General features: G+C 45.5%; 40 protein-coding genes, 1 tRNA gene and 1 pseudogene. 22 read left to right on the top strand and 20 right to left on the bottom strand.

Annotation, left to right across the window (positions count from 1 at the left end; translation table 11 throughout):
- Positions 1 to 146 precede the first annotated feature (146 nt).
- The gene (locus JGK36_RS09510; RefSeq protein WP_293175619.1) at positions 147 to 317 is read left to right on the top strand and encodes an NblA/ycf18 family protein; all 171 of its coding nucleotides are present in this window, start codon (positions 147 to 149) and stop codon (positions 315 to 317) included.
- A gap of 631 nt (positions 318 to 948) precedes the next feature.
- On the opposite strand, the gene pstB is transcribed toward JGK36_RS09510, so the two are convergent.
- From pstB to pstS, 4 genes are all read right to left on the bottom strand, one after another.
- Positions 949 to 1743, bottom strand: a complete 795-nt coding sequence (pstB, locus tag JGK36_RS09505) for a phosphate ABC transporter ATP-binding protein PstB (protein WP_293189816.1) — start codon at positions 1741 to 1743, stop codon at positions 949 to 951.
- A 109-nt stretch (positions 1744 to 1852) separates the two neighbouring features.
- Complete coding sequence (gene pstA, locus JGK36_RS09500) at positions 1853 to 2746, bottom strand: phosphate ABC transporter permease PstA (RefSeq protein WP_293189794.1); 894 nt, start codon at positions 2744 to 2746, stop codon at positions 1853 to 1855.
- A gap of 32 nt (positions 2747 to 2778) precedes the next feature.
- Positions 2779 to 3735 carry a phosphate ABC transporter permease subunit PstC gene (gene pstC, locus JGK36_RS09495; protein WP_293175623.1) on the bottom strand — a complete coding sequence of 319 codons (957 nt, stop codon included), beginning with the start codon at positions 3733 to 3735 and terminating at the stop codon, positions 2779 to 2781.
- Positions 3736 to 4019: 284 nt separating this feature from the next.
- Positions 4020 to 5204 (bottom strand): phosphate ABC transporter substrate-binding protein PstS, encoded by a 1185-nt coding sequence (pstS, locus tag JGK36_RS09490; protein ID WP_293197541.1) that lies wholly within the window; start codon positions 5202 to 5204, stop codon positions 4020 to 4022.
- A 364-nt stretch (positions 5205 to 5568) separates the two neighbouring features.
- On the opposite strand from pstS, the gene JGK36_RS09485 reads away from it, so the two are divergent.
- Positions 5569 to 6147, top strand: a complete 579-nt coding sequence (locus JGK36_RS09485) for a biotin transporter BioY (RefSeq protein WP_293175627.1) — start codon at positions 5569 to 5571, stop codon at positions 6145 to 6147.
- Between the two features lie 192 nt (positions 6148 to 6339).
- Complete coding sequence (gene lspA / locus JGK36_RS09480) at positions 6340 to 6849, top strand: signal peptidase II (protein ID WP_293175629.1); 510 nt, start codon at positions 6340 to 6342, stop codon at positions 6847 to 6849.
- 377 nt (positions 6850 to 7226) lie between these two features.
- On the opposite strand, the gene JGK36_RS09475 is transcribed toward lspA, so the two are convergent.
- Entirely contained in the window at positions 7227 to 8465 is a 1239-nt protein-coding gene (locus tag JGK36_RS09475) for a DUF1501 domain-containing protein (protein ID WP_293197539.1), read from the bottom strand.
- A gap of 428 nt (positions 8466 to 8893) precedes the next feature.
- The gene (locus JGK36_RS09470) at positions 8894 to 10456 is read right to left on the bottom strand and encodes a DUF1800 domain-containing protein (protein ID WP_293189791.1); all 1563 of its coding nucleotides are present in this window, start codon (positions 10454 to 10456) and stop codon (positions 8894 to 8896) included.
- 336 nt (positions 10457 to 10792) lie between these two features.
- Between JGK36_RS09470 and JGK36_RS09465 the strand changes: the two genes are divergently transcribed.
- Positions 10793 to 12406 (top strand): radical SAM protein, encoded by a 1614-nt coding sequence (locus JGK36_RS09465; protein ID WP_293175635.1) that lies wholly within the window; start codon positions 10793 to 10795, stop codon positions 12404 to 12406.
- A gap of 475 nt (positions 12407 to 12881) precedes the next feature.
- The gene (locus tag JGK36_RS09460; RefSeq protein WP_293197537.1) at positions 12882 to 13082 is read left to right on the top strand and encodes a hypothetical protein; all 201 of its coding nucleotides are present in this window, start codon (positions 12882 to 12884) and stop codon (positions 13080 to 13082) included.
- Here the strand turns inward: JGK36_RS09460 and JGK36_RS09455 are convergent.
- Positions 13069 to 13287 (bottom strand): helix-turn-helix transcriptional regulator, encoded by a 219-nt coding sequence (locus tag JGK36_RS09455; RefSeq protein WP_293175639.1) that lies wholly within the window; start codon positions 13285 to 13287, stop codon positions 13069 to 13071. The two genes, JGK36_RS09460 and JGK36_RS09455, sit on opposite strands and share 14 nt — an antisense overlap.
- Positions 13288 to 13583: 296 nt before the next feature.
- Here JGK36_RS09455 and JGK36_RS09450 point away from each other — a divergent pair, with 296 nt between their 5' ends.
- A complete protein-coding gene (locus tag JGK36_RS09450) occupies positions 13584 to 14057 on the top strand; it encodes a hypothetical protein (protein ID WP_293155973.1) in 474 nt (157 codons plus the stop codon).
- Positions 14058 to 14317: 260 nt separating this feature from the next.
- Here JGK36_RS09450 and JGK36_RS09445 read toward each other — a convergent pair whose 3' ends face one another.
- The 4 genes from JGK36_RS09445 to JGK36_RS09430 all read right to left on the bottom strand — a co-directional run bounded on the left by JGK36_RS09445 (position 14318) and on the right by JGK36_RS09430 (position 25341).
- Positions 14318 to 15532, bottom strand: coding sequence for a glutathione S-transferase family protein (locus tag JGK36_RS09445; RefSeq protein ID WP_293189787.1), 1215 nt, complete (start codon positions 15530 to 15532; stop codon positions 14318 to 14320).
- A gap of 420 nt (positions 15533 to 15952) precedes the next feature.
- Positions 15953 to 16828 (bottom strand): tetratricopeptide repeat protein, encoded by an 876-nt coding sequence (locus JGK36_RS09440; protein WP_293175643.1) that lies wholly within the window; start codon positions 16826 to 16828, stop codon positions 15953 to 15955.
- An 80-nt stretch (positions 16829 to 16908) separates the two neighbouring features.
- Complete coding sequence (locus tag JGK36_RS09435) at positions 16909 to 21777, bottom strand: DUF4347 domain-containing protein (protein ID WP_293197535.1); 4869 nt, start codon at positions 21775 to 21777, stop codon at positions 16909 to 16911.
- A 330-nt stretch (positions 21778 to 22107) separates the two neighbouring features.
- The gene (locus JGK36_RS09430; protein WP_293197534.1) at positions 22108 to 25341 is read right to left on the bottom strand and encodes a hybrid sensor histidine kinase/response regulator; all 3234 of its coding nucleotides are present in this window, start codon (positions 25339 to 25341) and stop codon (positions 22108 to 22110) included.
- 306 nt (positions 25342 to 25647) lie between these two features.
- Here JGK36_RS09430 and JGK36_RS09425 point away from each other — a divergent pair, with 306 nt between their 5' ends.
- From JGK36_RS09425 to kaiC, 4 genes are all read left to right on the top strand, one after another.
- On the top strand, positions 25648 to 26703 hold the full coding sequence (locus tag JGK36_RS09425; RefSeq protein WP_325314823.1) for a circadian clock protein KaiA: 1056 nt from the start codon (positions 25648 to 25650) through the stop codon (positions 26701 to 26703).
- Between the two features lie 223 nt (positions 26704 to 26926).
- A complete protein-coding gene (locus tag JGK36_RS09420; protein WP_293197532.1) occupies positions 26927 to 27070 on the top strand; it encodes a hypothetical protein in 144 nt (47 codons plus the stop codon).
- A gap of 98 nt (positions 27071 to 27168) precedes the next feature.
- Complete coding sequence (kaiB, locus tag JGK36_RS09415; RefSeq protein WP_265233654.1) at positions 27169 to 27483, top strand: circadian clock protein KaiB; 315 nt, start codon at positions 27169 to 27171, stop codon at positions 27481 to 27483.
- Between the two features lie 143 nt (positions 27484 to 27626).
- Positions 27627 to 29189 (top strand): circadian clock protein KaiC, encoded by a 1563-nt coding sequence (gene kaiC / locus JGK36_RS09410; protein WP_293175649.1) that lies wholly within the window; start codon positions 27627 to 27629, stop codon positions 29187 to 29189.
- 273 nt (positions 29190 to 29462) lie between these two features.
- Here the strand turns inward: kaiC and JGK36_RS09405 are convergent.
- Positions 29463 to 29535: transfer RNA gene (locus JGK36_RS09405), tRNA-Arg, on the bottom strand.
- Between JGK36_RS09405 and JGK36_RS09400 the strand changes: the two genes are divergently transcribed.
- The 5 genes and pseudogenes from JGK36_RS09400 to JGK36_RS09380 all read left to right on the top strand — a co-directional run bounded on the left by JGK36_RS09400 (position 29509) and on the right by JGK36_RS09380 (position 37320).
- Complete coding sequence (locus JGK36_RS09400) at positions 29509 to 29730, top strand: hypothetical protein (RefSeq protein WP_293197530.1); 222 nt, start codon at positions 29509 to 29511, stop codon at positions 29728 to 29730. The two genes, JGK36_RS09405 and JGK36_RS09400, sit on opposite strands and share 27 nt — an antisense overlap.
- 173 nt (positions 29731 to 29903) lie before the next feature.
- A pseudogene (locus JGK36_RS09395) lies at positions 29904 to 32768 on the top strand (ATP-binding protein).
- Positions 32761 to 34197, top strand: a complete 1437-nt coding sequence (locus JGK36_RS09390) for a response regulator (RefSeq protein ID WP_293155928.1) — start codon at positions 32761 to 32763, stop codon at positions 34195 to 34197. The pseudogene JGK36_RS09395 and the gene JGK36_RS09390 overlap by 8 nt, the downstream one beginning before the upstream one ends.
- A gap of 124 nt (positions 34198 to 34321) precedes the next feature.
- Entirely contained in the window at positions 34322 to 34717 is a 396-nt protein-coding gene (locus tag JGK36_RS09385; RefSeq protein ID WP_293175655.1) for a response regulator, read from the top strand.
- On the top strand, positions 34714 to 37320 hold the full coding sequence (locus tag JGK36_RS09380) for a PAS domain S-box protein (protein WP_293175657.1): 2607 nt from the start codon (positions 34714 to 34716) through the stop codon (positions 37318 to 37320). The genes JGK36_RS09385 and JGK36_RS09380 overlap by 4 nt, the downstream gene beginning before the upstream one ends.
- Positions 37321 to 37675: 355 nt before the next feature.
- Here the strand turns inward: JGK36_RS09380 and JGK36_RS09375 are convergent, their stop codons facing one another.
- The 6 genes from JGK36_RS09375 to JGK36_RS09350 all read right to left on the bottom strand — a co-directional run bounded on the left by JGK36_RS09375 (position 37676) and on the right by JGK36_RS09350 (position 47843).
- On the bottom strand, positions 37676 to 38764 hold the full coding sequence (locus JGK36_RS09375) for a response regulator (RefSeq protein WP_293197529.1): 1089 nt from the start codon (positions 38762 to 38764) through the stop codon (positions 37676 to 37678).
- A gap of 664 nt (positions 38765 to 39428) precedes the next feature.
- Positions 39429 to 40928, bottom strand: a complete 1500-nt coding sequence (locus tag JGK36_RS09370; protein ID WP_293175663.1) for an ATP-binding protein — start codon at positions 40926 to 40928, stop codon at positions 39429 to 39431.
- A 1031-nt stretch (positions 40929 to 41959) separates the two neighbouring features.
- The gene (locus JGK36_RS09365; protein ID WP_293155910.1) at positions 41960 to 42406 is read right to left on the bottom strand and encodes a response regulator; all 447 of its coding nucleotides are present in this window, start codon (positions 42404 to 42406) and stop codon (positions 41960 to 41962) included.
- A 50-nt stretch (positions 42407 to 42456) separates the two neighbouring features.
- A complete protein-coding gene (locus tag JGK36_RS09360) occupies positions 42457 to 45153 on the bottom strand; it encodes a PAS domain S-box protein (protein ID WP_293197527.1) in 2697 nt (898 codons plus the stop codon).
- 417 nt (positions 45154 to 45570) lie between these two features.
- The gene (gene tkt / locus JGK36_RS09355; RefSeq protein ID WP_293175669.1) at positions 45571 to 47586 is read right to left on the bottom strand and encodes a transketolase; all 2016 of its coding nucleotides are present in this window, start codon (positions 47584 to 47586) and stop codon (positions 45571 to 45573) included.
- 50 nt (positions 47587 to 47636) lie between these two features.
- Positions 47637 to 47843 (bottom strand): hypothetical protein, encoded by a 207-nt coding sequence (locus JGK36_RS09350; RefSeq protein ID WP_293175671.1) that lies wholly within the window; start codon positions 47841 to 47843, stop codon positions 47637 to 47639.
- 473 nt (positions 47844 to 48316) lie between these two features.
- On the opposite strand from JGK36_RS09350, the gene lysS reads away from it, so the two are divergent.
- The 4 genes from lysS to JGK36_RS09330 all read left to right on the top strand — a co-directional run bounded on the left by lysS (position 48317) and on the right by JGK36_RS09330 (position 53152).
- On the top strand, positions 48317 to 49870 hold the full coding sequence (gene lysS / locus JGK36_RS09345) for a lysine--tRNA ligase (RefSeq protein ID WP_293197525.1): 1554 nt from the start codon (positions 48317 to 48319) through the stop codon (positions 49868 to 49870).
- A gap of 430 nt (positions 49871 to 50300) precedes the next feature.
- Positions 50301 to 51563 carry a SufS family cysteine desulfurase gene (locus tag JGK36_RS09340; RefSeq protein WP_293175675.1) on the top strand — a complete coding sequence of 421 codons (1263 nt, stop codon included), beginning with the start codon at positions 50301 to 50303 and terminating at the stop codon, positions 51561 to 51563.
- A 68-nt stretch (positions 51564 to 51631) separates the two neighbouring features.
- Positions 51632 to 52393, top strand: a complete 762-nt coding sequence (locus JGK36_RS09335; protein ID WP_293175677.1) for a DUF4184 family protein — start codon at positions 51632 to 51634, stop codon at positions 52391 to 52393.
- 150 nt (positions 52394 to 52543) lie between these two features.
- Complete coding sequence (locus JGK36_RS09330) at positions 52544 to 53152, top strand: Uma2 family endonuclease (RefSeq protein ID WP_293197524.1); 609 nt, start codon at positions 52544 to 52546, stop codon at positions 53150 to 53152.
- 200 nt (positions 53153 to 53352) lie between these two features.
- Here JGK36_RS09330 and JGK36_RS09325 read toward each other — a convergent pair whose 3' ends face one another.
- Positions 53353 to 54180 carry an SDR family oxidoreductase gene (locus JGK36_RS09325; RefSeq protein WP_293175681.1) on the bottom strand — a complete coding sequence of 276 codons (828 nt, stop codon included), beginning with the start codon at positions 54178 to 54180 and terminating at the stop codon, positions 53353 to 53355.
- Between the two features lie 111 nt (positions 54181 to 54291).
- On the opposite strand from JGK36_RS09325, the gene JGK36_RS09320 reads away from it, so the two are divergent.
- Complete coding sequence (locus tag JGK36_RS09320) at positions 54292 to 55146, top strand: DUF1232 domain-containing protein (protein ID WP_293175683.1); 855 nt, start codon at positions 54292 to 54294, stop codon at positions 55144 to 55146.
- Between the two features lie 190 nt (positions 55147 to 55336).
- Here the strand turns inward: JGK36_RS09320 and JGK36_RS09315 are convergent, their stop codons facing one another.
- A complete protein-coding gene (locus tag JGK36_RS09315) occupies positions 55337 to 55651 on the bottom strand; it encodes a zinc ribbon domain-containing protein (protein ID WP_293175685.1) in 315 nt (104 codons plus the stop codon).
- A 352-nt stretch (positions 55652 to 56003) separates the two neighbouring features.
- Between JGK36_RS09315 and JGK36_RS09310 the strand changes: the two genes are divergently transcribed.
- Complete coding sequence (locus tag JGK36_RS09310; protein ID WP_293175687.1) at positions 56004 to 56585, top strand: hypothetical protein; 582 nt, start codon at positions 56004 to 56006, stop codon at positions 56583 to 56585.
- Positions 56586 to 56951: 366 nt separating this feature from the next.
- On the top strand, positions 56952 to 57425 hold the full coding sequence (locus JGK36_RS09305; RefSeq protein ID WP_293175689.1) for a TspO/MBR family protein: 474 nt from the start codon (positions 56952 to 56954) through the stop codon (positions 57423 to 57425).
- Positions 57426 to 57671 lie beyond the last annotated feature (246 nt).

Genomic DNA, 57671 nt, shown 5'->3' with positions numbered 1-57671 from the left:
AAATTAGTTTCAAAATGTGTACTTTGGACATATTGTCAAGCAGATGTTATGATAGTTTACAATAGAGGGAACACAACAAAGCCTGCGGAACGTCATTCCGATCTATCTCGCATCGATCTCACGTAACAAACTGGAGGAGCGATTTTATGGATATGCCTACAACCAGCCTCAGCATGGAACAGCAGTTTAAATTGCAACTGCTGCGCGAACAAGTCAAAACATTGAGTCAAGACCAAGCTCAGGAATACTTGCTAGAAGTGATGCGACAAAACATGGTCAAAGAAAACCTGTTAAAGTATTGGATGAAGAAGATGTGAGCTTTTCGAGAACTTCTTCAACAAAATCAGCTACTTGTATCTGCAAAAAGTACGATCGAGCTTTTAAACATAAAAACCAAGAATCTCGGCTCCTCCAAGAAACCGGGATTCTTCAGTTATCAAGAAATTGGGTTTAAAACCCTTTCTTCAGTGGCCGGCTTTTTCCATAATTAAGTAATGTAACATAGTATTGACTTTGGGGGCAATCAATTCTAGTCTAAAATTAGATTTTAAGGATTAAGTATCTCGCTGCAAAGCCAGGAAAAATCGTAATTAAAGTCAATCACAAACAACTAAAGATCAAGTTTTAGAAATGGTACGCGGGCCAGGACGTGAAACCAGGGATTTTAAATCCCTAAACGCTTGAGGAGCTTGTTGTAAGACAAGGATAGCAGCCCACCTTTTAAGGCAAAAGGATTGCGCCCAAGAACCCACGCTTGCGCGGGATATTAAGATCGAAATGTCTTAAGAATCCTCGTGCCTGTCTGCCGAGGAGTGTCAAGTCTGAATTGGTTCGTAGTAAGGACTTTAGTCCTGTGACGGATGAGGACTAAAGTCCTCACTACGAACCAATTTGATTGTCGTCGTTCGTGTAGGGCGATTGTTTCAACCTGTTGGAGACTCCGGCAAATCAACCAAAACGGCCGCTGACATAATCCATAGTAGACTCTTCCTTCGGATTTTGGAAAATCACCTCAGTCCTGTCGCACTCCACAAGATAGCCAAACCGCTTCCCATCGTCAGAAAGTTTAGCATTGAAAAAAGCAGTCAAGTCAGAAACCCGAGTAGCCTGCTGCATATTGTGAGTCACGATTACAATCGTATACTTCTCCTTGAGTTCCCGCATCAACTCCTCAATCTTAATCGTCGAAATCGGGTCAAGGGAAGCGCAAGGTTCATCCATCAATACTACATCAGGATTAATTGCGATCGCCCGAGCAATACACAAACGCTGCTGCTGGCCACCCGAAAGCGAAAAACCGCTTTGCTTCAGCTTATCCTTTACCTCATCCCACAAATAAGCTTGTTTGAGCGACTTTTCCACCAACTCATCCATATCTCCCTTATAGTTATTCACCCTCGCACCGTAAGCAATATTGTCATAAATCGACTTCGGGAAAGGATTCGGCTTTTGAAACACCATCCCAATCTTGCGGCGCACCTCCACAGCATCAATATCAGGATCGTAAAGATTTTGACCGTGATAATCAATTCGGCCTTCTAAACGAAAACCGTTAACCAAATCATTGAGGCGGTTAAAACATCGCAGAATTGTACTTTTACCGCAGCCAGACGGCCCAATTAAAGCAGTAATCTGATTTTTGGGAATCTCCATGCAAACATTTTTTACCGCGTGAAAAGCGCCGTAAAAAATATTGATATTCTCAGTACGTAAAACAGTTTCAGTCTTATTTGCCAGATTCATCATACACTTAATACTCCAATCGAATTTTACAAATGAAAATGTTATTGGTGATTGGTTATTGGTTCTTGGCCACCCCCAACGAATGACAAATAACAAATAACTAATGACTTCAATAAACCTTTTGGCGAGTAGCCCAACGAGACAGAATACTCGTCAGCAAAACCATCAACACCAAAATCAAAGAAGCAGCCCAAGCCAATTCTTTCTGTGCCTTAAAAGGAACCGTTGCAAAGTTGTAAACCAAAACCGAAAGACTCGGAGTTGGCTTATCAAATCCAGCCGGCCAAAAAGGCGAATTCAGCGCCGTGAAAATCAAAGGAGCAGTTTCACCAGCAGCGCGAGCAACCGCCAAAGTCACACCAGTTAAAATAGCCGGAATTGCCGCAGGTAAAACCACCTGCAACACTGTTTGATAATTAGAAGCACCCACACCAACCGACGCCCATCTGATATCCTGCGGGACAATTTGTAGAGCTTCGTCAGTAGTCCGCACAATCGTCGGTAACATCAGCACAGCCAGCGCCGCGCCTCCTGCAATTGCCGAAAAACCTCCCATATTTACCACGAACAAACCGTAGGCAAATACACCTGCAATAATCGATGGAACTCCGCTGAGGACATTAGTTGCAAAGCGCACCCAGCGAGCGACTTCGCCGCTGCTGAACTCTGACAAATAAACGGCGGCCAATACGCCAAAAGGAACAGCAATTAGAGAGGCAATTCCTACGGTCATTAATGTACCGATAATTGCGTTAGCGATACCGCCTCCCGACAGTCCAGGCGGGGGTGGCAATTTGGTAAATAAGTCTAAATTTAGGCGGTTAAAACCCTGTATGGTTACGTAGGAAAGGACTGCAAACAAAGGCAGCAGAGTGATAGCCATACAAGCTCCAGCTATTCCGGTCATCGCCAGATTTAACAGAGTTCTAGGGCTATTTTTGACCTTCTTTAAACTGCCTACTTTCTGTTCTAAAGAATTCTCGTCAGGGACGGGATTTGACATAAATAAAGCTATTAGGAAATTGTGGCAAACTTCTAGTTGTACTTGGCTCTTACTTGAGAAACAATCCACTCTGCCAAAACATTAACAATCAGCGTCATGATAAACAGAATTAGTCCCGTGTACATCAGAGCAGACACTTGCAAGCCGGAAGCTTCGGCAAATTGATTTGCCATCAAAGAAGCAATAGTATTTGCAGGAGCTAGCACTGAAGCACTTAACTGATTGGAATTGCCAATTAACAGGGTGGCTGCCATTGTTTCTCCCATCGCGCGGCCCAGGCCGAGCATGATTCCGCCGACAATCCCGGAAAAAGCTGCGGGTACTAGCACTCTAAAAATTGTTGTCCAGCGAGTTGCTCCCAAACCTAGAGATGCTTGTCGCAATTCGGGCGGGAGACTGGCTAAAGAGTCGCGGGAGATAGCAGTAATAATGGGCAAAGTCATGATTCCCAAGATTACTCCGGCAGGTAACATTCCCGGGCCAACTGGCGGAGTGCTAAAAATCGGCAGCCATCCAAAGTTACCGTTGAGAAACTTTCCGATGCTGGTAAGTATGGGAATCAATACAGCAATTCCCCACAAACCGTAGACTACGCTGGGAATGGCGGCTAAAAGTTCTACTAAAAAAACTAAAGCTGTGCGTACTGGGAGCGGCAAAAAATCTTCGCTCAGGAAGATTGCAGTCCCTACTCCTAATGGTACCGCAATTAGGAGCGCGATCGCCGAACTGACGATCGTCCCATAAATCATCGGCAGCGCGCCGTACTCTTCTTTAACCGGATTCCAGCTACTGCTAAATAGAAATCCCAAACCGTACTGTTGAATCGCAGGTAACGCTCTATAAGCAACCGTCACGGCGATTACCAGCAAGATTACACCCACTCCGATGCCCAAAATGCGCGTCAGCCAGATAAAGGCTTGGTCTAACGACTTTTCTGCTCTTGAGCGCGATCGACTCTCTAATTGAGGGCTATTATTATCTGAAACCATAAACAAAAAACCCAAATAATAGTAGTGAGAAAGATTAATTTTAAGAAAAAGCTAGCTGGAAGAAAGCAGAAAGAAAAAGAATAAAAAAATCAAAGGGGCGGGTTGATTAATCCCGTGACTTTTCAACAAATATTTCTGGTGAAGCCCGCCGCTTTGATTTTGAAAGACGTAGATTGCGATTTACCTTTGGGTGGGGGCGGGTTTACGAGATTATTGGTTTTAGGCAATTATTGTTGGTGAATCCGCCCCTACAGAAATATCTCTCTTCTTTCTTCCTTCAATCGCTATTTGGCAACTTCAATTTTGTAGTCGGCGCTGATGCCGTCGGCCGCCGCGGCTACTTTTTCTTTAACACTTGCAGGCAAAGGAACGTAGCCCAATTCAGAACTAACTTTTTGACCTTCATTTAAGCCGTATTCAACCATTGCCTCGATGGTTTTAGCTTTGTTGGGGTCAGCAACTTTTTTGGGGACGAGCATCCAAGTGTAGGTGACAATTGGATAGGATTCAGCGCCTTCTGGGTCTTCGATAAATGCTCGCAGGTTTTCCGGCAGGGGCACTGTTGCTAGAGCTTTAGAAGCTGAGTCGTCGGTAGGTGTGACAAAGGTGCCTGCTTTGTTTTGCAAAGATGCAAATTTGACGTTGTTGTTTTTGGCATAGCCGTATTCTATGTAGCCGACGCTGCCTGCGGTTTGCAGGATTTGGGCTGTGATGCCTTCGTTGCCTTTTGCACCAATAAAAGTACCTGTTTTGGGCCACTCTACTGTTTTGCCGTCACCTACTGCGGTTTTCCAGTCAGGGCTGATGGCACTCAGGTGTTTGGTGAAGACGGCTGTTGTACCGCTACCGTCGGAACGGTGGATGACGGTGATGGCTTGGTCTGGCAATTTAGCGCCTGGATTGGCTGCGGCAATTTTGGGGTCGTTCCACTTGGTAATTTTACCTTGGAAGATTTCTGTGTAAACATCCCGTGGCAGTTTGAGTTCGGGTACGTCTGGCAGGTTGTAGCCGATAACGATGCTGCCGGCTGTCATGGGCAACAAAATCACGCCTTTGTCTGCTGGAACTTTGGCGATTTCGTCGTCTTTCATGGCGGTGTCGCTAGCGCCAAAGTCTACTGTGCCTTTGGTGAATTGTTCGATTCCGGCGCCGCTACCTACTGATTGATAGTTAATTTGTACTTTGGGGTTGATTTTGTTGAAGTCTTGAAACCAACGCTGGTATAGAGGTGCGGGGAATGATGCGCCTGCTGCTGTGATTGCTACGTCTGAGGCGAGGGCGAGTTTGGTGTTGGTTGCTGCTGCAACGGGGGCAGCGCCGGGGGTTGCTGCGGTGTCGCTGCCGGGGCTGGGGCTGCTGCTGGTGGTTGTGCTGCCGCCGCCGCAAGCTGCTAAGCTGAGGGCGATCGCCATAGCAGAAATTGCTGTGGTAACACGATTCGGATTTATCAAGTTGATACGAAAAATCATAAGTATAGAAATTTGCGATCGTTATACGGGTGTCGCGCACTAGCATATCGCGCGAAAGTAAAGCTTAGGTTAAAAATCTTTACATTTTATCTTAATCTAATGTTAACCAAGATTAAATTCATTCATGAGCTTGACAAGTGTGATTTTTTTAGATATATGCCAAATAAATTAGTAGAGAAACAAGGATGCGATCGCGCGATCGCGAACAATTCCACATTAGGCGATCGGCACATCCAGACTTGAGAACCATAAAACCCTACAATGGTGGTTGTTTTGACAAGGTGCTAGTATTGAGAACTTAAATGCTGCTAGCGTTGAAGCTGGCATCTGAGGAATACCTTCTGACGAACACCGTTTGACGATCATGCCTGCTCCTATCGAATTAATCTGGGCTGTTATTGGTTTGCTCCTAACGATAGGAGGCACTTTTTTGCCTGCATCTGTGACAATGCCGATCGGGTTTTGGGACGATCGCGGACTTCAGGCGTACTCTTTAGGTGTTACCTATCAAATTGGAGCAGTATTGCTAGTAGGCTGCATGGGTGGCAAAAATGCGGCGGCTCTCTCGCAAATTGCCTATTTGGTATTAGGATTGACTTTGTGGCCAGTTTTTGCTCAAGGTGGCGGCATCGGCTACATTAAAGAAGCGAGTTTTGGGTATTTGTTGGGTTTCGTGCCTGGTGCTTGGGTGTGCGGCTGGGTCGCTTTTAAGGTTGCTTCGCGGTTGGAATCGATCGCTTTTAGTTGTTTGTGCGGTTTATTTACAGTTCACGCGATCGGCTTAATTTATCTGATTTTTAATTACTTGCTGATTCCGGGCAAAAAAACACCTTTATTGAATGAGATTCTGAAATATTCGGTTTATCCTCTGCCAGGCCAATTGGCTGTGGTTTGTGCGATCGCACTTCTGTCATTTACTTTGCGCCGCTTGATGTTTTATTAATTGGGGAATTGGGGCATAGGGCATAGGGCATAGGGCATAGGGCATTGGTAATTGTGCAAAATTGGGTTATAGTATCATTCTGCAACGGGAAAGTCATCTCGCTGCGGGTGGGAAAGATCGGCTAAACTGCTGAAACGCGAGATTTGAGTGAATTATCCCATGCCCGATGCCCTATCTTTTATTCCCTAATCCATGCGTTTTAAAAGAAATCCCTTGTTCTGGGTAGCTGCTATTATCAGTTTAGTTTTAGACCACCTGAGCAAGTTTTGGGTGGTGCAAAATTTTGACTTGACGGTTCCTCCGCAGACTCAGCCGCTGTTACCGGGGATATTTCACTTCACTTATGTTGTTAATACCGGTGCGGCTTTTAGTTTGTTTAGCAATGGTGGGGCGAGTTGGTTGCGCTGGCTGTCTTTGGGTGTGAGTGTGGGATTGATGATTTTGGCTTGGTTCGGGCCGCGAATTAACCGCTGGGAACAAGCTGGCTACGGTTTGATTTTGGGGGGCGCACTGGGTAACGGGATCGATCGATTTATTTTGGGCCACGTTGTAGATTTTATCGATTTTCGGATCATTCGGTTCCCGGTATTTAATCTGGCCGATGTGTTTATTAATGCTGGGATTATCTGTTTGTTGATTGCAACTTTTCACGGTGCACCGCCGCCGAGAAACCGAGATGATAGCGATTCTATTTCAGAGTAATAGGATTTTTCTCAAGTCTTTGTACGGTTTTTGAAGAGGGCGAAGCATGACCGCATATAAGTTATTAGTTATAATCTTATATTCACTGCGGTCATGCTTCGCCCCTACAAACATATTTGCCTTGCGCCAGATGCACCCAGTCAAACGAATGTTGTTTGGACTCTGCTGGCGATAACACAGGTGTGTCGCTACTCGAAAAGTCGATGTTTTTTGAGAGATTGTGAATGGCGACGCACCCTACGGCTTTCTCACTCATTTACCAGAAGAATTGGTTGAAAGCCTCTCCCTTTGAGGGAGAAATTAAAATCAGACTATTCATTATTCCAATCCTCGAACTTAAGGGTAGAGGTCGCTATCAAACTGTCAATTGTCAACTGTCAACTGTCAACTGTTGAAACTAACCCAACGATTCGATTTGATTTATAACCGGGAAAAACTCGATCGACCTTTTCCCCATCCAGCCGTAAATGACTCTGCAACAAAGTAGCAATTACATCTCGAAAATCCGTCGTCACGGCTAAATCGCGCTTTTGATACAACTGACTTTCATCCAATCCCGGCCACTCGCCATAAACTTTGCCGCCCTTAATATTACCACCCAAAAGCCACATCGCATTTCCGTGTCCGTGATCCGTGCCGCCGTTGCCATTTTCGCGCACAGTGCGGCCGAATTCTGAGATAACTACGATCGCACTTTCGGAGTAAACATCACCCAATCCCTGCACCAAATTCGCCAAACCCTGTCCCAGGGGGCGCAATCTTGCGGCTAATTGACCTTGGGAACTTCCTTGATTGATGTGGGTATCCCAGCCTCCGAGGGCGAGGAAAGCTAGCTGAATGCTGGAGTCTCTCGCCATCAGCCGCCCCAATTGCGTCGCGTCGCCCGGGAAACCATCGGCTAAGGGTGCGCCGTTATTGGCGGCTTTCATTTCTGCATCCAAGTTAGCCAGCAGGGTTTGGCGGGCGGCGCGACTTTCTCGATATGCTTGACCTAGTTGGTCGCTATCGCTGTAAAGTCGATCGAATGCGGTACCGATTTGGGGTTTGTCAATGGCGATCGGGCGACCAGCATTTTTACCTAGTCTAAAGCTGGCAACTGCCATTTTTCCCGACAGGATGCGGGGTGTGGAGGTGCCACCATTCAGGGCTTGGACGGGGGAATTGGCGGATATGACTGACAGCAGGCGGTTCATCCAGCCGTCGGGGGTCTTGTTTTTGCCGGGAGTGCCACTTTCCATGTAGTCTTGCGCCTCAAAGTGCGATCGGGTGGGATCGGGAGAACCGCAAGCGTGGGCAAATGCGAGGGTTCCTTGCTGCCACAGCGGGGCGATCGCGCTGAGTGCGGGGTGGAGTCCAAAACGGCCGTCAAGGTCGATCGCACCGCCTTGCAGCCCCGGTTTTGGGATAGCTATTTTGGGTCGAGATTGATAGTAATTCGCTTCTTGGTAGGGAACAATTACGTTTAAGCCATCGACTGCGCCGCGCAAAAAGATGACAATTAATCGTTTGCTGTTCTTGGGTGCGGCGGCTTTCACGGCTAAACCGTGGAGTCCGACAGACATAATTGTCGAAGTTGAAAGCAATCCGGTTTGGATTAAAAATTGGCGTCTGTTCATGGTAATGGGTAATGGGTAATGGGTAATGGGTAATGGGTAATGGGTAATGGGTAATGGGTAATGGGTAATGGGTAATTGGTAATTGGTAATTGGTAATTGGGAATTGGTAATTGGTAATTGGTAATTGGGAATTGGTAATTGGGAATTGGTAATTGGGAATTGGTAATTGGTAATTGGTAATTGGGAATTGGTAATTGGGAATTGGTAATTGGAAGTTAAAGTGCTAACGCTCTTCCCTCTGGGAGCATCTCAGTTTTACAAGAAGCATTTTTTATTGTAGTGCTGTCCCCGCTCGCGTGCTTATACACCCACGCGAGTTCTCGACAGCACTATAAATGCAAAACTGAGATGCTCCCTTCCTTCTTCCTTCTTCCTTCTTCCCTCTTCCTTCTTCCTTCTTCCTTCTTCCTTCTTCCTTCTTCCTTCTTTTATCGGCGCATAAATTCTGGACTGCCCAAAATCAAAGCGGGGCGTAAATTAGCCGGACTGGAGGCGATCGCACTTTTGGTATTCGCCGAGAAATCATTCCCCAAAATATTAGCTAACTGCGACGGATCTATTAACTGGTTGCTATTTCTCGGGCCCATTGGCAAAGAGGAGTTAGAAGGAGTTGCGATCGCAGGTAACATCCATCCCGACTGATTGTTGTCAGCGGGAGGAGAGTTTAAATACAAGGGATTGGTGGCCAAAGCCGTGACAAAACTCAACCGACGGGCGATCGCATCTGGATTCAGCCAAGCATCTTGAGTATTCTTGTAACCGTCGGGAGTTGGGCAGCCGTAAGGTGCCATTCCTAGCTGTAGCAAAGTTGTGTACAGCGGTTGAAAATTTTCTACTGTCTTATTTGTCGATCGCACCGCCGATATAACGTATTGGTAGGGAGTTTTAAACTTAGCGCTGTAATTTTTTTTATCCCAGAATTCTCGGCTGCGGAACAAAGTATTTAAGACTTCGCGGATATCTCCATCAGTTTCGAGAAAGCGCTGGCTGAGGCGATCGACTAACGCATTTGGCGGGCTGTCAGCCACAAAATATTGAGCTAATTTATAACTGACGTGTTTGGCTGTGGCTGGGCTTTTGGCTAAAATAGTTAAAGCTTGTTTTCCCTCGGTTTCGCCCGAACCTTTGATAGTTTTCCCGAGAAATATTTTATCGCTAAAATCATGGCGTTTGGCATCAAAATAAAAGCTGTAACCGTCCTTTTCAGATGGTCGCGGCCCAAATCCCCAGCCTGTAAAAATGCGAGCTAATGCGATAACATCTTGTTGCGTATAACCCCCATTGACGCCTAAGGTATGCAGCTCCATTAACTCCCGCGCATAATTCTCATTTAATCCCCGAAATCCGCCTTTGGCTCCGATACTTTTTGGATCGGTATTTTGCCAATTATCTAAATAATACAACATGGCAGGATGACGGGAAGTTGCACCTAGCAAGTCCCGGAATTTTCCCAGAGCGTAGGGTCTAATTGCTTCTTGTTCGTAGGCTCCTACCCAGAGTTTATTTAATCCTTTATCTGAGTAAACATTAAAGTGATTGTACCAAAAATCCACCATAACTTCTTGCAATTGGCGGGGACTTTCTGCCGATCGCAATAAACGAGCTTTAACTGCTTCTTGGAGAATTATCCGAGCCTTGATGCTGGCGGCTCTGATTGCTTCTGGTGTTGGTTTTTGACCGTTTTGCGATCGGCGGACACCGTATTCGACAAAGAGTTCTGCTGGTGTTTTTTGCAGGGTTTCTAACCTGTTGATGCGAGAGGTAAGGTTCTGAGGTTCGGGGATGGTTTCTGGGGAGAGTTGCTGTTGGATGTAATTTTCTGTGCCGTGCGATCGCACTTTTTCGATATCGCCCAATCGCGGGCCAAAACTAATGCGGTTGAGGAGATGCAGAATTTTGGAATTGTCGGGGGGACTGGCGGCGCTGCTGGAGGCGATCGGGCACAGCCACAAGTAGAGAAATAATGCCCCATGTTTGAGTTTCAGTTTCATAGTAGCTGCTGGGGGAACTATTGGTTAATTCTGTATGCCTTAGACTGGTTGGGCGGCAAAAAGGTTCAATAGTTTAGGATTTCGGCACTGGCGATGGAAAACCGGATTTTTTAACCAATACTTGCTTAAAACTCTCAATAAGAGTTAAAAAAACCCGGTTTCTTTGTGGGCGAGTGCGTAACTCCTACGGTTGTTAGTCATCAACGCCCAACATGGATACGCGGATGACACAAATTTATTATCCGTATCTCCGCAGGCGATCGCTGTCCGGCGGTCAGTCCATAGCATAAAATTAGAAAAGAAAGAGATATTATTTTCCTAAAGCTAAACTTGCCCGTGACTCCTAATCCATTTGCCGAAGAACGCCTGCTATTTGCCCCAGCAACCCCCGATGCTGATGCTATTCCGACTATTTTTGCATTTCCCAACGAGTACACGGTGGGGATTACCAGTCTCGGCTATCAGATAGTGTGGGCAACTTTAGCCGTGCGATCGGATATTGAAGTCAGCCGTTTATTTACTGATATCAACGAACCACTTCCCCGACATCCAGAATTGCTGGGATTTTCGCTTTCTTGGGAACTCGATTATGTAAATATTCTCAATTTATTGGAATCTCTAGAAATTCCGATTTGGGCATCAAAAAGAACTGACAATCATCCAATAGTATTTGGTGGTGGCCCGGTTCTTACCGCGAATCCCGAACCTTTTGCAGAATTTTTTGATGTAATTTTGCTGGGAGATGGCGAACATCTCATTGATAATTTTATTGATGCTTGTAAAGAAGTTCGTAGTGCCGACAGACAAACTAAATTGCGGCATTTAGCGCAAGTTCCTGGGGTTTACGTTCCCAGTTTGTACGAAGTAACTTATTTGGATGCCACGGAGGGGATTAAATCGATTCATCCTGTGGATTCTGAAATTCCTAGTATGGTGGAAAAACAGACTTATCGCGGCAATACTTTGTCTGCTTCTACTGTAGTGACAGAAAAAGCGGCTTGGGAAAATATTTATATGGTGGAAGTGGTGCGGAGTTGCCCAGAAATGTGCCGTTTCTGTTTGGCAAGTTATCTCACTTTACCATTTAGAACTGCGAGTTTGGAGGATTCGCTAATTCCGGCGATCGATCGCGGTTTAGCTGTGACTAATCGTTTGGGTTTGTTGGGTGCTTCTGTGACTCAGCACCCAGAATTTGAAGCATTGCTGGAGCATTTAAACCATCCGAAATACGACGGAGTGCGGCTGAGTCTTTCTTCGGTACGCACGAACACGGTGACAGTTAAGTTAGCGGAAATATTGACAAACAGAGATAGCAAGTCTGTGACGATTGCGGTGGAAAGTGGTAGCGAACAAGTTCGCAAGATTGTGAATAAAAAACTCACTAACGATGAAATTATTCAAGCTGCTATTAATGCTAAGGCTGGTGGCTTAAAAGGGATTAAGCTTTACGGTATGGCGGGAATCCCCGGCGAAGAGATGGAGGATTTGGAGGAGACAGTGGCGATGATGAAGGCGATTAGAAAAGCCGCTCCGGGTTTGCGCTTGACTCTGGGATGCAGCACTTTTGTCCCGAAATCTCATACTCCTTTTCAGTGGTTTGGTGTGAATAAAGATGCAGAGAAGAGGCTGAAGTTTTTAGATAAAGAATTGCGGAAGTTGGGATTAGAATTTAGACCTGAAAGCTATAACTGGTCTGTGATTCAGGGTTTGCTATCGAAGGGCGATCGCAGATTGTCTAAGCTGTTGGAATTAGTGCGACACTACGGAGATACTTTGGGAAGTTATCGGCGGGCTTTTAAGGAGTTGCGGGGAGAGTTACCGGAAATGGATTTTTATGTTTTCCAAGAGTGGGATTTAAATCAGGTTTTGCCTTGGAGTCATTTAAAAGGGCCCTTACCAGAAGCGACTTTGAAGAAGCATTTGGCTGAGGCTATGAGTCATTCGATTTGAGATTTTGGATTTTAGATTTGGAATCAATATTTCTGGTTCTCGATATTTCAATCGATTGCATTTGTCATGGAAAAATGTAGATTTTAAGACAATAATGGTACGTAGTTGCGCTTCAGCGCTCTTTCTTATATATAAAGCAATACGGTTCACTTAAGATAATAAAGGTACGTAGTTGCGCTTCAGCGCTCTTTCTTATATATAAAGCAATACGGTTCACTCATGTACTGCTAGTCGTGAAACTCCCATGAAAAATAGATACAGTTTGCTTCGTTCCTCTCGAAAGACAATCTTAAGTAAACCGTATTAGATTTTAAAATGGAGTATTTGCAGTTTAAGAGTTAGGAAATGGCGGAATGCAAAAGAAAGTTTGACAGTTATCCTATTTTCAGGCTCTAGGGGGTTAGTTTGATTTTAGGCGATCGACTTTATTTGCGATCTGGCGAGTGCAGAGGTGCGGATCTTTGAGATTTTCGATATGCAAGTTAGGGATTCTTCGCAGGATCCACACCCTACAATTACTGTTGCTTTGATCGTCAAATTTCCCGCAGGGAAACGGCACTGCCGTGTCCGAATTTCGGGGCAATTGTCGATCCGATTTAAAACTGCTATAATTTCCACCAAAAGGTCGATCGCCCAATCAAAACTCGATCGCCAAACAGCACCTACTTTTCCATGATGACCACAAAATCCTCAATCATCACGTCAAAAGTGCGGGCCAACTTGTACACTGCGGCAAAGTCAACCATCGCCATCCCCTGAGAGCGGGCATAATTGCTAATCGTACTGTACCCCACGCCCGATCGCTGGGCAACCTCCTTCAGCGTCCATCCCTTCTCGGCCGCCAACTCTCGAACCCGCAACCTGACTAAACCTTTACTCATATAAACTATTTACAAAATTTTGGATTTAGTATAATATAGCAAAAAGCGATCGCCCAGGTCATTCGATTTTAGATTTTAGATTTTAGATTTTAGATTGACTCTAAAGATGAATCTAGAAGCTGGAACGTTGGTCTAAAGTTTGGGGCCGCTTACGGGAGAAATCGGCGCTTGTATCCGTTTGGCGGCAGAGTCAACGAAACTAAAGGCGATCGCCCGTTATAATTAATGCCGAGAGATAATTACTGTCGATCGCACCTAGCAGATAGACTGAGCTACCACCACCAGATGCAACTACAATGATATTAGAGAATCAGTTAAGATCGTCGTCAGCGATCGGCGCCTCAAAAATTATTCACAAATCGTTGACGGTCAATCCGCGATCGAGATTTGTCACCGAAGAAACCGTAGCACTTTTGTTCAACATCACGCCCGACCAAATTTACCGAATCGAATGCTGTCACAACATGGTGTACGTACACGCCAAAGGCCTCAGCAGATTCGTCAGCTACGCCGATTTCCCCCCAATCTTAGAAGTAAAACCGGCCTGCACCCAAGACTATCTCGGCTGGTACAAACGCTGGAAACGCACCCAAGCACCAGAATTTTGGACTAAATTTTATACGTACAACTTCAAAGCCGCTGTTTCAGTTGACAGCTTGCACGAGTGGGGTAAATTAGTCGCTACAGTTAAATTGGTAATTTCTGCCTCAGCATTGCAACAATTGCGCGATGTTTACGCTCAAGAAAAAACCTTAATGGAAAGTTTCTAAAGGGAGCATCTCATTTTGGTAAAAAGCATTTTTTCTTTGAGTGCGAGCGGGGACAGCACTACAAATGCAAAACTGAGATGCTCCCGAAGCTTTCTTGCCCTATCTTTTTTTAGGCGATTTGTCTAGGATTGCCGGACTGTCTGATTTTCAGGCAACCTGTCACCCCGTCAGCTCGATTATTCTCCTGCATCACCAACTAAGCGCGTGAGTCATTGCGCCAGCAGCAGCAACGATCGTTTCGCCTGATTCCGATCGCCCCCCTATACAAAATTAGCCGGATCTTGATCTCGCCGGTGCTTCACGGGAATAGGCTCACCTTGACCGTCACCCACGAGGGCGGCAGTTTCCTCTAAGCTTTCCCTCAGCCGTTTGGCCGCGTAAATGGACATATCGCGGGGCACATTTACCCGATCGCGCAAATACCGCAAAGCCCCATCAGAACCAACCGGCGGCGTACAACTTTCGCCAGTCACCATCAAAGTTAAAGCACAGCGCAAAGCCTCATCGAATAAGTTGTCATCAGCAGGGTTGACTTGAACGATCTTGTGGCGGTGTTTGATGACGCGCTGGAGTGCTTCAGCGCGGGAGGTTTCCGGTTCTGGATACATGACATCCGGGAGTCCGGCCCAAGGCCCATTATCTACGCGGGTTTTGTTGACTAGCATCTGCGGTTCACCGTTTTCATAGCACCCGCCCATTTGAGGTGGCAAATCGTGGACGTGCGTGTGGAAGTCGCTTTGAGTGCCGCGATAGGTGGGGCGACTTTCCATCCCTGCAAACCAGTCAGCAAAGCGCGGGTTTTCTTCCCGCATGGAATATCCCTTGTAGTAATAAAGACTGGCATTCATCCGTTCGACGTAGGGCGTAAAAATTACATCCGCAGTGCCAAACTCATCCAGAAAATATGGCCCGGGCGATCGCGCGAGTGCTGCTTCGACATCGGCGACGACGCTGATAAATTGCTTGCGGTTGTGTTGTTCTATTGCGGTTGAACTCGCCGGGTAGCACAGCCAAGAGCACCACGCTCTAAACAGCAGTCGCTCTAGGCGCCGCAGCGGAAGGACTTCGGGGTTTTTCATGCCCAAACTCAAGGGGCCGAAGACTTGTTCGAGGGCGATTAAGATATCATCGCTTTCGGTAATGATGCGGCCGTCTAGTTCGATCGCGGGTAACATTCCCGACGGCACTTTACGCTTGTACCAACTTTCTTTTGCCCCATAGCAGAACATGGTAACTTTTTCAATGCGGTAGGGAATTTGTTTTTCTTCCAACCACAGCCAGATTTTTTGGCAATAGGGACACCAGCCATGATTGTCGCGGTACAGGGTGACTCTCACATCGGATTCGGTTTTTCCGAAGAGGCGCAAGCGGGATTGAGAGTTGGTGGGGCCGTTGACTGTATCGACTTGAAAGTCGGTAAGGGCTTCTAGTTGTGTCCAGGTTAGGGGAGTGGCGATCATCGTAGTAGATGTCATAGTTCAGTTGACAGTTGACAGTTGACAGTTGACAGTTGAGCTGGGACAGCTATCTCTCCATAAAACGAAGAGGATTGGAGCAATGAATAATTTTGTTTTATTTTCCCCTAAAAGGAGGAGGCTTTAAACTTTAAACCCATTCTTCTTGGTAATACTATTTTAGACTTGGGATTTTAGATTTTAGATTTCAAATTGGAGATTGGATTAACTGATTCTAAGGATCTGCCTTGGAATCCATATCCAAGAGTACATTTTTGCTCAGGAATCATGTAAAAATAAGTTGCGTAACTTTTTAATTGGAGCCTTTAAATTAAATACAGTTTAGCAATGCACCTGATCAAGTTATTTTTACACGGCTCCTCAGCTAAAAAATGCTTTTAGGACTCTCCATCCTCACGACTAACCTAACTAGAATTCTAGTTACAATTGGGGAGATGGTGGGGCGTCTTGAATTTTGGCGAGTGCTGCTTTAATTTGGGGAGTTGCCAGGAAGTTTTGGGTGGCTGCAATCAAGCGATCGCCCCAGAGGTTGTCTTTGAGAAAAGTTACTGTGGCATAGCGTTTGTCCAATTTCAGGGCGGCTTCTCCCAGGGATAAACCTTTTTCTTTGTCGCCTTTGGTGTAAAGTGCTACTGCTAGAGCTAGCATTGGTTCTGCTGCTTTGTCGTCGATCGCGATCGCTTCTTGCCAGCGGCGGATGGCGTTATCGATATCTCCCATTTCGTATTTGACTAATCCAATATTGTTGATAGCGGGCCAGAGTTTTTTTTCTAAAGCAAAGGCTTTTTCATATTGGGCGATCGCGCGATCGAACTGCTTTAGCTTGTAAAAAGCGTTACCTAAATCAAATAATGCGCCCGGAGTGTCGGGCTTTATTTTTAACCCTGCTTGCAAGTATTCGGCTGCTTTCTCGTAGTTGGCTTTCCGAAAGTGAGCTTCTCCCAAGACAAATTTAATTGACGCATTTTCTGGCGACAGAGATTGAGCTTGCCCTAAAGCTTCAATGCCTTTGTCAAACTGCTCGATTTGAAGGTACAAGCTGCCTAACAAAGTCCAAGTTTGAGCATTCTTGGGGGCTAACTGCGTCGCGAGTTCGGCGCTGGGGACGGCGAGTTGGAACTGCTGGAGTCTCGCTAGCTGAACGGCTCGTTCTGCAAGGCTCAAGGCTGTCTGTTCGAGTCCGGCTGAGTCGATTTGCAGGGTGTAAGGCAGGAGTGCCTGACAGGCAACGGGCTTGGGCATTGTCCACAAACCGAGTGCGAGTAACAGAGATATTAGAGGAAGACGATTAGGCACGCTATCAGCCCCAGCAAAAAATATAATGGTTTCTCGATCGCCTATAATAACTCATAATTCTCCAAATAAGCCTTGCAGGACTAGATTATATTAAGGGCGATCGCACTAGCTTGCACCCCTAAAATAGTTGCCAAAGGTTCGCCACTGCTCAAACTAATAAAAGTTGCGCCTTCTCGTTGAGTAATCCTCAGCATATCAAACGTCAATCCCGGTGCTAATGCCAACTTGTCCTCACCCACAGTAAAGTCGCCAATTGTATCGAATCCGCCATTGGAAACTAACACAAATACATCGTTACCTGTACCTCCCCAAAGATTGTCATTACCCAAATCGCCGCTCAAGGTATCGTTACCGCTGCAACCGATGAGAGTGTCGCTATTTTCGCCTCCGTAAATACAGTCATTTCCGGCACTACCATCTAACAGATCGTTATTTTCATCGCCCCTCAATAAATCGTTACCTTCTCCACCGCAAACAGTATCGTCGCCCATGTTACCTAACAGCGAATCTTCACCTTGACTGCCGAGAATTAGATCGTTATCTTTGCCACCAAGCAAGCTGTCATTTCCTTGGTCGCCCTCGATAAAATCATCACCTTCACAGCCGTTAATTAAATCGCTTTGCTCGCCGCCGTTAATTGAATCGCTGCCGAGATTTCCATATATTGAATCTTGACCTTCATTGCCGAGGATAAAGTCTTGATTTTTGCCGCCAAAAAGCAGGTCGTCTCCTTGATTGCCATCGATAAAATCATTGTCTTCATTGCCGTTAAAAGTGTCGTTTGCTTCACCGCCGATTAAGTTGTCATCGCCTGTTTCCGCTGCAAATAAATTGGGATTTATGCTGCCAAAAAAAGCATCATTTCCGGCAGTACCAAACTGAATTTCGCTACTCCCGTTGCTATTGATAATATTATCGGCAGTATCGGGTTTATTGAGATCCGGGCGATCGATCTTATCGCAAATACAGTCATTGAAAGTGCGATCGGCTGGAGTCGGCGTTGGTGCCGGAGTTTGCGTATCAATCGGTGTTGGCGTTGGTGTCGGCGTCGGCGTATCAGTCGGAGTTGGAGTTGGAGTTGGTGTCGGCGTATCAGTCGGTGTAGGTGTTGGCGTCGGTGTAGGTGTTGGCGTCGGAGTTGGATTGGGAGTTGGCGTTGGATTGGGAGTTGGCGTTGGATTGGGAGTTGGAGTTGGATTGGGAGTTGGATTTGGAGTCGGAGTTGGATTTGGAGTCGGAGTTGGAGTTGGATTGGGAGTTGGATTGGGAGTCGGAGTTGGATTTGGAGTCGGAGTTGGAGTTGGAGTTGGCGTCGGAGTTGGAGTTGGCGTTGGCGTTGGATTGGGAGTTGGAGTTGGATTGGGAGTCGGAGTTGGAGTTGGATTGGGAGTCGGAGTTGGAGTCGGAGTTGGAGTTGGATTGGGAGTCGGAGTTGGATTGGGAGTCGGAGTTGGCGTTGGAGTCGGAATTGGCGCAGCAACATTCACAGCGAAAGTTCCCAAAATGTTAGCCGCCGCTAAATTGCCAGCAGTATCGCTTACCTGATTTGCTTGCAACTGCACGCTGTAAGTGCCGTTGTCCGCGCTATCCCAAGTATCGCCTGGAGGTACAATTTGATAAATTGCAGCGCGAGGCGTACCGTCTCCAGCAGGTGCAAAACTTACCAGGGTTCCCTGTTGACTGAAACCGCTGGCATTCGTGACGAGGATGTCGCTGCTGTCGAGAGTTGACGAAGATATCGCACTTGCATCGCTATATGTCACAGTTAAAGTTTGACTGCTACCGCCCGCCGTCGCGATCGCACCAACCGGAGTCAAACTGGCAGTAGGAGGAGTTTTGTCGATCGCGTAAATCGGCCCTGTAAAATTGCCATTTCCCGCACCCGTAGCGCCTAGCGGGATGTTGGCAGTATTTTTGATGCTGTCGTCATCGACAAGATTTAATCCTAAGGTGCCGTCGCCAGTGCCTGTGTTGACAGCTACTGTGTAGGTATTGCCGCTACCTGTTAAAGATGCGATCGCACTTCCTGTTACCCCCGTCCCCGTCACCGCAAAATCTGTGGCGTCAACTCCGGTAACGTTTTCGTTGAATGTTACCGTATAGTTAACAGTCGTAGCATTCGTTGGATTAGGTGTGGTACGGGCGATCGAGCTAACCGTCGGAATATTAGCAACTGTACCGCTAATCGTAAAGTCAAACGGATTGCGATCGCTAACATTGTTCGCAAACTGAAGCGTACCGCTAGTATTCCTGACACCTGGGAATGTCAGTGCAAATGTTGTCGATGCAGCGGGGGCGAGAGTTGTCGCACCAAAACCGCTTGTCAAACTGAAGCCAGCAGGGGCAATTAAAGGCGTTAGAACTACATTAGCTGCACCCGTATTCGTGACAGTAAAAGTTTTAGTAATCGGAGTGCCGACAGGAGTAATACCAAAATTAACACTGCCAGTGTTATCGGGAATATTGACACCATTTTCCGAGACATTAATAATCGGTGGTGGCAACTCAAATGCGCCGATATCGACAGTCGCATTTTGAATTCGCGGAAAACTCGTCCCGCGTTCATCGGTAGTAATTGCTGCGGGAATATTAGCATTGTTTCCGGTGTCGATCGCAGGACTGCTGGAAATCAGTGCGTGAGTTAGAGGCGAATTAGTTGGCGCGTTATTCAGGGCTAAAGTTGGATTGAGAACTTGACTGATATTAGTGATTCCGAGGGTAGCGAAAGATTTGTCAGTGCCTGCGGTATTGAAGCCTGTGCTGCCTGTAAGATTGCCAATTAAATTATTTTTATTACCGTTAAAAGTGCCAGTGACATCGGGATTTGTTGTAGCGGTGTTGCCAGCGATGATCGTGTTGTTGACATTTGTGGTAGGAGTAGGGCCGGAAGGAAAATTAGAAACTCCGCCACCGTTGCCTGCTGTAACCTGATTTAGCGCAATTGTATTGTTAGTTAGGGTTGCAACTCCCCAATTAGAAATTCCGCCACCAAAGTTACTGGCTGTGTTGCCGGAGATAGTGCTATTAGTTACAGTAAGACTGCCTCCAGGGAAGGAAATGTCACCGCCAAAGTTGGCAATCCCACCGCCATTTCCTCCTGCACCAAATGTGCTGTTAGCTGTGTTGCCGGAGATAGTGCTGTTGGTTACGGTGAGAGTTCCGCTAACCTCGTTGTAAACACCGCCTCCAATACCTGCCGTGTTGTTGGAGATAGTTGAACCCGTCAAGCTGACATTTCCTATAACAGCGATCGCCCCTCCCAAACCCGCATTTTCACTGCTGTTATTATTGGCTATGTTGCCAGAGAAACTGCTGTTAATTACCGTTACTGTACCTCTGGTAAAAATAGCACCGCCTGAACCCACATTAGCCAAGCCATTATTAGCTGCGCTGCCAATGCCACCAGCACCGCCTGTTGCTAAGTTGTTAGTGAAGGTGCTGTCAGTGAGGGTAAGAGCGCCTGAGCGATGAAAAATTGCACCTCCTATACCTCGACCGCCACCACCGCCAGAACTAGCACCATCACCGCCCCAGCCTATTGGAGTGTCGCTAAGATGACGACCACCGCCACCACCTTCTCCACCGCCAAAATTACCGTAGCCGCGACTACGAACAAACCCGTTGTCGTTGCCAGCACCGCCACCACCTCCCCCAAAGCCACTTTGCCCAATACCAAAAAAGCCAACCCCTCCCGCATTTCCGCTGCTGCCGCCCCCGCCGCTGCCACCGCCAAAACCACCGATCGCACCATTACTCGGGTTAAAGTTAGGGCCACCACCACCGCCACCACCGCCCGCGCCGTTACCCCCATCAGTGCCGGGACTTAAGACGCCGCCAGCACCCGCAGTTCCCCCAAGCAAACCGCCACCACCCCCGTTACCGCCGTTGGCCGTACCGTTTGCACCATTGCCCGCTAAGCCGCCACCTCCGCCTCCACCAGTTGCACCGCCGTCACCGCCATTGCCAAACATTCCCCCGCCACCACCGCCTGCATTGACCCCTGTAATGCCGTTGCCGCCATTACCGCCGATCGCCCTATTGCCATCAAATATCACTCGATTAAACGTGACATTTCCATTCAGAATAAAAACACCGCCTCCTAATCCCGCACCTCCACCTCCACCCGTAAAACCGTTACCGCCATTGCCACCTTTAGCCAATCCGTTGATAATTTTCAGATTAGTAAAATTAACAGTAGGAGTAGTCAGCGTCGGAGGTTGAGCGACATCGTTCCCGATCCAAAAAACTCGCCTAGTATTGTTACCGCTAACTCCGAAACCGTTGCCAATAAAATTTAAATTTTTAGTAATAATTGGCAGGTCAGCATTGAGAGTAATGTTGTTGAGTAAAGTTATTGTATCGCTGTCAATAGAAGTGTTAATTGCATTAGCAAGAGTGACAGTATCTGTGACATTAAAGTTAGGCAAGATACTTTTGTAAGCTGCCATTACTCCAATTTGAAAGGCTAAAGGTGTTTCAATATTTCCAGTTGCTTTTTCTAAGATCCAGTCGCCGCCTAATTCTGCATTTCCGGTTAAGTCGTCGGAAGCGGCAACATCTGCACCTGTGATTTCGCTTAATTTTGAGATGAAATTATTGCCTTGTTCTCCTTGAGCAACTTCGCAACCGTAGAGGAGAATGTCAGGTGTGGAATTTGAAATTGATGGCGAGAACCACTGTTTTAAAGATTTTTGATAGCTATCGAGATTGTCTGATTTTAGTTGTGTTGAACCTAATAACAAACTTCCCGGTTCGCCGTGGGAGATGATGTGAACGGCTTTGATATCGGTACGGTTTTTCAGTGCGGTGGCAATTTGTTCTATTCCGTCCGTTTCGGGGTTGAGTACAATTACTTCTGTTCCCGGTTTGACGCTGGCGGCGAGAGTTGAGAAATCTTCTACTCTGGAATCAATGACGGCGAGTTCCGAAATTTTAGGTGTACTCGTCATAGATTTCGCTCCAATTATTTATTCCTGATGGTTCGATTTTTATGATAAATAAGTCATTTTAGGCGAGATAATGAGTAATTACCAAGATAATTGGGTTAATTTTTATGAACCGCTGCATAGGTGTCAACTTAAGCTGTCAGCCCGCCAAGTCCGTTAGTGGGCCCGCGAGTCCGACAGGGGTTTAAACCCCTGCCTCAAAGCGCAAGTCCTCTCAAAGAGGACTGATGAGTTCTTGAGTCCTCTTTGAGAGGACTGTCTTCTATTAGACAGGGGTTTCAACCCCTGTCGGACTGTGGAATGAACCTTAAGTTGACACCAATGGAACCGCTGTTACCCCTGAATGCTCTGTTGAATTTTGTCTAACAATTGTGCTGCTGACAAGGAAGAAGGCAAAATTTTGGCAGATACTTCTTGCAGCAGAAAGTCGATCGCCTCCGATTCCGAATTTACAGCAGATCGATCGTCCCAGACTAAAATTGGCAGTTTGACAGCCATTTGCCGCAGGTTCGATAGCGCTTGCAGCATCGCGGACGATTCTGAGGGAGTATCGCGCAAGCACAGCAACACTAAGTCCACACTTTGATATTGCAATTGCTGCAAAACTTCTGTCCAGCAGGGAGCGATCGCCCCTCGAAAGCCGGCCGTTTGGATGTACTGAATCAAAGCTTGAAAGTTGGGAGTAGAAAACTTGGCATGGGGTACGGGAATCTCGGCTTTGGTCGATCGATCGCCCTTTGCCAATTCTCCCGTCGGATTCACCCGAGTCGTGCAGTGCAAGTCCGGTAATGTCAAAATGTCAGCAAATAAAATGCTGGGCTTCCAACTCATGCCCGCAGCTACTTGAATCACTTGCCACAAGGCAGATGCCCCCAACCCGGTGCCTGAGGTTTCACTGCCTTCAGGACTCCCGCCTGACAAACAGGGAAATACCGACAATCCTTTGACTTGATTTGCTAGTTGCGTCGTTACGGGGTCTAAAGTCACTAAGGGCAGAGCACCCAAATTTCGAGACAGACTTAACTGTTCGATAAAAGCTAAGGGGTTTTGCAGTTGGCTGGTACTGTCCAAGACGATCGCATCGGGCCGCCAAATTCGGGCCACGAGTTCTGCTTGGCCGAGGTCGTCTGCTTCCAAAACTCGGCAGTAGTTGGGGTTGAGGAGTAAAGCAGAACCTTGAGAGGAACTGTTTTGCGGGCTGAGCCACAACACGGTTAAAGAACTCCTGACCTTGCTCGTACTGGCATCGGGGCGACCGATCGAGTCTGCCAACAGCCGCCGTAAAGCGGCTTCTTCCACCGGCAAGCTCAAAAAGCCTTCGGCGCGGTTGACAGAAGCCCGTTCTTTTTCGCCTCTGGTGGCTGTGACGATCGCCGGAATCGATCGAGTATCCGGATCGCTCTTCAGCAGCGTCAGCACGTCCCAGCCGGACAGCAGCGGCAGCAGCGGGTTGAGGAAAATCGCTTCGGGACTGAACCTGCGAGCTTTTTCCAGCGCTTCGGTGCCGGAACGGGCGACTATTACTTGGTAGCCCAAACCAGAGAGGACTTTGCTTAAATCTTCGATATATTTAGGAACTGCTTCGACTATTAACACTAAACGAGAGCGAGAATTGGCGATCGGAATCTGATATTTTGGTTTGAATAATTCTTCCTCGTTCCCTGTATGTGCTGGGAATTCTTCCCCGCTATTTCCCGGAGGATTTGGGGGCAGCAACAATGTAAATTCAGAGCCTTGGTTTTCTGAGGAAATAAACGAAACGTCTCCGCCGTGGAGACGGGCGAGCCGTTGAGTCAGTACCAGTCCCAGTCCGGTTCCTTGAAAGCGCCTGGTGAGCGGGCTTTCAAGCTGTTGAAATTTCTGAAAGATCAGGTGCTGTTTGTCAGCCGGGATGCCGATGCCGGTATCCCAAACTGTGAAGGCGAGCCAACCTTCCCAAACATTTACTTTCAATCCTATTTTGCCGCCAGCTTCGGTGAATTTTAGGGCGTTGGAAAGCAAGTTAACGAGCATTTGCCGCAGCCTTAGTTCGTCGGCAATTAAATAGCTCAGTCCCGGCTCTATTTCGAGTGTAAATTCAATTTTTACAGGTGGTTCTTCTTGAGAAGCTTCGCCCTTGGTTTGGCTGGGCTGGGAAGGTGATTTTTCTTCTTGCTGTTGCAGTTGTTTTGCTTGTTCAAAGGCTCTTTTGCAGGTGGCTGCTATTTCGACTGGTTCGGGAATTAGTTCTAGCTGCCCGGTTTCCATGCGGGTCAAGTCTAAAATGTCGTTCACTATTGTCATCAAATGCCGCCCGCTTTGATGGATTAGTTTGGCGTAGCGTGTTTGGCGATCGTTGAGTTCTCCGATCAATTTATCTTTGAGGAGGCTGGACAAACCGAGGACGGCGGTGAGAGGGGTTTTTAGTTCGTGGCTGATGCAGGACAAAAATTCGTCTTTGAGTCGGTTGAGGTGGATTAAATCTGCGTTTTTTGCTGCTAGTTCTTTGGCGACTAAATGTTCTTCGGTGACATCTTGTCCCATTACTAAAATTAGTTGATTTGAGAGAGGCTGTTTGACAAATTGCCAGATCCGTTCTTGACCTGTTTGTACGGGACAATCACAAATATATGTATCTGGTTTGCCGGCGGTGGGACACCAAGCTGGAGCGGTTAAGGTAGATGGAGAGGCGGCGGCGTACAGGGGTAGCGGACAACTGGTGGCTGCGGTTCCATCACGCGCGGCGAAGCTATCCCGCAGCCCCTCGCCCGATCGACTTGCTCCTACTAGGCTCCTGCACTCAGATGTGACGGCATCTACTTCAACGCTCTTGTATTCTGTTGCTACATGGCTTGGTTTGTGGGGCGAGTGTTTGCCCAAATTTGCCATTGGTTCGGGAACTGGATCTGGGCCAGCTCCCAGCAAAATCCGCCACGCTGCGTTTTGGCTGACTATTTGGCCGGTGGGAGTTTGCAATCTCAGGGGTAGGGGCAGTTTTTCTAGGAGTTGGACTAGGGAGTTGAGGTTTTCCGAGGGTTTCAATCCTGCTTCTAGGAAGCGCACTTGAGATCCTAGGGCTGTGGCGATGGCTGCGGAAACCGTGGTTAATTCAATTTCTTTGACTGCTGTGGCTTCGGGCCTCAGGCTGCTGTTAACTGCGGCGAATTGCAGCAGGCTCTGACACTCTAGCATTCCTAAAAATTTCCCGCTGGCATCTGTCAGGCCGATCGGGCTTTTGGAGCCACCACCGGCGCTAAGGCCAGACTCCGCAGGGGTGTTAAGTTCCTCTATTTGCAAATATTCCCAGAATTCGCTGACGCTCAGAGTCCCAGGGATTACCCGGATCGGCTCGATCGGCAGCGAACTTGCTGACAAAGGTTGCTCCCAGTCGTTTGTGCGATCGATCGCCCAGACCCAAAAGCGGCTCAGGTAAACTAATCCTAGGGGTTGTAGCTGTTCGTTGACTACTGCAATTCGATCGCAGTTGCCCTGGCTGAAAATTGACTGTAGCGATGATAGCGCCGCCGTTTGGAGGCACAGGGGCACTAACTCGATAAAATTTTTGAGACTGGGGCTGGTGGTTGACATAACAAACCTGAGAGTCTGCTATCAATAGCAGTAATATTTTTGATACCAATGTAGCTGCCGATCTTTTGTATCTTATTTAGTTTTATACCAGTTCTCGATCGAGCCCCGGATCTGCACCGAGACCTACGAATTTGATGCCTGCACCTGATTTGAGGCAACTACCAATTATTTTAAGCCTTAAGCTTAATTGCAGAAATCAGGATAGGGGTGCTTGACACATCTGCCAATAAGTACACTCTGACGATCCCGCTGCTAAAAGCCGATCGCCATATTTTGCAGTTAAGATTGGTTACAATAAATGTTTAAATGATTGTTAAAATGTTAAGTATTTTATTATATAAGGAGATATCAACTCTGAGCGATCCAGCACTTTCGGGCAACTTGGGTAGTTCACCTACAGGTTTGCTGCCCCAACTGTCGATCGGTATTTTTATCCGCTCTGAAAAAAATGCCAGCGATGCGATCGAGCTTTTGAGCGGGGAACGCTATACGTTAACGCACATTAAATCGGCGGTGGAGTTTTTGGGATTCCTCAAGCACAATTACCACCTCGATTGTTTGGTTTTTGACGTAGATGACGTAGATAGGGATTTGCAATTGCTTTTGAGCAAGCTGCAAGAACGATCGCTCTTTTTACCTGCTGTGTTTTTTTTGCCCCAGCCGGCAGGGGATGGCAGCCAAGAAGCACCACCCTCAGATGCTTTGGAGGGCGCGGCGAGTACCGCCGAGAAGAGTCAAGATCAAAAAAGTTGTGCTTTTTTTTATCACCCGGCTGAGGTGCAACTACCAATCGCGAGATCGAGCGACCTAGGTACAAGTATCGATCGGGCGATCGCACAATTTCTGAAACTTTCAACTCCGGTTCCTGTCAATGACCAATCCGCAAGGGTCGATGCCACGGCCCAATTGACTGCTCAAAGTTTACTCCAACGACAGCAGCGCCGACTTGCGGAAAAATTACGGGAGCGATTAGGATACTTAGGTGTGTATTATAAAAGAAATTCTCAGATTTTTTTACGAAATCTTTCGGGAGAAGAGAAGCAAAAGTTTTTGGAGCAACTCAAGTCAAGTTATCGCGACATCGTTTTAAATTATTTTGATGAAGATACTGCGGTCAACAATCAAATAGATGAATTTGTAAATTTAGCTTTTTTTGCCGATGTTCCCGTGACTCAAGTTGTAGAAATTCACATGGAATTGATGGACGAATTTGCTAAACAGCTAAAATTAGAAGGCCGCAGCGAGGAAATATTGCTCGATTACCGCTTGACTCTGATTGACGCGATCGCTCATCTATGCGAGATGTACAGGCGATCGATTCCCAAAGAAACATCTCAAGTTCAGTTGACAGTTGACAGTTGACAGTTGTCACGAAGGAAGAAGGAAGAAGGAAGAAGCAAGAAGCAAGAAGGAAGAAGGAAGAGTTGACAGTTGACAGTTGACAATTAAAAATCTTCAATCCCCAATCGAAAATCCAAAATCCAAAATCCTAAATCGTTTGACAGTTGACAGTTGACAGCTTGCCCCCCAAGTGCAGTCGAAGGGATGAGGGCGACATCTACCTGGAAGTCCGAGGATTCGAGTAATGAATAGTCTGATTTTAATTTCTCCCTACAAGGGTTCCGGCTTTCAACCAATTCTTTCTGGCAAAAGCAAGAAGCAAAAAGCAAGAAGCAAGGAAAAATTTAACAAACTAGAAAGGAGAAGACAGCCGGCAGCGCGATCGTGACGCTGAAATTATTATAAAATAACAAAGAACAGCGGATTCAAGACCAATAACAACTACAACTAACATCTGACAACTAATACTCAACATTTAAAAAGTTCATGAGTCCTCTGAAGAAAACCTACATTCTGAAGCTATACGTTGCCGGGAATACTCCGAACTCAGTGCGAGCTTTGAAAACCCTAAAAGACATCCTAGAACAGGAATTTCAAGGAGTCTACGCCCTGAAAGTCATAGACGTTCTCAAAAATCCTCAGCTAGCAGAAGAGGACAAAATTCTAGCAACCCCCACCCTGGCGAAAATCTTGCCGCCGCCGGTGCGAAAAATTATCGGCGATTTGTCCGATCGCGAGAAAGTTCTGATAGGATTAGATTTGCTCTATGAAGAACTTCGCGAAGAAGACCTGAATTCATAAGATAATCAGAAGACAGTCATTGATCCGCAGTCAGCAGTCATTAGTTATTGAGCAAGAACCCAAATTACAAGCTGGGTATAAAGACTCATGGGCTGGGTTAATGAGTGAGAAATAAAGAATACTGAGAGTTGACAAAAATCGACATGAATGAAATTAGTCAAACGGTGCAACCAGAAGGATTGGTAACGGCAGGCGTTGAAAAGATTCGCACGATGATTGAGGGTTTCGATGACATCAGTCACGGCGGAATGCCGATCGGCAGAACCACCCTAGTCAGCGGCACGTCAGGAACGGGAAAAACTTTATTTGCCGTACAATTTATATATAACGGAATCATCCATTTTGACGAACCTGGAGTCCTCGTAACTTTTGAAGAATCTCCGACAGATATTATTAAAAATGCTTGCAGTTTCGGTTGGGATTTGGCACGGCTAATAGATGAAGGCAAGCTATTTATTTTAGATGCTTCCCCCGATCCAGAAGGTCAGGATATTGTGGGAAACTTTGATTTATCTGCTTTAATCGAGCGAATTCAGTACGCCATTCGCAAGTACAAAGCCAAGCGCGTTTCTATAGATTCAGTAACAGCCGTATTTCAGCAGTACGAAGCTGCATCTGTGGTGCGCCGAGAAATCTTTCGCTTAGTTGCGCGCCTCAAACAAGTAGGCGCAACTACAGTTATGACTACCGAACGGGTTGAAGAATACGGCCCGGTGGCGCGGTTTGGAGTGGAAGAGTTTGTGTCGGATAATGTCGTGATTGTTCGCAACGTCTTGGAAGGCGAACGCCGCCGCCGCACCATCGAAATTTTGAAGTTGCGCGGTACAACTCACATGAAGGGTGAATATCCTTTTACTATGACCAATGATGGTATTAATATTTTCCCCTTGGGGGCCATGCGATTAACTCAAAAGTCTTCTAACGTGCGGGTTTCTTCCGGCGATAAAACTCTCGACGAGATGTGCGGCGGGGGTTTCTTTAAAGACTCGATTATTTTGGCTACCGGTGCGACGGGAACCGGCAAAACGCTGTTGGTAAGCAAGTTCTTGCAGAATGCTTGTATGAACGGCAATCGGGCACTACTTTTTGCCTATGAAGAGTCGCGGGCTCAGTTGTTCCGCAATGCTTATTCTTGGGGCATTGATTTTGAGGAAATGGAACACAAAGGACTGCTGAAACTGCTGTGTACTTACCCCGAATCTGCGGGCTTGGAAGACCACTTGCAGACGATCAAATCAGAAATTGCTGAGTTCAAACCTTCTCGAATTGCCATAGACTCGCTTTCAGCCCTAGCTAGGGGTGTCAGCAATAATGCTTTCAGACAATTTGTGATTGGGGTGACTGGTTTTGCGAAGCAGGAAGAAATCACCGGCTTTTTTACGAATACCAGCGACCAGTTTATGGGTTCTCATTCGATTACGGACTCCCATATTTCTACGATTACTGACACGATTATCATGCTTCAGTATGTAGAGATTCGAGGCGAAATGTCGCGGGCAATTAATGTGTTTAAGATGCGCGGTTCGTGGCACGACAAAGGAATTCGAGAATACACGATTACTGAAAGAGGCCCACAAATTAAAGATTCGTTCCGTGGCTACGAACGGATAATCAGCGGTTCTCCAACTCGGATTTCGGTTAATGAGAAGAGTGAGTTATCGCGGATTCTCCAGGGCGTGCAAGGTCAAAACGATGACGATATTTGACAATCGGCAGTCTGTTGTAGGGTGTGCGGTGCGCGCTGCTGTGTTCTGAAATCGCCCGCACAGCCAGAACTCCTTTACCAGAAATAATTGATTGAAAGCCCCAAGCCCGGGAGAAATTAAAATCAGACTATTCATTACTCCAATCCTCATCCTTCTGGGTAGAGGTCGCTCTCCAACTGTCAACTGTCAACTGTCAACTGTCAACTGTCAACTGTTGAACATTGGTCATAAAAAAGATCGATCGCGAACGATCGATCTTTTTATTAATTTCAGTGAGCACGGAGGGATTTGAACCCCCGACCCTCAGGACCGGAACCTGATGCTCTATCCACTGAGCTACGTGCCCTCAACGTTTTTTGAGTATAACACGTCTTGTCGAAAATGGCTAGTCGATCGAGCAAATTCGATCGACCCTCTCCAAACCGCTGGGCCGATGCGGGTTCTACTCGCCCGCGCGTATCGTGTATCAGGCACTTCTCGCAGCCTGAGACGGCAAATTTTGACAATTATCCTCAAAATAATAGGACAATGGGTAAAATAATATACTTTAATCTAAGCAAAGATTAGGCTCACATTCGATCGCGGTTCAGCGTCTACCACAGCTAATACAGCCCGCATCAATTTCCTCTAGCTAGTAGGTAGTAGATGGCGCTGCTGTTAAGATAAGCTCTCCAAGAACGGTTCTAGGCTAAGTTCACCAAACCTCTGAATCTTATGATTGATAAAATGTTAGATAAATTATCGCTGAGAACTGTTCTCATAGTTCCATTTGTGCTGCAAATCGTCGCAGCCGTGGGACTCGTAGGATATCTCTCCTTTAGAAACGGACAAAAAGCAGTTAATAATCTTGCCACTCAGTTAATGAGCGAGGTGAGTTTGCGTGTCGAGCAAAACCTGCAAGTTTACCTGACTACTCCCCATCAAATCAATCAAAGCAAGCTCGATACTGTCAAACTGGGCTTGTTAAACATGGAAAATTTATCAGATTGGGAGAAATATCTTTGGCGACAAGTACAATTATATCCTTATATAAATTTTACATCTATTGCTAACAACAAGGGAGACTATAGAACCGGAGAAAAACTCTCAACTGGCCCTCTCATGATTAATATGTCAGGCAAATCTACTGGCTTTGATTTTTATTCATACAATACTAACAATACAGGCGATCGCACTACCGTAGCAGCAATGGTCAAAAAATTTGACATCCGCGAACATCCTTCGTACCAAAATGCAGCTAATGTCGGCAAACCAACTTGGAGCTCAGTTTATATTTCGTTTCTTGAACCAACATTAATACTCAGCGCACTCCAACCTGTATACGATAACAACCAGCTAGAAGGAGTATTAATTGCTGCTTTGCGTCTCGACCATATTGGAATATTTTTAAACAGTCTCAAGATCGGCAAATCCGGTCAAGCATTTATTGTCGAAAGAAATGGTACGTTACTCGCAACTTCAACAGCCGAACAACCATTCCGTACCAAAGATAATAAAAAAGAACTGTTTAAAGCAGAAGAGAGTGTTGACCCCTCGACTCAAGCTACAGCTAAATATGTAGCAGCTCGTTTTCGGGAATTAAAGGAAATTAAAACTTCCTATATCTTAAATTTTGAAATAGACGGCAAGCGACAATTTGTAAAAGTCCTACCTTTCCAAGACGGCAAAGGTTTGGACTGGCTGATTGTGGTAGTTGTTCCTGAAGCAGATTTCACCGAACAAATCGATGCCAATACTCGCATGACAATTTGGCTTTGTTTGGCAGCTTTAGCCATAGCTGTAGTTATCGGCATTCAGACTTCTCGGTGGGTGACAAATCCAATTTTGCGCTTAAATACAGCAGCTAAAAATATTGCTAAAGGCGAATGGGACACCACAGTAGAAAGCGAACGTTCCGACGAATTGGGAGAATTAGCCAAGTCATTTAACAGCATGGCTCAACAACTGCAACAATCTTTTGCAACTTTAGAACACCGAGTGCAAGAGCGGACTGCCGAATTGGCTGTAGCCAAGGACAAGGCGGAAGTAGCCAATCAAGCTAAAAGTGCCTTTCTGGCTAACATGAGTCACGAATTGCGATCGCCCCTCAATGCAATTCTCGGCTTTTCCCAACTGATGACTCGCAGCCAAACCCTATCCCGAGAACACCAAGAAAATCTTAGCATAATTAGCAGCAGCGGAGAACACCTGCTCACCCTGATTAATAACGTGCTCGATTTATCTAAAATTGAATCGGGGCGCACCACCCTCAATCCCAAAAAATTCGACCTCTATCGCCTGCTACACGACTTGGACGATATGTTTCAACTCAAAGCAGATGACAAGCATTTGCAGTTAGTTTTCGATCGCAGTCCCGACTTACCGCAATACGTAGAAACTGACGAGTTAAAATTGCGGCAAATATTAATTAATTTGCTAAATAACGCTCTTAAATTCACAGAATATGGCGGTGTTTGTGTCAGAGCTAGCAAGCATTTAATCAGCCAAGACTGAGAGAAAAAATCAGTAAATAATCTTGTATCAAAAACCTACAAAAATACAGGAATTGAGGTCAGTAATAACATTAAATCTCCACATTTAACTTTGTCAGAAAATGCGAGTTATAAAACCCACAATGACGGTTCAACTTCTGCCTCATCCTTCTTTATTCATTTTGAAGTCGAAGATACTGGCCCAGGTATTGCTGCCAATGAATTAGACAATCTTTTTGAAGCTTTCGTGCAAACCCAGACAGGCAAAGATTCCCAAGAAGGTACAGGCTTGGGATTGCCAATCAGCCGCAAATTTGTGGAATTAATGGGTGGCGAAATCAGCGTCAATTCTGCTGTTGGGAAGGGCACTAATTTTCAGTTTGATATTCAAGTTATTGCGGTGGAGGCGGCTGATATTTCTATCCCAAAACAAACTCGCAATGTGATTGCCTTGGAACCCAACCAACACCCCTATCGAATTTTGATAGTAGATGATAAACTGCTCAACCGCCAACTGTTGATTAAGCTTCTCAATCCTCTGGGTTTTGAACTGAAAGAAGCTACTAACGGTCAAGAAGCTATTGAGATTTGGGACAATTGGGAGCCACATTTAATTTGGATGGACATGAGAATGCCCGTGATGGACGGCTACGAAGCAACACAATACATTAAAGGCACTATTAAAGGTCAAGCTACTGCTATTATTGCGCTGACTGCGAGCGTTTTGGAGGAAGAACGGGCTGTAATTTTGTCGGCGGGCTGCGATGCTTTTATGCGGAAACCTTTCCGGGAAGCCGATATTTTCGATGCTATGCACAAACATATCGGAGTACGCTATATTTATGAAGATCCGGGGCAAGCTAACTCATCGGCAGTCAAAGAGCGCGATCGCGAAATGACTGCGGCTGACTTCCTTAAATTGCCTGAGTCGCTGGTAGCTGATTTAAAGCTGGCCATACTAAAAGTGGATATGGATTTCATTGAGAGTTCGATCGACCAAATTAGATTAAAGGATACAGTAACTGCTGCTGCGATCGCCAATTGTATAGAAAATTTCGAGTACGACAAAGTTTTAAAGTTAATCTCTCAAGCAAGCTCACATGAATAATGACATTCCTAGTACCCCTCCCGGTAATATTTTAGTAGTGGACGATACCCCAGCGAATTTGCGACTGCTAGCCGGAATTTTGAATGGCAAGGGCTATAAAGTCCGCCCCGTACCGAGCGGCGAGTTAGCACTTTCGGCCGCACAAGGTATGCCTCCCGATTTGATTTTGCTGGATATTATGATGCCCGAAATGAACGGGTATGAAGTTTGCGAAAAAATCAAAGCTGATGAACGCACTCGCGACATTCCGGTGATTTTTATCAGCGCGATAAATGACGTACTAGATAAGGTTAAAGCTTTTGCTGTAGGCGGAGTAGATTATATTACCAAACCCTTTCAGATGGAAGAGGTGCTAGTTAGAGTAGAAACCCATTTAGCAATGTGCCAGTTGCAAAAAAAACTCAAACAGAAAAACGATGAACTGACAATCACTTTAGAGCAACTGCAAGCAACTCAGGAGCAATTAGTTCAATCGGAAAAAATGGCTGCCTTAGGGCAACTGATTGCAGGCATTGCTCACGAAATTAATACGCCGCTAGGGGCGATTCGATCGTCTATTGGGAATATTACCGGCTTTTTGGATAACAATCTCGACAGTTTGCCAGTTTTTTTTAAAGAACTGTCTGCCGAACGCCAGCACGATTTTTTGAGTTTAATGTACAGTTCCCGCCAACAAACTTACTCTTTATCTACGCGAGAAAAACGGGAATTTAAAAGAGGCGTGAAGCAGCAACTAGATGCGGAAGGGATTGATAATGCTGACAGCCTTGCTAGCATTTTAGTCAATATCGGATTGCAAGGAAATGTGCAAGAATTCGTGCCGTTGCTCAAAGACCCTGACAGCGAAAATATTATCAAAACCGCCTACGATTTTGCTAGTATTCAAAAAAGCGCCAGAACCATCGCTACCGCTACAGAACGCGCTGCAAAAGTCGTTTTTGCTCTCAAAAATTATGCGCGTTACGATGTGCATGGGGATAAACTAGAAGTGAATATCACTGATGGAATTGAAACTGTATTAACTCTTTATCAGAACCAGCTAAAACAAGGTGTAGAAATCGTCAGAAACTATCAAGCTCAATTGCCTCCGGTATTGTGTTATCCAGACGAACTCAATCAAGTTTGGACAAATTTAATTCACAATGCCTTACAAGCGATGGACAATCAAGGAACTTTAACAATTGACGCCTGGGAGCAAGATACCAACTTTGCCGTAAAAATTACCGACAGTGGCGCTGGAATTTCACCGGAGATTTTGCCGAAAATTTTTGAGCCGTTTTTTACGACCAAACCAGCGGGAGAAGGCAGCGGATTAGGATTGGATATTGTCAAAAAAATCATTAAAAAACATCAGGGTACAATTGATGTGGAGTCAGTGCCCGGTCAAACTGCATTTACAGTGTCTTTGCCGATTAATTTAATTGAGTAGGTAAAACACCAGACTGAAATCTGGGGCTAAAAATTTGCAGTCTAGGCGCGCGGAATGTAGAATTTGGAAAACGGCGTGCTGCCCATCCGGGTTCACCCTGCCAGACGAAAGGAGGAAACTAGCGATGTCTAAACCAGCAATTTTGTGTGTTGACGATGAAGTAGCGGTGTTGGAAAGTCTGGAAATTGAACTGCAACAGGCATTTAAGGGTAAATATCTTTGCGAATTTGCTGAAAGTGCTGCCGAAGCACTGGAGATTATTGAAGAGCTGTGTGAAGATGAGGTTAACATTCTAGTTATTGTCTCTGATTGGTTGATGCCTGGAATGAAAGGAGATGAGTTGCTGATTAAAATTCATCAAAAATATCCGCAGATTGTGACAGTTATGCTGACAGGACAAGCGGACAAAGAAGCAATTGAACGCACAAAATCTCAAGCCAATCTTCATGCTTTTATACAAAAACCTTGGCAAAATCAAGAATTAATTGAAGCGATTAAGTCTGGTCTAGCAAAGTTATGAAAAAACCTGTGATTATTTGTGTGGATGATGAGCAGACTATACTCGATAGTCTGGAAATAGACCTGCTAAAAGCCTTTGAAGATAAATATTTAATTGAAACTGCCCAAAGCGGCGAAGAAGCTTTGGAATTGCTGTCTGAACTTTTAGCAGAACAGTATGAAGTTCCTTTGGTTATTTCCGATCATATCATGCCGAATATGAAAGGAGACGAGCTATTGAGAAGCGTTCATGCCATCTCGCCGAGAACTCTCAAGATTATGCTGACGGGGCAGGCTAATTTGGAGGCGGTAGCCAATGCTATTAATTATGCTAAATTGTACCGATACATACCTAAGCCTTGGCAAACCGATGATTTAAAATTAACTGTTACTGAGGCAATCTACAGATATTTTCAAGATAAACAATTAGCTGAAAAACAAATAGAACTTCAGGAAATGAATCAGGAGTTGGCAAGATTAAACCGCAAGCAGGCGATGCTGATTGCTAAACTCCACGAAAACGAAAGTCGGTTGACGCAATACCTGGAAGCGATGCCGTTGGGCGTGTGCGTGCTTGATGCGAACGGTCAATCTTTTTATGCTAATCAAAAGGCGCGGGATGTATTTGGGAAAGGCACTGTACCCCATATTAATTCGGAGCAGAAAGCAGCAATTTATCAATTCTATAAAGCCGGAACTAATCAGAGATGTCCTGTGGAAGAATTGCCAATTATGCAGGCGCTGCGGGGCGAAAGTGTGCGGACTGAGGGTGTAGAAATTCGGACTGGTAATAAGGTTATTCCGGTGGAGAGTTGGGCGACTCCTATTTATGATTCTCTCGGGGATATTTGCTACGGGATTATTGCTTTTACTGATATTACGGAACGCAAGCAAGCTGAAGCAGCGCTGGTGCAAGCTGAAGAGAAGTATCGCCGGATATTTGAAAATGCTCTCGAAGGTATTTTTCAGACTGCACCTGACGGAACTTTGATTAGCGCTAATCCTGCTCTCGCTCAAATCTACGGCTATGATTCCCCTGAAGAATTGATGGCAAGTGTTAATGAGATTCAGCGGCAATTGTACGTGCAACCGCACCGCCGTCAAGAGTTTTTTGCGTTGATGGAACAGTACGGTACTGTGTCTGAGTTTGAGTCGGAAGTTTACCGCCGAGATGGCAGTATTATCTGGATTTCTGAGGATGCACGTACTGTTTTTGATGCTAGGGGTGAACTGCTTTACTACCAGGGTTTTGCTGAGGATATTACTTTGCGAAGACTTGTAGATGCGGAACGCCTGAAGTTTACGAATGATTTGGAAAAAGCTTTGATAGCTGAAGAAAAGTTCAATGAAGCGCTGTTAGAAAGCGAAAATCGGCTGACTCAATTGCTGGAAGCGGTGCCGGTGGGTATATTTGTGGTTGATGGTATTGGGAAACCTTGTTACATGAATTCTTGGGCTGAGAAAATACTTGGCAAAGGCTTGGTTTCTGATGTTATTCCTAGCACTTTGCCGGAAGTTTATCAAACTTACTGCGCCGGAACTAATGAGCTGTATCCAAGCGAGAGACAACCGATTGTGCGGGCGCTGGGGGGGGAAGTGGTGCACTCTGATGATGCAGAAATTCACCGCCCGGAGAGGATTGTGCCGATCGAGATTTGGGCGACTCCAATCTACGACGAACGGAAAAACATTGTTTACGCGATCGCAGTTTTTCAAGATATCACAGAGCGTCAAGAGGTAGAAACCGAGCGCCGCAACTTCACAGATGAGCTGCAAAAGGCTTTAGCAGCGGAAGAAAAATTAACAGATGCTTACGGGCGGTTTGTGCCGCACCAATTTCTACACTTTCTGGGATATGAAAGTATTCTGGATGTAAAATTAGGCGATCAGGTGCAGAAAGAAATGTCGGTGTTGTTTTCAGATATTCGGAATTTCACGGCTCTTTCAGAACAGATGAGTCCTGAAGAAAATTTTCAATTTATTAATGCTTATTTGTCGCGGATGGAGCCTGCAATTACTGAAAATTTTGGGTTTATTGATAAATACATTGGCGATGCAATTATGGCGCTGTTTAATGGCAGTGCGGACGATGCGGTGAAAGCTGGAATTGCCATGCTACAGCAGCTTAACGAGTATAATATGAGTCGCAGTCGGCCCGATCGCGCGCCGCTACAAATTGGCATTGGCATCAATACGGGTTCTTTGATGTTAGGCACGGTGGGGGGGCAAAATCGGATGGATAGCACGGTGATTAGCGATGCGGTTAATTTAGCTTCTCGCGTGGAAAGTTTGACGAAAGAGTATGGAGTTTCGATGTTAATTACTCACAATACTTTTGTACAGTTAAATGATGTTTATGATTTTAGGTTGATCGATCGCGTTACAGTCAAAGGCAAATCGCGCATGGTAACGGTTTATGAAATATTTACGGCCGATCCGCCCGAGTTGCGGCAGAAAAAGTTAGATACAAAGACAATGTTTGAGCAAGGTTTGGTTTTCTACAATAGTGACAAATTTCTCGAAGCTACAAGATTGTTTTCGGCGTGCTTGCAAGTCAATCCTGGGGATAAGGTAGCTCAAATTTATATGCACCGATGTGTGAAACGGGCGATCGCTCCTGCATAAGCTTTGTTCGCCGGAGAGATTGTCTGTTATGTTCGAGAGGGGGAGAGGGGAAGAATGGGGAGCATATCATTTTTATAAAAAGCATTTTTTCTTTGAGTGCGAGCACGCAAGAGCTCGCGTATTGTACAATACGCGAGCTCTTGCGTGCTCGCACTATAAATACAAAACTGAGATGCTCCCGGGAGAGGGGGAGATGGGTATTCTAGATTTAAATATGCAATTTTAATCTAGAATACCATAATTCTGGTTTACTTTTTCCCAAAATAATGTAACTTTAGGGAAGATCCCAACCCCGATTTAGTAAATCATCCCCAAGTCTAAAATCTAAAATATAAAATCTAAAATCTAAAATTGTTTAGATTGGCAGGGAAACGGAAACTATTGTTTCTTGCTGTGGCAAACTTTCTATTTTAAATTGTCCTCCGTGCAATTCTGCTAGGCGTTGAACAATGGCCAAGCCCAATCCCAAACCTGGTTGTTGGTAAAGTTTGCGATCGAACTGCCTGTAAGCTTCTAGCTGTGCTATCTGATCGGGAGTCATGCCGCGACCTTGGTCTTTGACAGACAGAATAAAAGTCTCATTTTCCACGAAAGTGCTTAATAAAACTGGCGTTCCTTCTAAAGAAAATTTGAAGGCATTGTCCAGCAGTTCCTCAACAATTTTTGTAAGTCTCATAGAATCAATAGCTACCGACGCATCCTGCAAATTTAATTTTAAATCGTCTGTTCTATTCACCTGTTTCGCTTGCTGGAGCGCTTTTTGAGTGAGCAAAGATTGTACGCAGCTAAATTGGCTACAGCGCATTTCTTTTAGCAGTTCGGGATTTGTGCCTGCTATCTCAAGTTCTGCATACAGCAAAAAGTTCTGAATCAGCCGATATAAGCGATGACCTGAAGTGTTAATTTGACCGATCATTTCTAAGATGTCTGAATCCTCGAACACCTGATATTCTGACAAAATTAACTCGGAAAAGCCCAGAATAGCATTCAAAGGAGTCCGCAATTCGTGGGGGAGCGACATACTAATATTAATGCGTAATTCGTCTAGGGTTTTTTGAGATTGCTTGCTAATTGTTTTCTGTTTATCAAGTCGAATAGCAATTGCTTTTAGCAGTTCTTGTGGCGTACAAGGTTTAGTAATGTAATCGTCTGCTCCCATTTCCATGCCAGTGCGAATGTCACTTTTATCGGCTTTGGCTGTGAGGAAAATAAACGGAATTGTGGCAGTTATGGGGTCGGAACGCAAAGCTTTGAGGACGCCGTGACCGTCAATTTCCGGCATCATCATGTCGCACAAAATTAAATCGGGGATTTGTGCGATCGCCAATTTGATACCGACTTTACCGTCGTTCGCTCCAATGCCTTCAAAATTCTCGGCTTCCAGTAACTCTAAAATGTTTTCTCTAATCGATTCTTCGTCTTCTATTACTAAAATCTTTGCCACGGTTATTGCTCCTTTTCGTTAGTAGTTGTTGCAAAAGATCTGTGTGAGGATACTTGACAAATTTGTTTGTTTGTGTTGTTAACTGAGCGTTAAGTGGCGGATGCTTATAGTTGATAATTTAGTCGTGAAGCTGGGGTGCATCTGGCGCAAGGAAGAGGGCGAAGCATGACCGCATATAAGTTATTAGTTATCATCTCATATTGACTGCGGTCATGCTTCGCCCCTACGAATATATTCGCCTTGCGCTAGATGCACCCTGAATCTGTACTGCATTTAAATTGTATAACCTTTCTCCCAAAAATGATGTATGTCTGGTAATGGCTAATGGGTAATTGGTAATCGATAGTTTCTTTCCTATAAGCTTTCGGGAGCATCTCAGTTTTGTATTTGTAGTGGTGTCGGGAGCTCGCGTGCTTTATAAAGCACGCGAGCGGGGACGCTCGCACTGTAAAAAAAATGCTTTTTCCAAAACTGAGATGCTTCCAAGCTTTCTGAGGTTAAACTCCGGTAAAGAGGCTCTGGGCGCGTGTGTGTTATCAATCCGACGATCGTAGCAGAATGTGACATACCTCGTCTTTATGAGAACCGCTATATATTTGAATGAACTATTAACATTAATCAACTCGTCTTCCCCTCTCGCACTCTCTCTCTCTGGCGCAGCAGCTTATTGGCTAGCACAAATTAAAGGTAAGGTAATAGTGAAAGTTGTGCTTTTTCCTTCTTGACTCTCGATCGCCAGTTTGCCGCCGTGAAGTTCCACGGCTCTTTTCACAATTGCTAAACCGAGACCTGTTCCTGAAATAGTGCCGACATTTGTAGCTCGGTAAAAAGTTTCTAAGATCCGCTCTATATCGGTTTGGGGAATCCCGATGCCCTGGTCTTGAACCTGGAAAACAGCTTTGCCGTTTTGACAATTTAGTCGCAAGGAAACTGAACTGCCGGCGGGGGAATATTTGATGGCATTTGAGAGGACGTTTCCCAACATTTGCCGCAGCAGTTTTTCATCCATTTGAGCGTCGCAGTTGCCGCCTTCATGTATAAAGGCGATCGGATGTTGGTTGCTATCGTTGAGCTGCTGTTCTTCTACGAGTTGACGGCAAAATTTTTCGAGGTTTAAGGAAATCGGTTGAAATGGTAAGGTGTTTGCTTCTATTTTGCCAATTACGAGGATATCTTCTAATAACTCTGTCATGCGTTTGATGGCTAGTTGAATCCGCACAAAATGAGTAGATTTTTTTTCTTCTGACCACTTAGCGCTGTAATCTTGGAGCAATCCAGCGGAAAATTGGATGGTTGTCAGGGGGGTGCGGAATTCGTGGGAAACCATGGTGACAAATTTGGCTCGCAGTTCGGAAAGTTCTTTTTCTCGTGCGAGGGCTTTGAGAATTTCAGCTTCTGCGCGTTTGCGATCGCTAATGTCGCGGGCTTCAGCAATCAGCAGCAAAACTTGTCCTGTCTCATTTTTAACAGGTTTGAGTGAGAAATCAACTGTGACAATTTGGCCGTTTTTGCCTACCAAGTCGATTTCGCTGCGGAAAAACTCGCCGCGGCTGGCTTTGGCGATCGCAAATTGCAGTTGTTCGGAAAAATTTCGGGTTTGAGGCCAAATCACCATTTGCCAAATCGGGCGGCCGACTATATCTTGCGATCGCACTCCGGCAAAATCGAGGGCTGTCTCGTTGACTTCCAGCACGACTCCTTCGGGAGTCAGCAGCTTGGTGAGTTGAAAGGAAGAGTCAAAAATCGCCCGAAAACGTCGCTCGCTTTCCCGCAGCATTTGGAATGTTTGCGATCGTTCGATCGCGTAGCGGATAGTCCGCACTAATAATGGAGTAGTAATTTGACCTTTAACAATGTAATCTTGAGCTCCCAAGCGAACTGATTCTAGGGCGATCGCCTCATCGTCCAAGCCTGTCATTACCACCATTGCTGTATCGGGAGCAACTTCTCGCAGGCGAGTTAGGGTTTCCAAACCGCGGCTGTCGGGTAAAGAAAGGTCGAGCAATACTATATCAAAGTGTTGTTTGGACAGTTGGGCGATCGCCTCATGCAGGAACTCAACAGACACGAGTTCCCACTGAACGCCCCCAGATACTTCTAAAAGTTCTGCAAGCAAATCAGCATCAGCGGGATTGTCTTCTATTAACAGAATCTTAATCCACATAGCTTAGAGGTTTTTGGCTGTAACATTTTCACGGCGTATCAATCTCAGCTTAAACTTTTTTTCTTGACCCTGCCATTTGCAACTTGAAAATTATTATTTGGTAACACTTCCAAACCACTTTATTTAGCCAAATTCAAGTCAAGCATAATGCAATCAAGACGGGGTACGCCCACTACAAACTTTCTGGCTGGAAAAAAATCCTTGCTGACCGAAGAGCGAAACGCAAGCCCCGGGCTAACGACACGGATCCAAGTCGGTAGCGGTTTCAACCGCCTTCAATATTTCTTTACATACATCAATCAATACGAAGGACAGTTTTAGATCTGATCGAGTATCTCAAACCCTTGATGGCTATAGGGCTGACTATTTTTTCAATCTTTAAGTCTAGCCCGCTCGTTTCAAAAAATCATTAAAAATGCCAGGGCTTAGTCTGTAACGCTTACAGAGTCGTTAAAAAACTGTCCGAACTATCGATCAATGAAACATATCGAAAATTGATGTTATGATTAAGAAGATTGAGTAGGAATAACCATCTACGTGTTGAAACAACCTAGTACGGTGCAATCCCGGCAACGGACATATCCGACTTGATTCGGAATAGTTAAAGGGCAAACAAAAGGCTGGTTGTTGAGCGTACCGTAACTTTTGGCTAGTGATGGACTCTGAAAGCAAAAAAAACTAAAGTATACGCAATGCTTGAAGAAATTCAAGTTGAGCGAGTAGCGGCGAATTGATAGCGCCTTTGTAGATCCGATTATGGTTTCTTCAAGAATCCCCTCGCCTTTAGGCATGGGGAGTATCAAACTCCATCTTCCACTCTTATGCCACTTGTGAAAAAAATGCTTTTTGCCAGACTTTTTCTAGCCAAGTGATACTATTTGCGATTCTGGCATGAGAAATGGCTCTGGGGTTTGCAGTTAGCCTACATTTGCATTTTTTACCGATATCAGGACTGCTGGGTGAATCCTCCTATACCGAATTTCAAAAAGTTGAAAAAATTTTCTATTGGCCATCAGCAAAGTATCTGTTGTTTAATTTAGAGGAAGTTTGACGACTGCGAGCCAGAATTCCTCAATTAACCTGACTACTTTAGTAAATTGTACGAAGTCTACAGGCTTAGTTATGTAACAGTTGGCGTGGAGCGAGTAGGACTTGGCAATATCCTCCGGAGCTGCTGAAGTGGTGAGAATCACTACAGGAATTAATTTTAAATTAGGGTCAGTTTTAATTTCTTCTAGCACTTCAACGCCACTTTTTTTGGGCAGATTCAAATCCAGCAAAATTAAATCAGGACGGGGTACGCCCAGGTAGGGTGCTGTTTTGTGTAAAAACTTGATTGCTTCAACTCCATCCTCCACAAAATGTAAGTTATTCAATATTTTACCCTGACCGAAGGCTTCTATTGCCAAATCGGCGTCGCTGGGCGAATCCTCAATCAGCAGAATCTCAACGGGTCTAACAGTGCTTCGATCGCTCATAACTGGCGTATCCTTTTGATTAGAGGAAAAAAAAATTGAACTTTGACCCTTCAGCTATTAATTATAGGAATAGTGAAGTAAAAAGTCGCTCCTTTTCCCTCCTGAGATTCCACCCAGATCCGCCCGCCATGGCGTTCCACAATCCGCTTGCACATCGCCAAACCTATGCCAGTACCGGAATATTCGCGGCGTCCGTGCAGGCGTTGAAAAATGATAAAAATGCGATCGGCATACTCAGGATCGATGCCAATGCCCCGATCGCGGACGCTGAACAGCCATTCGCCCTCTTGCCTTTGGGCTGCGATCTGAATGAACGGGATGTCTTCGCGGCAAAATTTGATGCCGTTGGCGATCAAATTTTGGAATAATTGCACCAGTTGAGATTCATCTGCCATCACCGTTGGCATCGCGTCGCAGGTGATGACAGCTTTTGTTTCGGCGATCGCAATTTGCAAATTGCACAAACTTTGCTTGACAGCAGCATTGCAGTCGGCTGGCTCAAACTCCTGACCCCTCGTTCCCAGTCGCGAATACGCCAACAAATCATTAATCAATTGTTGCATTCTGGTCGCGCCGTCAACAATATAATTAATATACTTATCGGCGCGATCGTCCAAATTTTCTTGATAGCGCTGGGCGAGTAATTGAGTGTAACTGGTAACGGCTCGGAGCGGTTCTTGCAAATCGTGGGAAGCCACATAAGCAAATTGTTCTAGTTCCTCGTTAGAACGCTTCAAATCTTCTGTAAGTTGCAGCATTTGCTCCTCTGCTTCTTTGCGGCCTGTAATGTTGTAAACCAACGCACAACAAGACAGCATATTCCCCAGATTGTCGAATACTGGACTGGTAGAAATATAAGTCCAAACATCTTTACCCTCCTTAGTTTTTAGTTGTACTTCACGTTTTTCACCAATAGCTTGCTGGCGCCAATCCACAGGATAGAGATTTGATGTTCTTTCCGGTTCGTCCGTGAAATCCAAAAGCGGTCTACCTAACATTTCTACTTCACTATAGCCAAGCATTCGTGCCATTGCGTGATTGACATAAGTCGTGAGGGAATTGCTGTCAATTACCCAAATACCTTCTTCTGCTAATTCAACTATTTGTCTGTACTTGAATTCGCTTTCCTGCAAAGCTGTTTCAGTTAGTTTGCGATCGGTGATATCTTTCATGAAACAGTGGTGACCGTTAAATGTCCCTTGGGCGTCGCAAGCTTTTACCAGAGTTATTTGCTTGTAAAAAAACGTTCCATTTTTCCGGACTCCTCTAGCTTCCACGTCTACTTTGCCAGAAATTAGCATCTCCTCATAAGCTGAGATTAGCATCTCAATATCATCAGGATGTACGGTGAGTATCCATTCCATACCGACCATTTCTTCGGGTTCGTAACCGCAGGTATGAGCGTAAGCTCGGTTAGCATTGACGTAGCGTCCCTCAATGTCCAGTCGCGAAATGCCTTCCACGGCATTTTGCAGGGCAATGGTGAGGTCGCGGAAATCTTTTTCAGCTTGTTTGCGATCGCTAATATCCTGACCGATACCCAAAAAACCGTTAATATTTCCGTTGTTGTCAAATAAGGCAGTCACAGACAGCAGTACCGGAAACCGCGAACCATCTTTGCGAATGTAACTCCATTCATTTTCGTCAGCTATTCCCCGACGCGCCCAGGCAACAAAAACCTCAAACTCCGGCTCTATTTTTACTCCCAATTCTTGAGAAAGAATTTCTGCTCTTTTACCGACCTCCACAGGATCGTGAATGATTGCTAGCGTAAATTTTCCCACCACTTCTTCGGAGGAATAGCCTAAAAGTTTCTGGGCTGCCAGATTAAATGTTTTAATCGTACCGTCTGGTTCGGTAGAAATAATTGTGTAGTTAGGGCTATTAAGAATTGCATTTTGCAGTTGCGTCAATTCTAACAAAGTGAACGCAATTTTTTGTCTGTAGGCGATTTCTTTTTGCAATTTGTGGTTGTAAATTTCAATTTGAGCAGTGCGAGCGACTACTCGACGCTCCAGAGTTTCATTGAGCAGTCGATTTTCTTCTTCTACCTGCTTGCGTTCTGTAATATCAGTAATAGTAGCAACATAACTTTTAACCTTCCCATTTTCTCCGACTTGACCGACAGCTTGACCGAATACCCAACTGATTTTAGTGCGATCGATGCCTTGAAAGCGGTACTCAGATTTAAACGGCAATTTCTCGGCAGCGGCGCTGTACCATTGGTCAAAAACCCGCTGGCGGTCGTCTGGATGAATGCCTTGGAACCACCCTTTACCCAAAGCTTCATCGCAGCCCATTCCCGAAATTTGACACCAGCGCTCGTTGACATACAAGCAATCTCCTATAGCGTCTGCATAAAATATTCCCACCGGCGAAGCTTCAGTTAAGGTTTGATAGCGAGCTTCTGTTTCTCGGCGTTCGATGATTTCTTGTTGCAGTATGCGATCGATCATCCCTAATTGAGTTGGACTCAGGAGAGTTAATGCTTGGGGAACTAAAGGAATTAATGCAAAAGCCGTGTAAGCAGAAATCGCGGCGGTAATCATTTTTAGACAGCCAGAAACCCAATAAACAGGATGCCAAAGCGTCCAAACTTCCATTACATGAGTAGTACCGCAGGAGATAATAAAGGCGGCAAACAGCCAAAAAATGTTGCGAAATGGCAAGTCTTTTCGCTGACTGATAAAATAAATTAGGGATAGGGGTATTGAATAGTATGCCAGGGCAATTATCGAGTCTGACACTATATGCAGCGCGACAAGCTCTCGCTGCCAAAGGTAACAGTGGCCGTGAGGAATGTAATTCCCGATGAATAAGAGGTTATTTAAAATAGTCCACATGATAAAGAAATGGGTAATGGGGAATCGGGAATTGGGAATTGGGAATTGGTAATTGGTAATTGGGAATGGGTAATGGGGAATGGAAAATTTAACCCAATAACTTATAAGTTATCTCAAAATTCAAAAATCTACAGAAGACCGGGCGAAGGTCATTCGCGGCTACACAAACAAAACCCGCCTCCGCGGGTTGAAGTTTTATCTTTTTCCGTCTTCCTTCTTCCTTCTTCCGTCTTCCTTCTTCCGTCTTCCTTCTTCCTTCACCCATAAAAAAAGGGGCGAGCCCCAAGCCCGCCCCATCCAAAATTATGCTGCTGCTATTGATTAACCCAACAGCGCTTTAGCCTTAGCTACGACATTATCAACGGTGTAGCCAAACTTTTCTAGAGCAACGGGGCCTGGTGCAGAAGCGCCGAAGGTGTCGATGCTGATGCTGTCGCCTTCGGAACCCAAATAACGTCCCCAACCGAAGCTAGAAGCTGCTTCAACTGCTAACCGTTTGGTAACAGCTTTTGGTAGTACAGATTCGCGGTAAGTGGCATCTTGCAAGTCGAACAATTCCCAGCAAGGCATCGAAACGACGCGGACTTTATTGCCTGCGGCGCGCAATTTTTCAGCGGCATCAACGCAGAGGTATGTTTCGCCACCGGTGCCGATTAAAATGATGTCGGGAGTGCCGCCGTCGTCGGACAAAATGTAAGCGCCTTTGGCTGTTCCTTCGATCGAGCTTCCGGCCAAATTGGGCAAGTTTTGACGAGACAAAGCCATCAAAGTGGGGCGTTTGGGGCTTTCAACTGCCACCTTGTAAGCACCGGATGTTTCGTTTCCGTCGGCTGGGCGCATTACCAATAAATTGGGGATGGCGCGCAGGGAAGCGATGGTTTCGACTGGTTGGTGGGTGGGGCCGTCTTCGCCCAAGGCTACGGAGTCGTGAGTCATGACGTAGATGACTCCGGCTTCGGAGAGTGCAGAGAGGCGAATTGCGCCGCGCATATAGTCGGCAAATACTAAGAATGTGGCGCAGTAAGGTATTAAGCCACCGTGCAAGAGCATACCATTGGCGATCGCGCCCATAGCGTGTTCCCGCACACCAAACCGCAGATTGCGTCCTTCGTATTGACCTTTTTGGAAATCTTTTTCACCCTTGAGCAAAGTCATGTTAGAAGATGCCAAGTCAGCGGAACCGCCGATCAATTCAGGTAGGACAGCAGCCAAAGCATTCAAACATTTTCCAGAATGATTCCGGCTGGAATCTGCCTTATCTTCCGGCTTGTAAGTCGGGAGAACTTTATCCCAACCTTCGGGAAGTGTGCCAGCAACGGTGCGCTCATATTCCGCTGCTTCTGCGGGATATTTTGCTTTATAATCAGCAAAAGCTTGATTCCATTCTTGCTCAGATTGAGCGCCGCGTTCAACTGCTTTGCGGAAGTGTGACAAAGCATCGCTAGGAATTTCAAACGGTGCGTATTCCCACTTCAAGAAATCGCGAGTTGCTTTCACTTCATCGGTACCCAAAGCAGCACCGTGAGAACTGTAAGAATTGCGCTTGTTGGGAGAACCGTAACCAATGATGGTGCGGACTTTAATCATGGACGGTTTGTCCGTGACTTTTTTCGCTTCTTCAATAGCTTTGTGAACTGCTTCTAGGTTAGTATCGTTGTCTAGAGCAGTATTGTCTACTGTAATAACGTGCCAGTTGTAAGCTTCAAAACGCTTGCCGACATCTTCAGTAAAGGCCAAGCTAGTGTCGCCTTCAATGGAAATGTGATTGTCATCGTACAGGGCAATTAATTTGCCGAGTCCGAGGTGTCCAGCCAAGGAACAAGCTTCGCCGGAAATGCCTTCCATGTGGCAGCCGTCACCCATGATGACATAGGTGTAGTGGTCAACAATGGTGTTACCGGGCTTGTTAAACTTGGCAGCGAGGTGAGCTTCTGCCATTGCCAAACCGACGGCGTTAGCAATGCCTTGTCCCAGAGGGCCTGTAGTAACTTCTACGCCTTCGGTGACAAAGTTTTCTGGGTGTCCGGGGGTTTTGGATTCCCACTGACGGAATTGCTTGATGTCGTCGAGGCTGACGCTATCGTAGCCGGTCAAGTGCATGAGGGCGTACTGTAGCATACAGCCGTGTCCGGCGGAGAGGACGAAGCGATCGCGATTGAACCACTTGGGGTTTTTGGGGTTGAACCGCATAAACCGATCCCACAGCACGAAGGCCATAGGAGCAGCGCCCATCGGCAGTCCCGGGTGTCCTGATTTTGCTTTTTCTACCGCATCGATGGCGAGAAAGCGGATAGAGTTGATGCAGAGTTCTTCGAGTGATTGAGTTGCAACAGCCATAATTCTGGTTTTTATATGTTAAGAGAGAGTGTGTGTGATATCATATCGGGTCAATCGATCGTAATTCTTGTAGGGGCGGGTTCACCAATAATCCCCAATGAAAACCAGAGTTTTAGTAAACCCGCCCCGACCCAAATAGTACGATCGATCGACCGGACATGATATGTGTGGTCGATTGTGGCAGAGGTGCGATGAGTCGAGTTCGATCGCCCGCGTCTCTGCTGTTCAGTTTCTGTGGAACTGCCGTGAGGCTGCACTACATATCATCTCACCACTTGCGATCGACAGACAACTTAATTTTTTAAGGTTTCGCCCGCTTTGACAGTTGGTAGTTGGCAGTTGGCAGTTGGCAGTTGGCAGTTGGCAGTTGACAGTTGGCAGTTGAGAGTGGGAATCAAACCGTTTATCTGTAAGGAGTTTAGTTTTTTTTTGTGAGATTATTTACGTCTGCGCCGGATGTGGCGGTTGCGATCGCAGATGTTAGTCAACAGTTAAGGCACGCCTGACGATCGCAAGTGTATCTTAGTTGTTTGAAAAATTCATCCCTGTTGCGCGGTTATGATAAAGTCTAGTGTTTCTCACATTTTGCAGCTTGGTCAGGAACAGGCAAGATGCTTGTCCCACAAAGAGTGAATTTTCTGGTGGGGTGAGCAGGCGAGCCCGCCCGAAGCGCCAGCACGAGAATAGTGCAAGATGTAAGATATTGGTAATTTTAACCAGGCAATAAGTAATGACTCTGAGTGAAGCCGAAGTCCGCAGTCAAAAAGTAGAAGAACTGCGATCGCAAGGCATAGAACCGTATCCTAGCCAATCCTACGCGCGATCGCACACAGCCCAACAAGTTCGCGAAATATTTAGTCAGCCGGGAAAAGAACTCGCCAACGGAGAAAGCGATCCCGAAGAAATTTCCCTGCGATTAGCAGGCCGGATTATTTCCAAGCGAGACAGCGGCAAAATTGGTTTCATCGATTTAAAAGACGCCACAGACAAAATTCAACTCAAAATCGAGAAAGCAATCGTCACCGGTGAAGTCGGTTTGAGCTTTGAACAAATTAAAAAATTGCTTGATATCGGCGATTTTGTCGGCGTCCAAGGTATTGGCTGCCGCACGCCACGGGGAGAACTTTCTATTTTAGTGCGGGAATTCACCCTTTTATCAAAAGCTACAATCCAATTTCCCGATGCTTATTACGGCATTAACGACCCCGAAGTTTGCCGCCGCCACCGCGAAATGGATTTGGCTAGCAACCAAGATGCGCTCAACCGTTTCATGGTGCGTAGCCGCATCGTACAAAGTATCCGTTCCTATCTCTGGAAAGCAGATTTTTACGAAATAGAAACACCGACACTCCAAGCTATTTACGGCGGTGCTGCTGCTAAGCCGTTCATGACGCACCACAATGCTTTGGAAGTAGACTTATATTTGCGAGTGGCACCGGAACTGTTCTTAAAAAGAGCTATTTGCGGCGGTTTTGAGCGAGTATTTGAACTAGGAAAAGCCTTTAGAAATGAGGGTATTGACAGCACTCACAATCCCGAGTTTACCTCCTTAGAAGTTTACCAAGCTTATGCAGATGTGTTCGACATTTTAACAGTTGTCGAAGATGTGATGTGTTTTGCGGCGGCGGCTGTCTTTGGAGATGTCGTGGAAATTGAAAATCAGGGAGAAACCATCAGTTTAGAGCGCAAGTTCGACTACAGCGACAAATATCCCGGTTTCAGCGGGAAACACTGGCAAGTGAAAACGATGGTGGAAGCTGTCAGAGACGAGTTTGGGCTGGATTTTGACAGTTTGGACTTGGAAAGTGCGATCGGCTCTGCAAGCAAGCTAGAACTGCATCTGTCAAAGTTAGAACAACAAAGTTTAGGCTACGTCTTGTACGCAGTTTTTGACAAATTAGTTGTTCCCAAACTAATTCAACCGACATTCATCATCGACTATCCCGTCGAAGTCAGTCCCTTAGCCAAAGGACACCGCAGCAAACCGGGATTTGTCGAACGTTTCGAGCTATTTATTAATGGCACAGAATACTCAAATGGATTCTCAGAATTGAACGATCCGAAAGAGCAAAGAAAGCGCTTTGAAGAACAGCTAGCGCAGAAAAATGCAGGCGACGACGAAGCGCATCCCATGGATGAAGACTTCATCCAAGCGCTATCTTTGGGAATGCCGAATTGTGCGGGAATGGGCATCGGCGTAGATAGATTGGTGATGCTTTTAACTAATACTCAAAGCATCCGAGATGCCGTAATGTTCCCGACAATGCGGCCAGTGAAAGATTAGTCAAATTTTGTAGGTGGTGTCTTGATTTATCAAGATTATAGCCCTTCTCAGATAGGTGAGGTACGTTGTTGGGCTTTAGCCCTCTTAGTGTATTATATAAGCTGTCAGTCATACCTCATCTTTTAGAGAAAAGCTCTAGTTAGACTCGAAAGGCTTTTGGATTTTCAAATCCCAAAATCCAAATTGACTTTTCCCCCTCAAAGCCGTGTCCGATCAATTAACCGCAGTAAGATTCGTTTGTAGTGCGGACTTCAGTCCGCAGCCAAAAAGCGGAATTAATTAAAGTACGTTGTTGGGCTTTAGCCCTCTTTAGACATATATAAAAAGGGCTAAAGCCCAACAACGTACCTATTGATGCAAAAAATCGTTTAAAATGGAATTGCGCCCTAATCTTGCAAAAAAATAACTTCTCATTGTTAACTCAGAAAATATGACACTTATTCAAGAAAAAACTCTAGCCTCAAAAGTTCGCGCCGACTTCCCCATTTTGACGCAAAAAGTCAACGGTAAACCGCTAATTTATTTAGACAACGCAGCGACTTCCCAAAAACCCCTAGCTGTACTCAACGCTTGGCGCGATTACTACGAACAATACAATGCCAACGTCCACCGCGGCGCCCACACTCTCAGCGCCAAAGCAACTGATGCTTACGAAGGTGCGAGAGACAAAGTTGCAGCATTTATCAATGCAGCATCGCGACAAGAAATTGTTTACACTCGCAACGCCACGGAAGCAATTAATTTAGTTGCTTATTCTTGGGGTTTAAGCAATCTGCAAGCGGGAGATGAAATTATCCTGTCGGTGATGGAACACCACAGCAATCTCGTTCCCTGGCAAATGATTGCTCAAAAAACTGGTGCGGTGTTAAAGTTTGTAGAGTTGACTGCAACTTACGAGTTTGATTTGGAACAGTTTAAAACGCTGGTTTCCCACAAAACTAAGTTGGTATCTGTGGTTCACGTTTCCAATACTTTAGGCTGCATCAATCCAGTCAAAGAAATATGCAAAATTGCCCACAGTTTCGGCGCCAAAGTTTTAATTGATGCTTGCCAAAGCGTGCCGCACATGGTAGTAGACGTGCAAGCAATGGATTGCGATTGGCTGGTTGCTTCCGGCCACAAAATGTGCGCTCCGACTGGTATCGGTTTTCTGTACGGTAAACTAAACTTGCTGAGAGAAATGCCTCCGTTTTTCGGCGGCGGCGAGATGATTGCTGATGTGTTTCTCGAATATTCCACCTATGCTGATTTGCCGCACAAGTTTGAGGCGGGGACTCCGGCAATCGGTGAGGCGATCGCCCTTGGTGCTGCGATCGACTATCTTAGTAACATAGGCATGGATCGGATTCACGCTTGCGAAGCCGACTTGACGGCTTATCTCTTCCAACAGTTGCGGCAAATTCCCGAGATCAAAATCTACGGGCCACAACCAGACAGCAACGGCGAAGGTAGGGCAGCGCTAGCATCATTTAGCGCCGGAGAACTTCACCCTCAAGACTTGTCCACCATGTTGGATGCGGAGGGGGTCGCGATTCGTTCCGGGCATCACTGCACGCAAGCTTTGCACCGCTATTTGAACATTTCATCTACTGCACGGGCGAGTGTGTATTTTTACAATACCCATGAGGAGATTGATGTGTTTGTCAAAGCCTTGAAAGAGACGATCGACTTTTTTGGTGAGATGATGGGGTAAGCTTTGTGGGGTGGGTATTTGCCCACCTCAGTTACCAAAGTTTTTTTGTAAGGATTCAGTTTAGCAGAATGCCTTTTACAATTGCACATCCGATCGCAGCCGCGCCCATCTGGTTGCTATCTAAACGAAAATTGGATTTGTTAGCGATCGCAATTGGGACAATGATACCCGATTTGCAATATTTTATCGCCCTAAAACCAGTCAGAAGCATTGGACACAGTTTACCAGGAGTGTTCGTTGAAGGTATACCCTGTTCCCTGGTTATGTTGCTAGTGTTTCATTTGTTTTTCAAGCATCCGCTGCTGGCACTTGCTCCCTCACAGGTAGCCGATAGACTACCACCAATCAGACGATACTCGTTCTTTCCATTATCTAGATTTTTAATCATTATAGCATCGATCGCGATCGGTGGCATCAGTCATATTGTTTGGGATGATTTTACTCATTCCACAGGATGGTTTGTCGTCAACTTTCCTCTGCTGCAATCTAAGATTGTGTCTCTACCACTTTACAAATTACTTCAATATGGAAGTGGCATATTCGGGCTCTGCGGTTTGTCGATTTGGTTTTTAGTATGGTTACTCAACACTCAACCTCGCCAAAAGCAAGAAACGCTACCTATTTCCTGGAAATTATTAGCAACTGGCTGCATTTTGCTCACATCTGGTATCTTCGCAGCAATTGCCGTAAAATTACACCTAGCCGAGGATGGAAGTTTTTCGGGGATAGTTGTTAGAGCTGTTATTGGTTCTATTTCCGGGCTATTTATCGGTTGTTTTTTATACTCAGCTACATTCTGGAAGCTCAAAGGTTTTCAGCAATTAAACTAAGAATTGGGTAAAAAAGATAATTCTCAATTCCCTTCCAGTATCCGCGTTCATTCGCGTGCATCCGCGGCTCAAAAAAGAACGCTTTTTGGGAACTAACTTTGCCCGTGCTACAATAAAACCAGAGTTTTCTCAGCTCAAGGAGATTTTGAGATGATTGCTACCACTTCAAGTTTAGCCGAACAGAGAAGACTTCTAGAAAATATTAGCTGGCGAACCTTTGAAACCTTGCTCAAAGAAATAGGCGATAAGCGAGGTTATCGCATAGCTTACGATGAGGGTATGCTAGAAATCATGACTCCTTCATACCTTCATGAAAGTTATAAACTTCAATTTCATCGTTTCATTTTCATTTTGGCAGAAGAACTCGACATTGAAATTAAAAGTGTGGGCTCAACTACTCTCAAACTTAAAAATACCAAAAAAGGCATAGAACCAGATAGCTGCTATTATATCCAAAATGAAGCAGCAGTCAGAGACACGCAAGAACTGGATTTAGAAACTGCCCCACCGCCTGATTTAGCCATTGAAATAGATATTACCAGCAGTTCAATTAATAAGTTTGCCATTTACTCAGCACTTGGAGTCCCGGAACTCTGGCTATATAACGGGCGAGTTTTGAAATTTTATCAGTTAGTAGAAACAGAATATATTGAGCGCGACTTTAGTATTTGCTTTTCCCTTTGTATCAGCAGCAGAAATGGCTGGGTTTTTCACTCGCACTCAAACGATGGGGGAAATTGCTTTGCTGAAATCTTTTAGGACTTGGGTTAAAGGGAAAATATAGCATCATAAATTACGGACAAAATGGCTTTTATTGTGGCGAGTTGGCAAGATCGTGTCCGCAGTCAGTAGCACGATAAAATAGGTTTGTAGTAAGGACTTTAGTCCTCTTTAAACTATGAGGACTAAAGTCCTCACTACGAACTTTATAACGGCGGACACGATCTAAATTCAGATAATTAAAACTCACTAATTTCAGGATGGATAAACTGATAGCCAGCCGCCTTAATTTTTTGATTCGATACCCTCGCATTATAAGGCCGCACGCTGCTCACAGATGTATCCCAAGTAGCTTTCGGTAGATTGTGAGTTTCAAAAATGCGATCGACTAATTCGCGACTAGATAGCGACACATCCCCGACTAAATTGTAAATCCCCTGCAATCGATTGTCCAATGCAAAGGTCAATCCCCCAACAATATCATCTCGATGCACCCAATTTGTCGCATCTTCCCCGGCGCCCGGACGAGTTGTCCCAGCCCAACGTCCAAAGATTTTAACTAATTCTCGCCCGGGCCCGTAAATGCCACCCAAACGGAGAATGCAAACTTGCAGGTTTGGATTCGATGCTGCTAATAAAACTCGTTCGGTTTCGGCGAGAATTTCACCGTTGGGATTGGCTGGTGCGACGGGCGATTCTTCGTTTACCAGTTTACCTTGACAGTCGCCGTACACAGAATAAGTACCCGTATAAATCACCTGCTTGACTGTCGGTATCTGCTGTAAAACTGATACCAAAGTTGTCACAGTTTCTAAGTAACTTTCTCGATAAGCATCAGCATTTCGAGCACCGACGCACAGCATAACAGCATCTTGGTCTTGCAGTAAACTCGCGATCGCACCTGCATCATTTCCCTTAAGCACAACTACCCGCTGGGCGACACCCTCCAATTCACTAACTCGGCTCGCCGTCGTAGTTGTCGCCGTCACGGTACAATCAGATTTACCGCGTAAATGTCGGGCTGTCGCAGTACCCACATAGCCGCACCCGACGATCGCAACTTTCATCAAAAATTCTCCATTTTGTCCTAGCCTCTAAGATTATTGCCGGTTTTTGCGAAGATTCGAGGTCAGGTTTGTGGTACGATCGAGATCGTCGCGAGCGATCCCAGTTGCATCATGTCCGAACAAGATATTTTTGCTACATCTTCAGAAACCGAACTTTTAGCTTTTTACGGTTCTTTATTTGCGATCGCAGCCGCCGACGGTTCTGTTGATATTGACGAACTAAATTTGTTGTTTAAAACCATAAATTTAGACAAGTTTTCGGATTCAGCCAAGGCTCAAATCCAATCCTACACAGCGACTCCACCATCTCTGGGCGACTGTTTGCAAACTCTCAGTCAGTCAAAAGAACCGCTGCGCTTGGGAGTCATGTATTTTTTGATCGGCATTGCTTTGGCAAATAATACCCTGCATCCCACAGAAAGCGAGGCGATTCAATCCGCGAAAAAAATGCTCGCAGTTTCCGATTTGCAAATTCAAGCCATGCAAGAATTCATCGCAGACATGAAACAAATACAGGAGGCTGCGCCCAAAAAAAATCAAGCATCAGCATCATTTAATACTGCCGTTTCCCAGCTCAAAAATAAGGGCATTCCTCTCGATTTAATCGACCCCAAAAGAACCACCATAAACCTCAGCAATCCGCAACCAGATTATTCCGATGAAAGTTTTTGGGCAAAACTTAAAAAATTTGCTTTAAGCGCTGGCCGAGAAGTAGTTGAAAAAGCTTTGACGCTTTATTACACTGCTCAAAATCCCAACGTACCGGCTTGGGCTAAAACCGTTGTTGTGGGAGCTTTGACCTATTTTATATCTCCGGTTGATGCGATTCCAGATATATTAGTCGGTGTCGGATTTACAGATGATTTGGGGGTGTTGCTGGCGGCGATAGCGACTGTTTCAGTATACATTAATGCTGAAACTAAAGCACAAGCACAGCAGAAAATGAGTGATTGGTTTGGTAAATAATCTTATCAGGTTTGTAGTAAGGACTTTAGTCCTGCTAAACTTAAAAATTAAGAAGGACTGAAGTCCTCACTACGAACTTTTAAGAAGGACTGAAGTCCTCACTACGAACTTTTAAGAAGGACTGAAGTCCTGACTACGAACTTTTAAGAAGGACTGAAGTCCTCACTACGAACTTAGTGATTGTGGATTCTCAGTCTTTCAGCGGCTTACCTTCTCGATTGATAATACGGCTTTCACCATCTTTAGCCGTGACATTTTCATAAACCCCTTCATCTCGCTTCACATACTTGCTGAAGCCCTGATTTTTGTAATCAGTGTCGGATGTCGGCTTCATCAACCTCGGAGCGCTCAGCATTCGGCGTACCGGAGTATCTCCAGGAGTATCCCCAAGTTCGCACTTAGCCAACTCGCATAGTTGGGCCCAAGTCGAAACTTCCAGGTTCATGCTGTGCGAAACTTCTAACTGCTGGTTGTTTGTGGGACAAAAATAATCGTATACAGGCATACTAAGAATCTCGCTTGCAACTACTAAAATTACTAATTGCACGGTAACAGTGAGTATTATAACTCAAAATTACTAACAATTCAAGCCAAAAAAGCAAAGTTTACTATTTTTAATGGTTGTTGAAACAGCAAATCAGCTATATTATTAACCCTGTGCAGTTGCTCCCGAATGCGATCGAGACCAAGCCCAATACTACGCTACCCTGAAATCCTCTGACTCGATCGACGGCTAGCAAATGCCCCCAAGACTTCTCTGAATGCCGTCAAAGGATTTATCGTCATTTCAGACTGCGCCCAAACTACTGATTTTAAGTTTCAAGTGTATTCATCTATTCACCAGTGAGGATTTACCGATGAGCGATTTCAAAGTTACGCCAGAAGTGGAGCTGAATACAGCTCAAATGTTGGAGCGATACCAACTACAAGATGAGACTATTCTGCGGCGTTGGGCAAAACTGCACGGCATCAACAGCACTCGCGGTTTCTTCTATCCTAGTGAAGTAGATTTGATGGATCACGCTCACCATCACCTCTACAATTTGGGAATGAGTGTTGCTGAGTATCAAAGTCTTTTAGACCGGCGCCGCAGCCATTCTCAGACATCAGGGGATCAAAATAAAACAGTAGCAAGTCAAGTTGCTGATGAAGCATACGATGCCATAGAAATGCTGACAGATCAGTATTCAGAAGCTATTGATTTAATGGGAGAACGTATAGCAGATCATTTCATCGATGAACTCGATTTATCTGTGATGCGACACCTTTCTCAAAAAGTTAAAGATCGTCGCACACTCAACGGCCAAACTAAAAAACCCAACCGTTTTCTCCAAGTAATTAAAGCTGTGTTGCAACCGAGCAGTGAAAATACGCTTCTGGTTCCCAGAAAAGATGATGACTCTAGTTTAGAATTAGAACACCATCACCGGCTCGGCTAGCGGATTGATTTGCAAGGCTAAGCGCTACTTGTCGCGGTAAGGTGCGCGTCGCGCACCCTACATAATTAGGTTATGTTTCCGGGATTGTGAAGGCAATAAACTTGCTGTTTTTAACCAAGAAGAATGGGTTTAGAGCCTCCTCCTTCGAGGGAGAAATAAAACAAAATTATTCACTGTTTCATTCCTAGGACTTATAGGTAGAGGTCGCTCTCCAACTGTCAACTGTCAACTGTCAACTGTCAACTGTTGAACAGCCTAATTTACCTTGCAATTATCAATTTAAGACTGGAGAGAGATGTGCTTTGCCTCGGAATTACCTAAAATATAGGTTTAATTGAAACAGTTAATCTAGCTAAAGGTAGAGAAATGATTAAATCATGGATGGTAATTGGAGCAGTCGTCTTGATAGTAGCTTTGGCGATTAACAGAATTTCGACCAGTGACATCCAATGGTTCAACCGATTAGTGCGTCCGAGATGGCTAAAAATTGAAGCAGCAATTCCTATAATTTGGACAGTAATTTTTATTTGTGGAGCTTGGTCAGCAGTGATTGTTTGGGAGCAAGCACCGGGAACTCAGGAGACTTGGTTGAGAATGGGTTTGTACCTGCTTTTAGAAATAGTAACTATGTCTTATACGTCGGTTATGTGCAAAGTTAGGAGCCTCAAAGTCGGTACGATAATCGGCGGAACTGGCGCAATTTTAAGCGTGCTGCTAGCTTTGAGCGTGTTGGCTGCTTCTGAATCAGCGACCTTGTTATTGCTGCCTTACATACTCTGGAGTCCGATCGGCACTTACACGACTTGGGCGATGATGCACCTCAATCCGGCGGATGTTTAATTGATAGAAGTCCGAGGGAAGTCGGAAGAAGGAAAAGGGAAAAGGGAAAAGGGAAAGATTTTTAGGGTGTGTCGCCATCAACAATTTTTATATTCAATCGACAATCTCACACTGAGGGTTGTCTTATAACTGTTGAAGCTCCCTGGTCAGGGGGAACGCATCTTATTGAACACTCTTCGCTAGTGGTGAGTATATTTTGAGATAAATTCACCATTCTTAGAAGCTATAGATACGCTTTGTAATGAC

This window comes from Microcoleus sp. PH2017_35_SFW_U_B (assembly GCF_020737865.1).
Taxonomy (GTDB): Bacteria; Cyanobacteriota; Cyanobacteriia; order Cyanobacteriales; family Microcoleaceae; genus Microcoleus.
This window is presented reverse-complemented; position numbering and strand designations above follow the sequence as displayed.

Coding starts and splice junctions, on each gene's coding strand:
- JGK36_RS09510 (WP_293175619.1), top strand. CDS start 147: ATGGATATGCCTACAACCAGCCTCAGCATGGAACAGCAGTTTAAATTG.
- pstB (WP_293189816.1), bottom strand. CDS start 1,743: ATGAATCTGGCAAATAAGACTGAAACTGTTTTACGTACTGAGAATATC.
- pstA (WP_293189794.1), bottom strand. CDS start 2,746: ATGTCAAATCCCGTCCCTGACGAGAATTCTTTAGAACAGAAAGTAGGC.
- pstC (WP_293175623.1), bottom strand. CDS start 3,735: ATGGTTTCAGATAATAATAGCCCTCAATTAGAGAGTCGATCGCGCTCA.
- pstS (WP_293197541.1), bottom strand. CDS start 5,204: ATGATTTTTCGTATCAACTTGATAAATCCGAATCGTGTTACCACAGCA.
- JGK36_RS09485 (WP_293175627.1), top strand. CDS start 5,569: ATGCCTGCTCCTATCGAATTAATCTGGGCTGTTATTGGTTTGCTCCTA.
- lspA (WP_293175629.1), top strand. CDS start 6,340: ATGCGTTTTAAAAGAAATCCCTTGTTCTGGGTAGCTGCTATTATCAGT.
- JGK36_RS09475 (WP_293197539.1), bottom strand. CDS start 8,465: ATGAACAGACGCCAATTTTTAATCCAAACCGGATTGCTTTCAACTTCG.
- JGK36_RS09470 (WP_293189791.1), bottom strand. CDS start 10,456: ATGAAACTGAAACTCAAACATGGGGCATTATTTCTCTACTTGTGGCTG.
- JGK36_RS09460 (WP_293197537.1), top strand. CDS start 12,882: ATGCAAGTTAGGGATTCTTCGCAGGATCCACACCCTACAATTACTGTT.
- JGK36_RS09455 (WP_293175639.1), bottom strand. CDS start 13,287: ATGAGTAAAGGTTTAGTCAGGTTGCGGGTTCGAGAGTTGGCGGCCGAG.
- JGK36_RS09450 (WP_293155973.1), top strand. CDS start 13,584: ATGATATTAGAGAATCAGTTAAGATCGTCGTCAGCGATCGGCGCCTCA.
- JGK36_RS09445 (WP_293189787.1), bottom strand. CDS start 15,532: ATGACATCTACTACGATGATCGCCACTCCCCTAACCTGGACACAACTA.
- JGK36_RS09435 (WP_293197535.1), bottom strand. CDS start 21,777: ATGACGAGTACACCTAAAATTTCGGAACTCGCCGTCATTGATTCCAGA.
- JGK36_RS09430 (WP_293197534.1), bottom strand. CDS start 25,341: ATGTCAACCACCAGCCCCAGTCTCAAAAATTTTATCGAGTTAGTGCCC.
- JGK36_RS09425 (WP_325314823.1), top strand. CDS start 25,648: ATGATTGTTAAAATGTTAAGTATTTTATTATATAAGGAGATATCAACT.
- JGK36_RS09420 (WP_293197532.1), top strand. CDS start 26,927: ATGAATAGTCTGATTTTAATTTCTCCCTACAAGGGTTCCGGCTTTCAA.
- kaiB (WP_265233654.1), top strand. CDS start 27,169: ATGAGTCCTCTGAAGAAAACCTACATTCTGAAGCTATACGTTGCCGGG.
- kaiC (WP_293175649.1), top strand. CDS start 27,627: ATGAATGAAATTAGTCAAACGGTGCAACCAGAAGGATTGGTAACGGCA.
- JGK36_RS09400 (WP_293197530.1), top strand. CDS start 29,509: ATGCTCTATCCACTGAGCTACGTGCCCTCAACGTTTTTTGAGTATAAC.
- JGK36_RS09390 (WP_293155928.1), top strand. CDS start 32,761: ATGAATAATGACATTCCTAGTACCCCTCCCGGTAATATTTTAGTAGTG.
- JGK36_RS09385 (WP_293175655.1), top strand. CDS start 34,322: ATGTCTAAACCAGCAATTTTGTGTGTTGACGATGAAGTAGCGGTGTTG.
- JGK36_RS09380 (WP_293175657.1), top strand. CDS start 34,714: ATGAAAAAACCTGTGATTATTTGTGTGGATGATGAGCAGACTATACTC.
- JGK36_RS09370 (WP_293175663.1), bottom strand. CDS start 40,928: ATGTGGATTAAGATTCTGTTAATAGAAGACAATCCCGCTGATGCTGAT.
- JGK36_RS09365 (WP_293155910.1), bottom strand. CDS start 42,406: ATGAGCGATCGAAGCACTGTTAGACCCGTTGAGATTCTGCTGATTGAG.
- tkt (WP_293175669.1), bottom strand. CDS start 47,586: ATGGCTGTTGCAACTCAATCACTCGAAGAACTCTGCATCAACTCTATC.
- lysS (WP_293197525.1), top strand. CDS start 48,317: ATGACTCTGAGTGAAGCCGAAGTCCGCAGTCAAAAAGTAGAAGAACTG.
- JGK36_RS09340 (WP_293175675.1), top strand. CDS start 50,301: ATGACACTTATTCAAGAAAAAACTCTAGCCTCAAAAGTTCGCGCCGAC.
- JGK36_RS09335 (WP_293175677.1), top strand. CDS start 51,632: ATGCCTTTTACAATTGCACATCCGATCGCAGCCGCGCCCATCTGGTTG.
- JGK36_RS09330 (WP_293197524.1), top strand. CDS start 52,544: ATGATTGCTACCACTTCAAGTTTAGCCGAACAGAGAAGACTTCTAGAA.
- JGK36_RS09325 (WP_293175681.1), bottom strand. CDS start 54,180: ATGAAAGTTGCGATCGTCGGGTGCGGCTATGTGGGTACTGCGACAGCC.
- JGK36_RS09320 (WP_293175683.1), top strand. CDS start 54,292: ATGTCCGAACAAGATATTTTTGCTACATCTTCAGAAACCGAACTTTTA.
- JGK36_RS09315 (WP_293175685.1), bottom strand. CDS start 55,651: ATGCCTGTATACGATTATTTTTGTCCCACAAACAACCAGCAGTTAGAA.
- JGK36_RS09310 (WP_293175687.1), top strand. CDS start 56,004: ATGAGCGATTTCAAAGTTACGCCAGAAGTGGAGCTGAATACAGCTCAA.
- JGK36_RS09305 (WP_293175689.1), top strand. CDS start 56,952: ATGATTAAATCATGGATGGTAATTGGAGCAGTCGTCTTGATAGTAGCT.